Source organism: Dickeya sp. MK7 (assembly GCF_000406305.1).
GTDB classification, from domain to species: Bacteria; Pseudomonadota; Gammaproteobacteria; order Enterobacterales; family Enterobacteriaceae; genus Dickeya; species Dickeya fangzhongdai.
Genome location: NZ_CM001984.1, coordinates 3,615,079 through 3,671,949, shown reverse-complemented (window position 1 = coordinate 3,671,949; position 56,871 = coordinate 3,615,079). Strand labels below are relative to the sequence as shown.

The following is a 56,871-nucleotide window of genomic DNA, read 5'->3' as shown; positions in this document are numbered from 1 at the left end:
GGCTACCGGCATGGTCATCAATGCTTCGGTACTATCAGTTTCAGTACTATCACACGCGATGCTATTTGGCTGCATTCGGCGCGTGTGGTTCAGGCTGAGGCATGGGGGGAATTTCCCGCACGCTGATGCTGACTTCATAGGTTTTGCCATTGCCTTGCGGCACATTGGCGACTAGCTTGTTGACGGCTTGCACCGGGTCGGTCGCCTGCAGCGACGCCTGGTACAGCGCAGGCATCGGCGGCGGGAATCCGGGCGGTGGTGGAAATGCGCCGGGTTTGCTGAATGCCGGCGGCTCGGCGCCTTCCGGATGAGCGGAGGCCACGGATACGGCGGAAATCAGAGAAATACCGGCGATAAGCGCTGCAGTACGGCAAATTTTCGATAGTGATGTCATGTTACACCTCTCCATAGGTTGGTCATGACATATGAAAAACCTTGTACTGATGCAGCGCAACGCGTTTTACCCTCTTTTATCTGCCGATAACGAAATCCTGACTCTCTTGCGAATACGTTGATATTTTCACCACACTCGGCAAACCTCTCGCAGACCTCAACGCTCCAGCGCGAGAAAGTCGCCCGCCAGAATGTGCCAGGCGCTGGGGTGGGCTTCAAAGCCGATTTTGGGGTAATAATCCACGGCCTGAGGCGCGGCAATCAGAATCAGACGACACTGTGGTTTGAGCTGCTGTACGGTATGCGCGATAAGCTGACGACCGATGCCGCCATGCTGACAAGTTTCATCCACCGCCAGGTCGGACAGGTAGCAGCAAAAGTGATAATCCGTCACGCTGCGCGCCACGCCCACCAGTTCATCGCCGCGCCATGCCGTCACCAGCAGGTCCGTTTCGGTTAGCATGCCCGCAAGGGTATCCCGCTGATCCAGCGGTCGTCTCGGGCCCAGCGAGGTTCGGTTTAGCAGATGGATAAACTGATCGACATTGATGGGATCATTCACTTTATAGGTGATGGCGCTGTCAGCCATTGAAGACGATAAGGATGTCATGCTCTCTCCGCTAGTGGGGTGGGTGAACCCAGGCTTTCTGTTATACTGCGCGCCGTGATGAATTGCGGCACAGCCTGGCTGTGTGTCAGCATCGGAGTATGGCCCCAGAGGCCGATACTGGATACCTTTTTTCTGTGAGTTGTCAGTATGATGAAACATACGGTGGACGTCATGATCTCCGAGCGGGAGGTCAAGGCGCGGGTGGCCGAACTCGGACGCCAAATCAGCGAGCATTACCGCAACAGCGGCAGCGACATGGTGCTGGTGGGACTGCTGCGCGGCTCCTTTGTGTTTATGGCCGATCTGTGCCGCGCCATTGACCTTTCCCACGAGGTGGATTTTATGACCGCCTCCAGTTACGGCGGCGGCATGAACTCGTCGCGCGACGTGAAGATTCTGAAGGATCTGGATGAAGATATCCGCGGCAAAGACGTGCTGATTGTCGAAGATATCATTGACTCCGGCAATACCCTGAGCAAGGTGCGGGAAATTCTGCAACTGCGCGAGCCGAAGTCGCTGGCCATTTGTACGTTGCTGGATAAGCCGTCACGCCGTGAAGTTCAGGTACCGGTAGAATGGGTTGGTTTTTCCATCCCTGATGAGTTTGTGGTGGGGTATGGCATCGATTATGCCCAGCGTTATCGCCATCTGCCGTTTATCGGCAAGGTGATTCCGCAGTAAAGCGTGAAATCGCGCCCATGCCGGCATGGGCGCGATAGGAATGATTACAGCAGCGACGAGACCGCCCGGCGGTAACGCTGCTCCAGCGTCTCGCGGCTGGTGGCGGTGACTTCCAGGTCACGCAGACGACCATCCTGAATCCCGTAGACCCAGCCATGAATCGTCACCTTCTGGCCGCGTTTCCAGGCCGACTGCATGATGGTGGAGTGACCCAGGTTGTACACCTGTTCCACTACGTTGATTTCACACAGTTTGTTAATTCGCTGTTCGGGTGGCAATTCTCCCAGTAATGAGCTGTGCTTATACCACAGGTCACGGATGTGGAGCAGCCAGTTGTTGATCAACCCCAGTTCCGGGTTTTCAACCGCGGCCTGCACGCCGCCGCAGCCATAGTGGCCGCAAATGATGATGTGCTCCACTTCCAGAACCTCAACGGCGTACTGCACTACGGACAGGCAGTTAAGATCGGTATGGATCACCAGGTTAGCCACGTTGCGGTGAACGAACAGTTCGCCCGGTTCGAGGCTGGTCAGGCTTTCTGCGGGAACCCTGCTATCAGAACAACCAATCCACAGAAAGCGGGGACGCTGAGCTAATGCCAGTCGTTCAAAATAATCAGGGTCTTCTTTCACTATCGTTTCAGACCATTGCTGGTTATTGGCGATCAGCGTTTCTATCGTTTTCATGAAAGTAAATGACCTGTAACAACAAAAGGGCGGTGAGGGGTAATATAGAGCAATCACAGGGGTTTTGAAATCGAAAACTGGGTCCGACCAGGACTCGCTCAACTGATAATAAGGCACGCTTTCAGCTATGACATATGCACTGGAATTGATGAATGTGACCAAAACGTACCCGGGGGGCGTTCGCGCGCTGCGCGGTATCGACCTGCGCGTTGAAGCCGGGGATTTCTATGCTCTGCTGGGCCCTAATGGCGCAGGCAAGTCCACCACCATCGGCATCATCAGTTCACTGGTCAACAAGACCGACGGCAGGATTCAGGTGTTCGGCCACGATCTGGACCGGGATATTGTGAACGCCAAGCGGCAACTGGGGCTGGTGCCGCAGGAATTCAACTTCAATCCGTTTGAGACCGTGATGCAAATTGTGGTCAATCAGGCCGGTTACTACGGCGTTCCCCGGCAGGAGGCGTTGCGGCGCGCCGAAAAATACCTCAACCAGCTCGACCTGTGGGGCAAGCGCAACGAGCGCGCCCGCATGTTGTCCGGCGGGATGAAGCGCCGGCTGATGATTGCCCGGGCGTTGATGCATGAACCCAAGCTGCTGATTCTTGACGAGCCGACCGCCGGGGTGGACATCGAATTGCGTCGCTCAATGTGGGGGTTCCTCAAAGAACTCAACGGGCAGGGCACCACCATCATCCTGACCACCCATTATCTGGAAGAAGCGGAAATGCTGTGCCGCAATATCGGCATCATCCAGTCCGGGCAACTGGTGGAAAACACCTCGATGAAGGCGCTGCTGGCCAAGCTGCAATCGGAAACCTTCTTTTTCGACTTGGCGGCGAAGAGCGCCCTTCCCAGGCTGGAAGGCTATCAGCACCGGCTGGTGGATACCTCTACGCTGGAAGTGGAAGTGAGACGCGAGCAAGGGCTGAACGGCATTTTCAGCCAGCTCAGCGCGCAAGGCATTCAGGTTCTCAGTATGCGCAACAAGGCCAATCGCCTGGAAGAACTGTTTGTCGCGCTGCTCAATAACAACGGAGATAAAGCATGATGGGGTTATATTGGGTAGCGTTGCAGAGCATCTGGAGCAAGGAAATCAACCGCTTCGCCCGGATCTGGATCCAAACGCTGGTGCCGCCAGTGATTACGATGTCGTTGTACTTCATCATTTTCGGCAATCTGATCGGTACCCGCATCGGCGAGATGAACGGCTTTAGTTACATGCAGTTCATCGTGCCGGGGCTGATCATGATGTCGGTGATTACCAACGCCTATGCCAACGTCGCGTCGTCATTTTTCAGCGCCAAATTTCAGCGCAATATCGAAGAGCTGCTGGTGGCGCCGGTGCCGACCCACATCATCATCGCCGGTTATGTCGGCGGCGGCATGGCGCGCGGCATCTGCGTCGGCGTGCTGGTCACGGCGGTGTCGCTGTTCTTTGTGCCGCTGCACGTCCATGCCTGGTGGATGGTGGTGGTGACACTGTTGCTGACGTCGATGCTGTTTTCGCTGGCGGGGCTGATTAACGCCGTATTCGCCAAAACCTTCGACGACATCAGCCTGATTCCCACCTTCGTGCTGACGCCGCTGACTTATCTGGGCGGCGTGTTCTATTCGCTGTCGTTGCTCTCGCCGTTCTGGCAGGCGGTGTCCAAACTGAACCCGGTCGTTTATATGATCAGCGGTTTCCGCTTCGGATTCCTGGGTATTCATGATGTGCCGCTGCCACTGACGCTGGCGGTGCTGCTGGCGTTTATCGTGGTGTTCTACGGGCTGAGCTGGTGGTTGATTGAGCGTGGGCGCGGCTTGCGCAGTTAATCAGGCGTTTTTGTCGGATGTGAAGCGGGATGGCGTGTGCCGTCCCGCTTTTTTATAGGCGCAATGACTCAGGCGATCTGCACCGGAATGGCTTTGGCGGTGCGCTGCAACGTATTGTTGTCGCCAAAATAGGCGACCTTCGGGCGGTGCTCGCGCGCCTGCTCATCCGGCATCTGCACATAGGAGCAGATAATCAGCTTGTCGCCGACGCAGGCGCAGCGTGCGGCCGCTCCGTTGACGGAAATGATGCGGGAGCCGCGTTCAGCGGCGATCGCGTAGGTGGAAAAACGGTGGCCGTTGTCCACGTTGTAGATGTCGATCGCTTCGTATTCAAGAATACCGGCGGCGTCCATAAAATCCTGATCGATGGCGCAGGACCCTTCATAATGTAAATCTGCCTGGGTTACCTTCACCCGGTGCAGCTTACCTTGCAGCATGGTTCGAATCATCGGTCTGTCACTCTGGTTGGAAAAATCAGGTGGTCAAATCCACCTGCTGGTTGTCAATCAGGCGCGCCTTGCCCAGCCAGGCCGCCATCAGCACCACGGCACAGGTGCTGTCGATGGTCAGCGGCTGCAGCGTTGCGGCGTCGCGGATAAATAGCTCGTCGGGCGTGAATCCGGCCTCGCGCAGCGCCTCTGATGCGTTGGCGAGCATATCATCAATTTGCCGGTCGCCGTTGGATAATTGCTCTACCACCTCGTTCATGATGCGGCGAAGCTGCGGCGCCTGCTGACGCTCTTCGGCAGTGAGATAACCGTTGCGAGAGCTAAGCGCCAGGCCGTCTTTGGCGCGCACGATAGGCACGCCGACGATGCTGATGTCGTAGTCCATGTCGGCCACCATCTGACGGATCAGCGCCAGTTGCTGGTAATCTTTTTCGCCAAAGCAGGCTACATCCGGCTGCACCAGATTGAACAGCTTGCTGACGACGGTGGAGACGCCGCGAAAATGCCCCGGACGGCTGGCACCTTCCAGCATCTGCGACAGCCCCGGGACTTCCACGAACGTCTGCTGTTGCAGGCCGTTAGGGTAGAGGGTGTCGGGTGCGGGCGCGAACACCAGGTCAACGCCGCGCCGCGTCAGCTTCTCGCAGTCTTCCTGCAGGGTGCGCGGGTAGCGGGCCAGATCGTCCGCCCGCTCAAACTGCAATGGGTTGACAAAAATACTGACCACCACGATGTCGGCCCGAGCCCGGGCCTCGTCCACCAGCGTCAGGTGGCCGTCATGCAGGTTGCCCATGGTGGGCACCAATGCGATGCGTTTTCCTTCCTGACGCCAGCGGCGGAGTTCGCGGCGCAGCAGCACCGGCGTTTCAATAATCAACACACGCTTGCTCCTGTGTTAAACAAAACTGTATTGCTCGTCGGGAAAGGTTCCCTGTTCGACTTCCTGCACATACAGGCGAACGGCGGCGCGGATATCCGCTGCTTCCGCCATGAAATTGCGGGCGAACTTCGGCGTATGGCCGCCGGTCACGCCCAGCGCGTCGTGCATCACCAGAATCTGGCCGTCGGTGACATTGCCGGCACCGATGCCGATGACCGGGATACTGAGTGCGTCGGTCACTCGCTGGGCCAGCGATACCGGCACGCATTCCAGCACCAGTAACTGAGCGCCAGCCTGTTCCAGCGCCAGCGCGTCTTCCAGCAGCTGGCTGGCGGCGGCTTCGTCACGCCCCTGGACTTTATAGCCGCCAAAGATATTGACCGACTGCGGGGTCAGCCCCAGATGTCCACACACCGGGACGGCGCGTTCGGTCAGCATGCGCACGGTCGGCACGAGCCAACTACCGCCTTCGATCTTGACCATATTGGCGCCGGCGCGCATCAACGCCGCGGCTTGCTGGCAGGCTTGTTCCGGCGTGGCGGCGCCCATGAAGGGGAGATCGGATAACAGCAGGCAATGAGGTGCGCCGCGCCGTACGCAGCGGGTGTGATAAACCATATCGTCAATGGTAACGGGCAGGGTCGAATCGTGGCCCTGCACGGGCATACCGAGAGAGTCCCCCACCAGCATTACGCGGATACCCTGTTCATAAAACAACTGGGCGAAGCTGGCGTCGTAAGCGGTCAGTGTGGCGAACTTTTTCTGTTCCTGTTTCCACTGGCGCAGATGAGAAATCGTCGTCGCTTTCATGGCAACCTTCCTGAGTCAACTCAAGGGCATTTCAAAGGTGAGTCATTCTAATGGAAGGCAGGCATCAGGAACAGCGATCTATTTCTATTTGTAAAACAAGAGATTGGTACCTATCCGGCGCCAACCGCGCGTCGCGGTCGGCAGGAGAATGGGGGGATGGTTATTGGTCGGCCCACAGGGTCAGGCCGTTGCGGGGCACCTGCTGTAACCGCGTCGCCAGCGCTTCTCCATCGGGAAACACCAGTTCCGGCGCCAGTTCAGCCAGCGGGTAGAGCATGAACTCACGGTTTTTCATGTCATAGTGCGGCACCGTGAGTCGTTCGGTATGCAGCGTCAGGGAGCCAAACAGCAGAATATCAAGGTCGAGAGTACGCGGTCCCCAGCGGTGATCCTTACGTACTCGTCCTTGTTCCTGCTCAATGCGCTGGGTATGGTCCAGCAGCGTTTCCGGCGGCAACGCGGTCTGTAACTCGGCGACCGCATTGAGATAATCAGGCTGATCCTGCGGGCCGAGCGGGCGGCTGCGATAAAATGACGAACAGCGCGCCAGCCGGGTGTGCGGAATGGCGTCCAGCGCGGTTAGCGCCGCGCGCACCTGTTGCAATGGTTCGGACAGGTTGCTGCCCAGCGCCAGATAAACCCGGATCACCGGGCGTTGTCCCGGCGGGCAGGGCGCTTGCGCGGGCGACGTGAGCGGCGATGCGGCGTCGGGCCGTCATCCAGTGTGTTCAGCATCACCTGCTGGCGCGGCGGCGCGGCGACCTGAAACTCGCCCCACCACTGCGCCAGGCGCTGTAGCTCATGATGGTTTTCGATTTCCGCGCGCAGGCAGAGCAGGTCATACGCGGCGCGGAATTTCGGGTGTTCCATCAGCTTGAAGGCGCGTTTGCCCTGACGGCGCGACAGACGCAACTGCAATTGCCAGATATCGCGGACAAGCGAGGTAATACGTTTGGGGATCGCCAGCGAGCGGCACTGTTCGTCCAGTACGTCGTTCATGGCTAAGGCGAACGCCTCGAAGTAGGCCAGCCCGCTCTCCTGCGTCAGTTTCTGGGCGTGCTCCACCAGCGGGTACCACAGCATGGCGGAAAACAGAAACGCCGGGTTGACGCGCATGTCGTTCTGGATGCGTTGATCGGTGTTTTTCAGCACCTGTACGATCATCCGCTCCATCGTACTTTCGCCGTTAGCGGTGAAATAACGGCTGATCAGCGGAAACAGCGGCTGAAACAGCTGGTATTCGCACAGCAACTGATAGGTCGGATAGCCGTAGCCCGCCTGCAACAGTTTCAGGGATTCTTCAAACAGCCGCGCCGGCGGAATATCGTGCAGCAGCGAGGCCAGACGGGGAATCGGCTCGGCGGTTTCCGGGCTGATGCGCATACCGAGTTTGGCGGCGAATCGCACGGCGCGCAGCATGCGCACCGGGTCTTCGCGGTAGCGGGTTTCCGGTTCGCCAATCAGGCGAATCAACCCCTGACGCAGGTCGTTCAGGCCGTTGGTGTAGTCACGAACGGTGAAGTCGGCGATGCTGTAATAGAGGCTGTTGATGGAGAAGTCGCGCCGCTGGGCGTCTTCCTCGATGGTGCCGAAAATGTTGTCGCGCAGCAGCATACCGTTGTGGCCTTGCTGGGCGGCGTTTTTCGTTTCCTGTTCCTGATGCTGTTCGTGGTGGCCGCGGAATGTCGCGACTTCAATGACTTCGGGGCCGAACATCACATGCGCCAGACGGAAACGGCGGCCCACCAGCCGGCAGTTGCGGAACAACTTGCGGACCTGTTCCGGGGTGGCGTTGGTGGTGATATCGAAGTCTTTGGGTTTTTTGCCCAACAGCAGATCGCGGACGCCGCCGCCCACCAGATAAGCCTCATAGCCCGCTTTGCTCAGGCGATACAGTACTTTCAGCGCATTCTCACTAATGTCGCTACGTGAAATGGCGTGCTGGTCACGGGGAACGACCGTCATCGCCTGCGGCGGATTGTCCGCCCTGGCGGGCTCATTCTCACGATTCAGTACCTTGCGGCAAAAATTAGCTACCCGGGTAAAGATAATACACCTCGATAATCATTGGAAAATTAACGGCACAACAAAAAATAGCGGCTAATCATAGCTCACCCTCAGCCCTTTGAGAATGCTGATGTTATTTCCGGCGATGTAAGAGCGGCTTCGACAGGGACCGTAGCCAGCGACCAGTGCGCGACGGCCCACGCGAGCAACGCGTCCCGATCGAGGTCCCGCCAGTGCGCAGGCAATGGCTGGCGCAAAAAAGCCAGCGCCTGTGCCAGCACGGCCCGAGGATCGCCATCCGGTAGCGCCGGAGCATGGTTCTGCTTGGAGAGCTTATTGCCGTCGCAATTGAGCGCCAGCGGCAGATGTACGTAGGCCGGAGCCGGATAATCCAGCTGGTGGTACAGCGATAACTGGCGCACCGTCGGTTCGATCAGGTCCGCGCCGCGTACGATTTCGGTGACGCCCTGATCGTGGTCGTCGACCACGACGGCCAGATTGTAGGCAAACAGGCCATCGCGGCGATGGATAATAAAGTCTTCTCGCGCCAGCATCGGGTCGGCATCAATCTGCCCGCGCAAGCGATCGTGAAAGCTGAGAACCGGCTGGCTTTGGCGCAGGCGCAACGCCGCCTGATTGGACGGCAGGCCGCGATCGCGGCAGTGACCGTCATAGTGGCCGCCAATCTGCTGGATGCGTTGCCGGGTACAGGTACAGTAGTAGCATTTCCCCTGACGCTGCAGGTCGGCCAGCACCGCGCGGTAAAGATCGTGGCGGCGGGACTGGTACACCACGTCGCCGTCCCAGAGCAGGCCATACTGTTCCAGTTGGCGGAGAATGCGTGCGGCGGCGCCGGGCACTTCGCGCGGCGGATCGATATCCTCGATACGCACCAGCCAGCGTCCGCGGCAGGCGCGGGCCTGCAGATAGCTGCCCAGTGCGGCAATCAGGGAACCAAAGTGGAGATCGCCAGACGGAGAAGGCGCAAAACGTCCGACGTAAGGGCGTGATTCAGGCATACGGCGACATCATGCCGGTTGAAGGTGATGCTGACTGGTCATAACAAGCGAAAACCCGGCGGTAGGGCGTTTGCTCTCCCGCCGGGCTGATATCATCCGGCCATCTGCTTTTCGCGGATTTCGGCCAGCGTTTTGCAGTCAATGCACAAATCGGCGGTGGGGCGGGCTTCCAGACGACGGATACCGATTTCCACGCCGCAGGACTCGCAATAGCCAAAGTCCTCGTCTTCGATTTTCTGCAATGTTTTGGCAATCTTCTTGATCAGCTTACGCTCGCGATCGCGGTTGCGCAGTTCAAGGCTGAATTCTTCTTCCTGAGCGGCACGGTCTACCGGGTCCGGGAAGTTAGCGGCTTCATCCTGCATGTGCGATACGGTTCGATCGACTTCGTCCCTGAGTTGATTGCGCCATGCTTCAAGAATTCGCCTGAAATGAGCCAGCTGAGCGTCGTTCATGTATTCTTCGCCCGGCTTCTCCTGGTACGGCTCCACTCCGGCAATCGCGAGAATGCTCAGAGAGGATGTCTTACGGTTTTGCCCTTCTTGCATGTTGCTTCTCCTACATAAACACGACACGCAGTATCGACTCCCCCAGGGGGGAAAAACAGGCCGCTATAAATAACAGATGGAGGTTAGGTTGGCAATGATTCCCGACACCGGCCTGACAAAGTGTGAGAAACGGCATAATCCCATCAGATAATACATAACGTGCGGCAGAATTAGCTCGCTGTCGTCACGTTATTGAAACGGTAACAATTGCCCCAGCGTCATGCCATCAGGGGTGATATGGGCACCGTAACACAGAATTTCAACCCCCTGCTGCCGGGATAGTTGTAATAATTCGGCGTAATGTCGGTCAATGTGTTGCGCCGGCGAAATCCGGTCGATGCCGGAGTGCAGCGCGGCGAAACACAATACGGCACGACGACCCTGCGCCGCCACCTGTTGCAGTTCCCGCAGATGCTTTTGCCCTCTGAGCGTTACCGCATCGGGAAAGTAACCACATCCGTGTTGCAATAATGTGACGGATTTGACTTCAATATAGCAGTCCGCCCGGTCCTCTGCCTGCAATAACACATCTATCCTGCTGTTTTCCGAACCATAGCGCACTTCGGCGCGGATAGTGGTGTAACCTGTGAAATCGGCCAGCCGGCCTGCGTGCAGCGCCTCAAGCACCAACTGATTGGCGCGCAGGGTATTTACGCCGATCCAGTGTCCCTGCGTGGTTTGCGTCAGTTCCCAGGTATGGGGGTACTTGCGTTTCGGGTTATCCGAAGTGGAGTACCAGACGGTATCGCCCGGCGCGCCGCAGCCGGTCATCGCGCCGGTATTGGGGCAGTGCAGCGTCAGGGTTTTCCCGTCAGGAGTCACCACATCCGCCAGAAATCGTTTGTAACGTTTGAGCAGCGTGGCGGGTTGCAGGCGTGGGGAAAATTGCATGAATGATGTCTCTCAGGAAGTCAGCAGCGGCCAGTGGGCGATGGGGTGATAATGGGTTCGCCCCGCGTCGGCGCGCGATTCGTACAGAAAAAAACGCTCGACCGGCACCGTCCAGCCGAACGTGGCGGCCGGCACCGGCACCGGGCGGGTGGCGCCGCGCAGCAGCGTGATATGCGGATGAAACGGCTGAGGGGGTTGATAACAACCGTTACGCGCCGCCTGCGAGCGTAACATATCCGCCAGTTGCAGCAATCCTCGCGGCGCCTGACGACAACCGAGCCACACCACGCCAGGTCGGGGCCAGTGGCCGGCGTCGTTCAGAGTCAGGGTAAACGCCGGCTGGCGGATACGGCCGGCCAGCGTCTGCAAAACCTGCATTTTGGCGTCGCTGACCTCGCCGAGGAATGCCAGCGTCAGGTGCAGGTTGGCTGCCGCCACCGGACGCCCGGCTTCGGGAGCGAATTGCGCGGCGCGCCAGTGTACGATCTGCTGGCCGATCGCGTCCGGCAACGACAAGGCAAAAAACAGGCGGCGGGTCGGGGTCATGGCAATCTCTCCGTTCTGCGGGGTTCCGATGCTACAATGCCCGCCGCATAAAGTTAAGGTTGCGTTCCGCTATTCGCCGTGTTCAGACGCCGGCCGGCGCGCCGCTTTTCTATTTATTGAGATAATGTCTTTAGATAACGTCCGGCTAGTGTTGCAGTTGTTGTGCTGTATTGCTGTGCCGCCGGATTCAGCCATGATTACGGAGAGTTGTGTGAGTCTACCCCCCGTCAGCGCCGTACTGGATGACGTCATCCAGGCGTTGCATACCGCGCCGCAGGTGTTGCTGCATGCCCCGACCGGCGCAGGAAAGTCCACCTGGTTGCCGTTGCAACTGTTACAGCAGGGCGGGCTTCCCGGCCGCATTATTATGCTGGAGCCGCGTCGGCTGGCGGCTAAAAGCGTGGCTTTCCGGCTGGCGGAGTGGCTGGGGGAAACGCCGGGGCAGACCGTCGGTTACCGCATGCGTTCGGAAAGTCGGGTTAGCAGCCAGACCCGGCTGGAAGTGGTGACGGAAGGCATTCTGACCCGGATGCTGCAACATGATCCGGCGCTGGATGGCGTTTCGCTGGTAATGCTGGACGAATTTCACGAGCGCAGTTTGCAGGCCGATCTGGCGCTGGCGCTGCTGCTGGATGTCCAGCAGGGGCTGCGCGATGATCTCAAGCTGCTGATCATGTCCGCCACGCTGGATAATTCCCGGCTCTCTTCTTTATTACCGCAATCGCTCAGCGTGTCGTCGCAAGGGCGCTCCTGGCCAGTGGAACGGCATTACCAGCCGATTGGCTCGCAGGAGCGGCTGGAGGAGGCGACGGCCCGGCTCGTTTACCGTCTGTTGCAGGACGAAACCGGTTCATTGCTGGTATTTTTGCCGGGCGTGGCGGAAATCAAACGGTTGCAGACGCTACTGGAAAACGCGGTGCCGGCGGAGGCGGATATCTGCCCGCTGTACGGCGCGCTGACGCTGGCGGAGCAACAGAAAGCGATTCTGCCGGCCGCCGCCGGGCGGCGCAAAATAGTGCTGGCGACCAACATCGCGGAAACCAGCCTGACCATCGAAGGTATTCGGGTGGTGGTGGATTGTGGTCTGGAGCGGGTGGCGCTGTTTGATGTCAAAACCGGGCTGACTCGCCTGACGACGCAGCGTATCAGCCAGGCATCGATGGTGCAGCGCGCCGGACGCGCCGGGCGACTGGAGCCGGGCGTGTGCTGGCATCTGTTCGCCCGCGAGCAGGCTGAACGCGCTGCGGCGCAAAGCGAGCCGGAAATTCTGCACAGCGATCTGTCCGGGGTGCGGCTGGACCTGCTGCAGTGGGGCTGCAACGACGTCGCGCAGCTCTGTTGGCTGGATACGCCGCCTCAACCCGCATTGCTGGCGGCGGACCGTTTGCTGGCGCAACTGGGCATGTGCGATGCGCAACAACGGCTGACGGCGGACGGGCGTAAGATGGCGGCGCTGGGCAGCGATCCGCGGCTGGCGGCGATGTTGCATGCCGCCGGGCAGGATGCGGATGCGCTGGCGACGGCGGCGTTGCTGGCGGCGATCATCGAAGAGCCGCCGCGCGCCGGGTCGCCGAATCTGTCCGACGCCCTGCATCGTCCCGCCGGCCATTGGCAGCGCCGGGCGCAACAGCTGGCGCGCCGTGCCGGCAAGACGTCAGGCAAAGTGAATGAAAGTCTGGCCGCAGGGTTGTTGTCGGCGGGATTCGCGGATCGCATCGCCCGGCGGCGTGGTCAGGATGGGCGCTATCAACTGGCGAACGGGTCCGGAGCCAGTCTGCCGCCGGAAGAGGCGCTGGCGGCGTCGGAATGGCTGCTGGCCCCGGTTCTCATGCAAAGCCCGCACAGCGCCGACGCCCGTATTTTACTGGCGCTGCCGATTGATATCGACCAACTGGCGCGGCAGCGACCGGAACTGGTGACAGAACAGAATCTGATGCACTGGGACGAAGAAAAAGGTACCCTGCGCGCCAGCCTGCGAACGCAGATCGGTAGCCTGACGCTGTCGTCGCGGCCATTAGCTAAACCGTCGGACGAGGCGTTGCAGCAGGCGATGCTTAACTGGTTGCGTGAGCAAGGGCTGTCGGTGTTGAACTGGGACGAACCGGCGTTGCAGCTGCGCCAGCGGTTGCTGTGCGCCCGGCAGTGGTTGCCGGAGGTGGCGTGGCCGGCGGTGGATGACGCCGCCCTGCTAGGGTCGCTGGAGTTATGGTTGCTGCCGTCGCTCAACGGCGTGCGGGATCGTCGCACGCTTAATCAGATCAACCTGAGCGAAGCGCTGTGGCGTTTGCTCGACTGGTCGCAGCGCCAGCGGCTGGATAGCGCGCTGCCCAGCCATTACACTGTGCCCGGCGGCAGTCGTTTGCCGATCCGTTATGATGCTGATCAGCCGCCGGTGCTGGCGGTGCGGCTGCAGGAGATGTTCGGCGAACAGGCCAGCCCGTTGCTGGCTGAAGGGCGGGTGGCGCTGGTGCTGGAACTGCTGTCTCCGGCGATGCGGCCGTTGCAGATCACCCGCGATCTGGCGGCGTTCTGGAACGGCGCCTACCGGGAAGTGCAGAAAGAAATGAAAGGGCGCTATCCCAAGCATGTCTGGCCGGACGATCCGGCGAATACGGCGCCGACCCGGCGCACCAGAAAATACCAGAATACCTAATTTCAGATGTTTCCCCCTTCCTTGCGCAGCGTGGGAGACACAGAGTAGACGGCCACGGCGGGCAATCCGACGGCCGTCAGTAACCTGATGGAGATGTCACTGTAATGTCTCGGGATGACCGCGAACCTATCGGGCGCAAACGTAGTGCGTCACGACAAACTCCCCCTCGCAGGCAAGCGACTCGCCGTCGCAGGGATGATGACTACGACGACGATTATGAAGAAGAGTACGAAGAAGACTATGACGACGATGAGGATGACGAGGAAGAAGTCATGAGCAAGCGGCCGCGTAAGAAGCGCCGCTGGCTAGGGTTGCTGATCCGGCTATTCCTGATTTTCGTGGTGGTGATGTCGATTTATGGCGTTTACCTCGACGGGGAAATTCGCAGTCGTATCGACGGCAAAGTGTGGCAACTGCCGGCGGCGGTGTATGGCCGCATGGTCAACCTCGAACCGGGTATGGCCTACAGCAAGAAAGAGATGGTCAATTTGCTGGAAGGCATGCAATACCGCGAGGTCAGCCGCATTACCCGGCCGGGCGAATTCACGGTACAGGCCAACAGCATCGAAATCCAGCGGCGTCCTTTCGACTTTCCGGACGGCAAGGAAGGCCAAATCCACGCCAAAATGATCTTCAGCAGCGACCGGTTATCGCAGATCCAGAACATGGATAATCAGCGCAATTTCGGTTTCTTCCGGCTCGATCCGAAACTGATCACCATGTTGCAGTCGCCGAACGGCGAACAGCGACTGTTTGTGCAGCGTTCCGGTTTTCCCGACCTGCTGGTGCAAACGCTGATCGCCACCGAAGACCGCCATTTCTACGAGCATGACGGCATCAGTTTCTACTCCATCGGCCGTGCGCTGATCGCCAACCTGACGGCGGGGCGGGCGGTGCAGGGCGGCAGTACGCTAACCCAGCAGCTGGTGAAAAACCTGTTCCTGACCAACGAACGCTCGTTATGGCGTAAAGCCAACGAAGCCTATATGGCGTTGATCATGGATTACCGCTACAGCAAGGATCGCATTCTGGAGCTGTATCTGAACGAGGTGTACCTCGGTCAGAGCGGCAACGATCAGATCCGCGGTTTTCCGCTGGCCAGCCTTTACTATTTCGGGCGGCCGGTAAACGAGCTGAGCCTTGACCAGCAGGCGATGCTGGTGGGGATGGTGAAAGGGGCGTCGCTCTATAACCCGTGGCGCAACCCGCAGGTGACGCTGGAGCGTCGTAACCTGGTGCTGAAATTGCTGCAGAACCAGCAGGTCATCGACGAAGATCTTTACAACATGCTGAGCGCCCGTCCGCTGGGGGTTCAGCCGAAAGGCGGGGTGATCAGCCCGCAGCCGGCGTTCATGCAGATGGTGCGCCAGGAGCTGCAACAACGCCTGGGCGACAAGGCGAACGATCTGTCCGGGGTGAAAATCTTCACTACGCTGGATCCGGTGTCGCAGGATGCGGCGGAAAAAGCGGTGGAAGACGGCATTCCGGCGCTGCGCGCGGCGCGCGGCGTCAAGGATCTGGAATCGGCGATGGTGATTGTCGATCGCTTTAGCGGCGAGATTCGGGCGATGGTGGGCGGTTCCGACGCGCAGTTCGCCGGTTTCAACCGCGCCATGCAGGCGCGCCGTTCGGTCGGTTCGCTGGCGAAACCGCCGACTTACCTGACGGCGCTCAGCATGCCGGATCGCTATCGCCTCAACACCATTCTGGCGGATGAGCCGATTTCGCTCAAACAGCCGAACGGTACGATTTGGGAACCGAAAAACTACGATCGCGAATTCCGCGGTCGGGTGATGCTGGTGGACGCGCTGGCGAACTCGCTCAACGTGCCGACGGTCAATCTGGGGATGGCGGTCGGTCTGGATCAGGTCAGCGATACATTGCAGAAGCTGGGGATCCCGCAGAACCAGATTCAGGCAGTGCCGGCGATGCTGCTCGGCGCTATCAGCCTGACGCCGATGGAAGTGGCGCAGGAATACCAGACTATCGCCAGCGGCGGTAACCGCGCGTCGCTCTCTGCGCTGCGTTCGGTGATCGCCGAAGACGGCAAAGTGCTGTATCAGAGCTTCCCGCAGGCTGAACGGGCCGTGCCGTCACAGGCCGCCTACCTGACGCTGTACGGTATGCAACAGGTGGTGGAACGCGGCACCTCGCGTTCGCTGACGGTGAAGTTCGGTAATTACCACCTGGCGGGGAAAACCGGTACCACCAACGACCTGCGCGACAGCTGGTTTGCCGGCGTCGACGGCAAGGAAGTGGTGATCACCTGGGTTGGCCGCGACAACAATGGCCCGGCGAAACTGACCGGCGCCAACGGCGCGCTGACTATTTATCGCCGCTATCTGGAAAACCAGACGCCGTTGCCGCTGATGCTGACGCCGCCGGAAGGCATTACCACCATGACGGTGGACGGCAGCGGCAACTTTATCTGTAACGGCAGCGCCGGTCGGGCATTGCCGGTGTGGACGGATAACCCGCAGGCGTTGTGCCAGGCCAGCCAGCAAGCGGTGCAGCAGCCGGCCAATTCGCCGAACGGTCAGCCACAACAAAATCAGCAGGAAGGCGGCAGCGTTCCCGACTGGATTAAGCAGATGTTCGGGCAGTAAACGCCTAACGATATGTCAATACCCACGCCCGGTTCGCCGGGCGTGCTTCCTTCCTTCCTTCCTTCCTTCCTTCCTTCCTTCCTTCCTTCCTTCCTCCGCTATTTTCCCGGCGCCCGTATTTCATGCGCCCGCGTCTAAATCGGTTGCGGATAGCCTCGGCTTACGCCTATCATTCAATCTTTATAAGAATCATTATCGTTTTCATATTCGCCCGCCGTGATAACTGGCGGACGAACCGAATACCTTCAACGCACGAACTTCATGATGCAAAAAGCTATGATGCCGCCGGAGATCACCTTCCGGCTGAACGAGGTCAGCTTTTCCGTGGCTGACCGGGTACTGCTGCATCCGCTGACACTGACTTTTCCCGCGGGAAAAGTCTGCGGCTTGCTCGGTCATAACGGGTCCGGCAAATCCACCCTGTTGAAAATGCTGGGACGCCATCAGGCGCCTTCCGGCGGTTCGGCGTGGCTGGCGGAAAAACCGCTGCTGGAATGGGGCGGTAAGGCGTTCGCCCGCCAGGTTGCCTATCTGCCGCAGCAATTGCCCGCCGCCGACGGCATGACGGTGCGCGAACTGGTGGCGGTTGGTCGCTACCCGTGGCACGGCGCGCTGGGGCGTTTTGCACCGGCCGACCAGCAGAAAGTGGATGACGCCATTGAACTGGTGGGGCTGTCGCCCTTTGCCCACCGACTGGTGGACAGCCTGTCCGGCGGCGAGCGGCAACGCGCCTGGCTGGCGATGACTGTGGCGCAGGACAGCCGCTGTCTGCTGCTGGACGAACCGACGTCGGCGCTGGATATCGCCCATCAGGTGGAGGTACTGTCGCTGATCCGGCGGATGAGCCAGCAACGCGGTCTTACGGTGATTGCCGTGTTGCACGACATCAACATGGCGGCGCGTTACTGCGACGAACTGGTGGCGCTGCGTCAGGGGCGGGTAGTGGCGCAGGGAACGCCGCAGGCGCTGATGCAGGCGGAGGTGCTGCAGGCTATTTACGGCATCCCGATGGGGGTGTTGCCCCATCCGGTCGAAGGGACGCCGGTCAGTTTTGTGTGTTGAATGAGTGTCGTATGCTGAACAAGATGATGGGTAGCCCGAACAAACCGGATGCGCTCCGGCGCCGTCTGCTGGCGGCAATGCTGGTTGCCCCGTGGTTTTCTCCTTTTAGTACCCACGCTGCCGCGGTGGATAGCCAGCGCATCGTGGCGCTGGAATGGTTGCCGGTAGAACTATTGATGGCGCTGGGCGTCATGCCTATGGGCGTGGCGGATATCCACAACTACCGCCTGTGGGTGCAAGCGCCGGCGTTGCCGGCCAGCGTAGTGGATGTCGGCCTGCGCACCGAACCCAATCTCGAACTACTGACGCGGCTCAATCCTTCGCTGCTGCTTTATTCGACGGGGTATGGCCCGGCGGCGGAACAGCTTGAGCGCATTGCGCCGTCACTGGGCTTTGCGTTTAGCGACGGTAACGGTAAGCCGTTGCAGGTCGCAAGACAGTCGCTGACGACGCTGGCGGAACGTCTGGAGATGAACGCCGCCGCTGAACGTCATCTGACGGCGTTCGATCAGTTTATGGCGGAAGCCCGCGTCAGATTGCAGCCCTATACCCGCCGTCCGCTGTTGCTGTTTTCGGTGCTGGATGATCGTCATGTGCTGGTGGTGGGAAAAAACAGCCTGTTTCAGGACGTGCTGGATCAGCTTGGCATTGAAAACGCCTGGCAGGGCAGCACCAATTTCTGGGGCAGTACGGTGATTGGCATGGAACAACTGGCGTCAGTCGGTCATGCCAATGCCATTTGCTTCGAACATGGCAACGATGGGTTGATGTCGCGGGTCAGCGCTAATCCTGTCTGGCAGTCGCTGCCGTTTGTTCGTGACCAGCGCTGGCAGCGTGCCGAGGCTGTCTGGCTGTATGGCGCCACCCTGTCGGCGATGCGTTTCTGCCGTCTGCTGGACGGGGCGATGGAGCGGCTGACATGACCGTGGAGAATGCCGTGAATATGCCAACGCGTGCGTCGAAGTCCGGTTTGCTGGCGGGGGTAGTGGCGGCGCTGTCGCTGCTGGCTATCCTGATGGCGTTCTATAATCTGCGTCAGCAGTTGCCGCTGGCGCTATGGCGGCAGGGCGCGCTGTCGCCCGATGTCGCCGATCTGCGTCAGTTGCTGTTCCATTACAGCCTACTGCCGCGCCTGACGCTGGCGCTGCTGATCGGCGCCGGGCTGGGGCTGGTGGGCGTGTTGTTTCAGCAGGTGTTGCGTAATCCGCTGGCCGAGCCGTCAACGCTCGGGGTGGCGAGCGGCGCGCAGTTGGGGCTGACGGCGGCGACGCTGTGGGCGTTGCCCGGCGGCTGGCTGACGTCGCAACTGGCGGCGATGGCGGGCGCGTTGCTGGTGGGCGCGCTGGTGTTTGGCGTAGCCTGGGGCAAGCGCCTGTCGCCGGTCACGTTGATTCTGGCCGGGCTGGTGCTGAGTTTGTATTGCAGCGCCGTCACGCAACTGCTGGCGCTGTTTCACTACGAGCAATTGACCAACCTGTTTCTGTGGAGCAGCGGTTCGCTCAATCAGCAAGACTGGCAGAGCGTAATGCGGGTGCTGCCGGTGCTGGTCGTCGGTGTCGTGTTGACGCTATTGCTGGCGCGTCCGCTGACGTTGCTGGGGCTGGATGACGGCGTTGCCCGCAATCTGGGGCTGAGCCTGTCAGTAGCCCGCGTCGGCACATTATTGCTGGCGATTTTCCTCAGCGCGCAGTGGGTCAACGCCGCCGGCATCATCGGGTTTATCGGCCTGTTTGCGCCGCTGATGGCGAAAATGCTGGGCGCGCGCCGATTGGGGCAACGTCTGTGGCTGTCGCCGTTATTGGGCGCGTTGCTGCTGACACTGACCGATCAGATCTTACTGTGGCTGGCGGGCGTCTGGCGTGAGGTGCCGACCGGCGCCGCCACTGCGTTGATTGGCGCGCCATTGTTGTTGTGGCTGCTGCCGCGTTTGCGCTCTACCGCGCCGCCGGTGCTGCAGGACGGGCAGAAAGCGCTGACCGAACGCGCCAACTGGGGCGGATGGTGGTTGGCGGGGCTGGTTTTGCTGCTGGCGGTGGTAGCGGTGGCGCTGTCTCTGGGGCGCGAACCCGCCGGTTGGTACTGGGCTAGCGGCCAGGAGTTCTCGGCGCTGTTGCCCTGGCGTTGGCCGCGGGTGACGGCGGCGCTGACCGCGGGTGTGATGCTGGCGATGGCCGGTAGCCTGATTCAGCGTTTAACCGGTAACCCGATGGGCAGTCCGGAAGTGCTGGGGATCAGCGCCGGCGCGGCGTTTAGCGTGGTGGCGTTGCTGTTTCTGGTGACGGGCAACGTCACGGACTGGATGCTGCCGGCCGGTACGTTCGGGGCTGCGGTCACGCTGCTGCTGATCATGATGGTGGCCGGGCGCGGCGGTTTTTCGACGCAACGCATGCTGTTGGTAGGGATTGCGCTGGGCACCGCGTTTACCACGTTGATCAGCCTGCTGCTGGCCAGCGGCGATCCTCGCGGCGGAAGCCTGCTGACCTGGCTGTCCGGCTCGACCTATCAGGTGACCGGCGCGCAGGCGATGACGTCTGCGGCGGTGGCGCTGCTGGCGCTGCTGGTGGTACCGCTGTGTCAGCGTTGGCTGCGCATGCTGCCGTTGGGTGTGACCACGACCCGGTCGTTGGGGGTAGCGGTGACGCCGGTGCGCTTGCTGATTCTGTTGCTGGCCGCGGTATTAACGGCGGTGGCGACCATGACGGTGGGGCCGATGAGTTTTGTCGGGCTGATGGCGCCGCACATGGCGCGCATGCTGGGGTTCAATCGCGTGATCCCGCAGTTGGCCTGCTCGGCGCTGGTCGGCGGTGGTTTAATGGTGCTGGCCGACTGGTGCGGCCGGATGCTGTTGTTCCCAAATCAGATTCCTGCCGGTTTACTGGCGACCTTCATTGGCGCGCCCTATTTTATCTGGCTGCTGCGCCGTCAGGCGCGGTAAAGCGGGAAGGAATAGCCGGTGGGGAAGGTCCCACCGGCACAGGAAGATAGCGTTTACAGGGAGATAGCGCTTACAGTTTGGCGAAGCAGCGACGGGCGGCGTCAACGGTGTGCTCAATATCCTGCTGACTGTGCGCCAGCGACATGAATCCAGCTTCGAACGCCGACGGCGCCAGATAGACGCCTTCTTCCAGCATCAGGTGGAAGAAACGTTTGAACCGTTCCACATCACACTTCACCACATCCTGATAGCAGGTCACCCGATCGGCATCGGTAAAGAAAATCCCGAACATCGCGCCGACATGGTTCACCACCAGCGGGATCCGCTGCGTTTTCGCCGCCGCCAGCAGGCCGTCCGCCAGTTGAGTGGTCAGTTCGGTCAGTTTCTGGTGGACGCCGGGCTTGGCGACTTCGCTCAGGCAGGCGAAACCGGCGGCCATAGCAATCGGGTTGCCGGACAGCGTACCCGCCTGATACACCGGACCGGTCGGCGCCAGCGCTTCCATGACGTCGCGGCGGCCGCCAAACGCGCCCACCGGCATACCGCCGCCGATAATCTTGCCGAGGCAGGTGAGGTCAGGACGCACGCCGTAGTACGCCTGCGCGCCGCCCAGCGCCACGCGAAAGCCGGTCATCACTTCATCGATGATCAGCAGCGCGCCGAATTCATCGCACAGCGCACGCAGCCCCGGCAGGAAATCCGGCAGCGGCGGAATGCAGTTCATGTTGCCGGCCACCGGTTCGACGATAATCGCGGCGATGTCCTGCGGGTATTGTTCGAACGCGGCGCGCACCGAGGCCAGATCGTTGTAGGTGCAGGTCAGGGTATGGCGGGCGAAATCGGCCGGTACGCCGGGAGAATTGGGTTGCCCCAGCGTCAGCGCGCCGGAACCCGCTTTCACCAGCAGGCAGTCGGCGTGGCCGTGATAGCAGCCCTCGAATTTGATGATTTTGTCGCGGCCGGTGAACCCGCGCGCCAGACGGATGGCACTCATGGTGGCTTCGGTGCCGGAGTTAACCATGCGCACCATCTCCATGCCTGGCACCAGCGACGTGACCAGCCGCGCCATATTGACTTCCATTTCGGTGGGCGCGCCAAAACTCAGGCCGCGCTCAGCCGCCTCGATCACCGCCTGACGAATGGCGGGATGGTTGTGGCCCAGAATCATCGGCCCCCAGGAGCCGACATAATCGATATAAGATTTGCCATCCGCGTCGTAGAGTCTGGCGCCTTGCGCACGTTCGATGAACAGCGGCACGCCGCCTACGCCGTTAAATGCGCGCACCGGCGAGTTGACTCCCCCGGGAATCAGTTGACGGGCGGCGGCATACAGACTTTCAGATTTATTCATTGCGGCTTCCTGATTGGATTTGCATAGCGAGTGGCGTCCATTCTAATGTTCTGACCCACGTTATGAAATCGTCAGACACATTTTAGGCCGCAGTGGCCGGGATTCAGGCTGGGCAAGGCGGCGGATACGGGACTAGAATGGTCGCCTTGTCCGTCATGCTAACCCTGATATTGCTGTCATGCCTTCTTCCTTTTCTTTACCGGCTGCGGTACGCAGCGCCGCTATCCGACAACTCGTTTGCCGCGATAAAACACCGGTGTATATCCTGATGATGGCTGCCCTGACCGGCACGCTGGTTGGTTTGGTCGGCGTGGGATTCAATCAGGCGGTCAATGTGGTGCAACATTGGCGGCTGACTTCGCTGTCGGCCTTGTCGGCGAGCGATTGGGTGTGGCCGCTGAGTATCCTGATATCAGCCTTGCTGGCGGCGATCGGCTACTGGTTGGTACGGCGGTTCGCGCCGGAGGCGGGTGGTTCCGGCATTCCGGAAATCGAAGGCGCGCTGGAAGATTTGCGCCCGGTGCGCTGGTGGCGGGTGTTACCGGTGAAATTCTTCGGCGGTATGGGAACGCTGGGCGCAGGCATGGTGCTGGGGCGGGAAGGGCCGACGGTGCAACTGGGCGGCAATATCGGCGGCATGGTGGCCGATCTGTTCCCAGGGCGGAAAACGGAAATGCGCCATTCGCTGCTGGCGACCGGCGCAGCGGCGGGATTATCGGCAGCCTTTAATGCGCCGCTGGCCGGGATTCTGTTCATCATCGAGGAGATGCGCCCGCAGTTTCGTTACAGCCTGATTTCCATCAAGGCGGTGTTTATCGGCGTGATCATGGCCAGTGTGGTTTATCGCTTGCTGGAGGGCGATCAGGCGGTGATCGATGTCGGCCGGCTGCCGTCCGCGCCGGTCGGTACGCTGTGGCTGTATTTGCTGCTGGGTATTTTATTCGGCGCGGTGGGGGTCTTATTCAATGCGCTGGTGCTGGGGGCGCAGGCGCGTTTCCTGCGTTTCCACAGCCATTCAATGCCGCGTTTTCTGCTGGTCGGGCTGGCGGCAGGCGGTGTGTCCGGGCTGATGACGCTGGCGTTCAGCGACGCGACCGGCGGCGGTTTTGCGCTGATCCCGATTGCGGCGGCGGAACACTATGGCGTAGGGATGTTGCTGACGATTTTTCTGGCGCGGGTGGGCATGACGTTGCTCTGCTTCTGCTCAGGCGCGCCGGGCGGCATCTTTGCACCGATGCTGTCGCTGGGCACGTTGCTGGGCGCGGCGTTCGGCATGGTGTGTGCGCATGTGTTTCCGGCCTGGGAGTTGGGGGCAGGTACGTTTGCCGTAGCGGGCATGGGGGCGCTGTTCGCCGCGTCTGTCCGCGCGCCGTTGACCGGCATCGTACTGGTGCTGGAGATGACCGATAACTACCAACTGATTTTGCCCATGATCATCACCTGCCTCGGCGCTACGCTGGTGGCGCAGTTTCTCGGCGGCAAGCCGCTTTATTCCTGTATTCTGGCGCGCACGTTGGCACGTCAGGCGCAGCAGGAAGCCTCCGTCGTCGCGCCGAACGTCGGTATCAAATCTTGAACGTTGCCGGGTGCTGTTGGATAATAAAACGATAACGAGGGCTGTTGAATACCGCCCGGTATTGAATTGGGAGTAAAAAAATGAGCGATGATGTAGCACTGCCCCTGCAGTTTACGGATGCGGCGGCTAACAAGGTGAAACTCCTGATTGCTGATGAAGATAATCCGGAACTGAAACTTCGGGTTTACATCACTGGCGGCGGCTGTAGCGGCTTCCAGTACGGTTTTACCTTTGACGATCAGGTTAACGACGGTGATATGACCATTGAAAAGCAAGGGGTATCCCTGGTGGTCGACCCGATGAGCCTGCAATATCTGATCGGCGGTTCGGTGGATTACACTGAAGGGCTGGAGGGCTCCCGCTTTGTGGTGACCAACCCGAACGCGAAAACCACCTGCGGCTGCGGTTCCTCTTTCAGCATCTGACGGCATTTGGCGTTAAGAAAAACCCGTGGCCTGACCGGCGCACGGGTTTTTTTATGCGTAGCCGACAGCGCGTCAGCGCCGCCATGCGGCGAATTGCCGGCACAGTTGCTCTGCGGCGAGCATCAACCGCGGGCCGGTGCGGCTAAACCAGTCTTCGTTGACTGCGATCACCTCGGGGTTCAGTTGCGGTCGCCAGAATGCCGTAACCTGCTCCGCCGCGCCGGGCGGCCCGCTGATGACGATGACCTGCGGCTGACGCCGGATAACCTGCTCGCGGCTCACCTGCGGCCAGGGCATTGGGCTGTCGGCGAATACGTTGTCGCCGCCGCACAGGCTGACCACCTGGCTTTGCAGCGTCGCGCGCGATGAGGTAAATAGCGGCTGACTGCCGAATTGCAGGAACACCCGCACCGGCGTGCTCTGCCCGTACTGCTGCGCCAGCGTCTGTTGCTGCTGGCGGAATCGCTGCGCCGCTTCCCGCGCCTGTTCCGGATGCGGGCTGTACTGCGCCAGCATCTCCAACTGGCGCGGAATGTCGTCGAGCGTGGCCGGATCGAGGTACAGGATGCGGATGCCGAATGACGCCAGTTGCTCCAGCGGCCGCTGGGCGTTGCCCTCTCGCCAGGCCAGTACCAGATCCGGTTTCAGCGCCAGAATACGTTCCAGATTGATGCCCTGCCAGTTGGCGACCTGCTCGATGCGCCCGGCTTCGGGCGGATAGTTGGACCAGGCGCTGACGCCCACCAGCCGCTCGCCCATCCCGGCGGCAAACGCCATTTCGGTGGCGTGCGGCGCCAAACTGACGACGCGCTGCGCCACCGGCTCCGCCCGACAGGGGACGAGCCACAGCAGCGCCAGACAGCACAGAGCGTGAAAATACCAGGGCTTCAAAAAGCGTCTCCCGTTAAGCTACCGGGGCCGTGACCCCGGTTTGGGATGGATTAGCGCTGTTGCGCCAGTGACTGCAGCATGGTTTCCACCATGCGGGTGGATTGTTTGGCGGCGGTCGCCAGGAATTCGTCAAAGCTGAGGTGTGATTCCTGATCCGCCACGTCGGAAATGGCGCGCACGACCACAAACGGTACGCCAAACTGATGGCAGACATGGCCGATGGCGGTGGCCTCCATTTCCACAGCGATCGCCTGCGGGAAGGTCTGACGGATACGCGCCAGCGGCTCTTTACCGTTGATAAAGGCGTCGCCGCTCACCACCAGCCCGCGAACGGCGTTCAACTGCAACTGGCCGATGGCGCCCTGCGCCAGCGCGATCAGTTTTTCATCGGCGGTAAACGAGGCCGGGCAACCCGCCATCTGGCCGGGTTCGTAGCCAAATGCGGTAACATCGGCGTCGTGGTAGCGCACTTCGTCGGACACCACGATATCGCCCACCTTGAGTGAAGACGCCAGACCGCCGGCGGAACCGGTATTGATCACCACGTCCGGCTGGCAGTGTTCCAGCAGCAGCGTGGTGCCCAGCGCGGCCGATACTTTGCCGATGCCGGATTTCAGCAGCGCGATCTCCACGCCGTGCAACTGGCCGCTGTAGATCTCGCAGCCCGCGCGCTGGAAGGTCTGGCGGTTCTGGATCTGTTCTCTCAACAGCGTCACTTCTTGTTCCATTGCGCCAATAATGCCAACTTTCATAGGGTTCCCCACCGATTTGTCCGAAATAACAAAAATATGCCGTCTGGCAGATTGCTGACAAACACCTTAATTAATGACACCGTTTATCCCGCATGAAATCATTCACTGATTCAGACAGATATCCCCGTCCGCCAAACCACCCGGCTGTTTGTCAACACCCTCTAGTCTATCACGGCTTAGGCCGTGCAGCGATTGTGCCCCCGCCGGGGACGTGCTATGACTGAGTTGGCGCCCCGCCTGTTGGCATCAACGCCCGCGGTACGACGTTCAGGCGCGGGGCACCGCCTAATCAGGGCATTACATGGAGAGCAGTATGTCTGATATCGATTTTTCGAAGAAAATCAGTTTTCAGCGGCCTTTCAGTAAACCGAAAGACAAAAAAGATGCCTACGCCATCGAGAGGGAGTTCGAAAGCGACCGCGGGCGTATCATCAATTCCGCCGCCATCCGTCGGCTACAGCAAAAAACCCAGGTTTTCCCGTTGGAGCGCAACGCCGCCGTACGTTCCCGTCTGACGCACTCGATGGAGGTGCAGCAGGTCGGGCGCTATATCGCCAAGGAAATCCTCGGGCAACTGCGCAAAAACGGGCAATTGGGCGCGCTGGGGCTGGCAACGCTGGAAACGCCGTTTGAAAGTCTGATCGAAATGGCCTGCCTGATGCATGACATCGGCAATCCGCCGTTCGGGCATTTCGGCGAGGCGGCGATCAATAACTGGTTCAGTCAGCGGCTGGAGCCGGAAGGTAAACCGCCGGGCACCAGCGAAGATCCCTGTCAGGTGGCCTGCCTGCGGCTGGATGACGAGGGAGACGCGGAACTGAACGCGCTGCGTAGCCGTATCCGCCATGATCTGAGCAATTTCGAAGGCAATGCCCAGGCGATCCGCTTAGTGCATTCGCTGCTCAAGCTTAATCTGACCTATGCCCAGGTCGGCTGCATTTTGAAATACACCAAACCCGCCTATTGGGCGCAGCCCATCCCGCCCGATTACAGCTACCTGATGAAAAAAGCCGGGTTTTACCTGTCGGAAGAGGCGTTTGTCCGGCAACTGCGCAGCGAGCTGGGGATGGGCGAGTTTCACCGTCATCCGCTGACCTACATTATGGAAGCGGCGGATGATATCTCCTATTGCATCGCCGATCTGGAAGATGCGGTGGAGAAGAAGATCGTGACTTACCAGCAACTGTACGAGCGGCTGGAGGACGCCTGGGGAGCGCGGGCGGAGAAGGACGTGTTCAGCCGTACTATCGAACGGGCGTACACCGAACGGCAGCATATGCAAGGGCGTAGCGAGAGTGACCAGTTTTTCATGAAACTGCGCGTGAACACGGTCAACACGATGGTGGGATACGTGACGCGGCGTTTTATTGAGCACTTGCCGGCGATTTATGACGGTAGCTTTAACCGTTCGTTGCTGGAAGAGGACAAGGACGACTACGGGCGGTTATTAAAGATCTTTAAAGATGTCGCCAGAAAGTTCGTTTTTAATCACCACGAAGTTGAACAACTGGAACTGCAGGGCGATCGCATCATCAGCGGCCTGCTGGAGATCTACAGTCCGTTGCTGAACATGCCGTACCGCGATTTTTGCCAGTTGGTGAATGACGATACCCACAAGCGCTATCCGATCGAAACCCGGTTGTACCACAAGCTTTCCAGTAAGCATTGCCACGCCTACCGCGAGGCGACTTGCGCCTTGTCGGCATTAGCCGACGCCGAACAGGAGGTGTGGGAGTATTACTACCGCGCCCGGCTGATTCTCGATTACATCAGCGGGATGACCGACTTATACGCCTACGATGAATACCGTCGGCTGATGGCGGTGGATTGAGAGCGGTTGACGAGAGGGAATGTTTTGTAAATACGGTCAATATTTCCTTACTCTTCACCATCTTGCACAGAGCGTGCGCTGCTGCGCATAGTGATTTCATTCCACCTGACCGCTGAAGGTAGCCGTCAGAGTTTGCACGTTGACTGAATGTGAGACATATCGCTATGAAAAGAAAATCATTGATGCTGAGCGCGCTGGCATTAAGTCTGGCGATGGCCGTGGGGACGCTGCCGGGTACCGCCGCCGCCGCAGAATCGGTGTCTGCGTCCGGCGCGCAGTTGCCCAGCCTGGCGCCGATGCTGGAAAAGGTGATGCCGTCGGTGGTCAATATTTCTGTTGAAGGACATACCACCGCCAGCCGCGGCGCCAGCGCACCGCCGCAAATGCAGCCTTTCTTCGGCGAAAACTCGCCCTTCTGTCAGGAAGGCTCGCCTTTCCAGTCTTCGCCGATGTGTCAGGGCGAAGGCGACGATGACGAGGGCGATGGGGACGGCGCGCCGCAGCAGGCATTCCAGGCGCTGGGCGCCGGGGTGGTTATCAATGCGGCCAAAGGGTATGTGGTGACCAACAACCACGTAGTAGAAAACGCCGACAAGATTCAGGTTCGCCTCAGTGACGGCCGCAAGTTCGACGCCAAGGTCATCGGTAAGGATCCACGCTCGGATGTGGCGCTGATCCAATTGAAGGATTTCCGTAACCTGACCGAAATTAAGATGGCGGACTCCGATCAACTCCGCGTGGGGGATTACGCGGTGGCGATCGGCAACCCTTATGGGCTGGGGGAAACCGCTACCTCCGGGATTATCTCCGCGCTGGGTCGCAGCGGGTTGAATATTGAAAACTATGAAGACTTTATCCAGACCGACGCCGCCATCAACCGCGGTAACTCCGGCGGCGCGCTGGTCAACCTGAATGGCGAACTGATTGGCCTGAATACCGCGATCCTCGCGCCGGGCGGCGGCAACATCGGCATTGGTTTCGCCATTCCCAGTAATATCGTGAAAAACCTGGTCAGCCAGATTGTCGAATACGGTGAGGTCAAACGCGGCGAACTGGGGATTTTGGGCACTGAGCTGAATTCCGATATCGCTAAAGCCATGAAAGTGGATGCCCAGCGCGGGGCGTTCGTTAGCCAGGTGCAGCCGGATTCCGCCGCCGCCAGAGCCGGTATCAAGGCCGGCGATGTGATTGTGTCGATGAACGGCAAGCCTATCAGTAGCTTCTCTGCCCTGCGTGCCCAGATTGGGTCGCTGCCGGTGGGCAGCAAACTGGCGCTGGGGCTGATTCGTGAAGGGAAACCGGTGACGGTGGAGGTGACCCTGCAACAGAGCACGCAATCGCAGGTGTCGTCCGGCAACCTGAATTCCGCGATCGAAGGGGCTGAGTTGAGCAATACCCAGATCAACGGTCAGAAGGGCATCAAGGTTGATAAGGTGAAACCGGATTCCGCGGCGGCGAAAATCGGCCTGAAGCCTGATGACGTCATCCTCGGCGTGAACCAGCAGCCGGTAGAAAATATTGGCGAGCTGCGCAAAATCATCGACAGTAAACCTCCGGTGCTGGCACTGAGCATTCGACGCGGCAACAGCGATCTCTACCTGTTGATTCAATAACCTGACTATGGGCATGACCGGGCGCTTCGACATCCGGCCATGCCATTTCCCGCCTGTTTTGTGAGTTCTTCCACAGATTCTGTGTGATTCCCCGGTTTTTGTTCATTTGCACAATGTATGACGCGATACCCGGCGTTATGCTGGTGCGGTTGTCTCTATCCCTTGAGGTTGAAATGGCGTCATACCACCTGAATAACAAACTGGCACAGGAGATCGTCGCGCGCACCATGAAAATCATTGATAGTAATATCAATGTGATGGACGCGCGTGGGCGGATTATCGGCAGCGGCGATCGGGAACGTATTGGGGAATTGCATGAAGGCGCGCTGCTGGTGCTGTCGCAGGGACGGGTGGTGGATATTGATGACGCGGTGGCGCGGCATCTGCACGGCGTCCGGCCGGGCATCAACCTGCCGCTGAAAATCGACGGCGAAATCGTCGGCGTGATTGGCCTGACCGGCAACCCTGGTCAGTTGCGCCAGTACGGCGAACTGGTGTGCATGACGGCCGAGATGATGCTGGAGCAGGCGCGATTGCTGCACATGCTGGCGCAGGACAGCCGTTTGCGGGAAGAACTGGTGCTGAACCTGATCCGTACCGATGATCTGTCGCCGGCGCTGATGGAATGGGCGCAGCGCCTCGGCATCGACCTCAATCAGCCGCGTGTGGCGGCGGTAGTGGAGGTCGATAGCGGTCAGCTAGGGGTGGACAGCGCGATGGCCGAATTACAGCAATTGCAGACGTTGCTGACCACGCCGGAGCGCAACAATCTGATTGCGATTGTCTCGCTGACGGAGATGGTGGTGCTGAAACCAGCGCTGAACAACCACGGCCGCTGGGATGCGGAAGAGCATCGTCGCCGCGTCGACACGCTGTTGTCGCGTATGGAAGAGAGCAGCCGGTTACGGGTGCGGGTGGCGCTGGGCAACTATTTCACCGGTCCCGGCAGCATCGCGCGTTCCTATCGTACCGCCCGAACCACCATGAGCGTCGGCAAACAGCGAATGCCGGCGCAGCGCAGTTACTTCTATCAGGATCTGATGCTGCCGGTGCTGCTCGATAGTCTGCGCGGCGGCTGGCAGGCCAACGAACTGGTGCGTCCGCTGGCCAGGCTGAAGGCGATGGACAGCAATGGCCTGTTGCGCCGTACCCTTAACGCCTGGTTTCGCAACAATGTGCAGCCGGGAGCGACCGCCAAGGCGCTGTTTGTACATCGCAATACGCTGGAATACCGGTTAAACCGTATATCCGAACTGACCGGACTGGATCTGGGCAACTTTGACGATCGGCTGTTGCTGTATGTCGCGCTGCAACTGGATGAAGAGCAGTAATGCTCGTGTCGATGACGACGAGAAGCGGCGGGCGGTTGGCCTGCCGCTTACCTTAGATTCAAATGCACTGTTAAGCCGCCAATAATATAACCCGAGAGCATAAATTATCTCGAAACAGTATTTTTTCCCTCCCGCCTTATCCACTATTGTCCCTTCCATAGATAAAACCGGATACAGTTGCGTCGTTTAGCCGCTGTTCCGGTTGCATGATGACAGGCCGCCGGACTCTGGGGCTCTTTTGAACGCTCGCGCAGGCAACGGGCAGACTTTGAGGGGAGTAATAATAATGTCAATGCGTCGTTTGGGATGGTCGCTGGCTACTGCCGCGTTGTTATTTTCGGGTATGGCTTCGGCTGCCACGGAACTGCTGAATGTGTCTTACGATCCAACCCGCGAATTTTACCAGCAATATAACGCGGCGTTTATCAAACACTGGAAAGAAACCACCGGCGAAACGATTTCCGTCAAAAACTCCCACGGCGGTTCAGGCAAGCAGGCTCGCTCCGTGATCGACGGGCTGCAGGCGGATGTTGTGACGCTGGCGCTGGCGGGCGATATCGATGCGCTCAATCTCAATCAGCCGCTGATCGACCCTAAATGGCAGGCGCGTCTGCCGGACAACAGCACGCCTTATACCTCCACCATTGTATTTCTGGTACGCAAAGGCAACCCGAAACATATCAAGGATTGGGACGACCTGATTAAACCTGACGTGCAGGTCATCACGCCGAACCCGAAAACCTCCGGCGGCGCCCGCTGGAACTTCCTGGCGGCCTGGGCTTATGCCAAGCATCTGCCGGGTGGAACCGATGAAAGCGCGCAGAAATTCGTGACCGAACTCTACAAGCATGCGCCAGTGCTGGACACCGGCGCGCGTGGCGCAACCATCAGCTTTGTCCAGCGTCAACTGGGCGATGTGCTGATTGCCTGGGAAAACGAGGCGTATCTGTCGCTGAAAGAGCAGGGCGGCGACCAACTGGAAATCGTCACGCCGTCTCTGTCCATTCTGGCGGAGCCGCCGGTAGCGGTGGTCGACAAAGTGGTGGAGCGCAAGGGGACGCGTAAACAGGCGGAAGCTTATCTGAACTACCTCTACAGCGACGAAGGGCAGCGTATCATCGCACAAAACTTCTATCGCCCGCGCAACGCCAAAATCGCTGAGGAATTTAAGTCTCAGTTTGCGCCGGTGAAACTGGTGACGATCGATGAAGAGTTCGGCGGCTGGAAAAGCGCGCAGCCTAAATTCTTCGATGATGGCGGGGTGTTCGACGCTATCTTCAAACAGATTAATAAATAAGTTGTATTCTGAGCGTTAAAACCGCCCCCATCGGGGCGGTTTTGCCACGTTGGTTGTCTGAGTCGGCAATCCGTGTTTCATCATTGAAAGGCTTGTTATGTCGCGACGTATTTCACCGGTCATTCCCGGTTTTGGTCTGACTCTGGGCTTTAGCCTTAGCTATCTGGGGCTGCTTGTCCTGATCCCGCTGGCGGCCATGTTTCTGTACGCCAGTCAGTTGACGCTGACCCAGTTCTGGGAACTGATCACCAGTCGCCAGGTGCTGTTTTCCCTGCAATTATCCTTTGGTTCCGCGCTGACGGCGGCATTCATCAACGGCGTTCTGGGGACGTTGCTGGCCTGGGTGCTGGTGCGTTATACCTTTCCCGGCAGGAAGATTATCGATGCGATGATCGATATGCCGTTTGCCTTGCCTACCGCCGTGGCGGGGATTGCGCTAACGTCGCTGTATGCGCCGAATGGGCTGATCGGCTCGCTGTTTCCTTTTCGTATCGCCTACACGGGGATTGGCATCACGCTGGCGCTGATTTTCGTCACGCTACCGTTTGTGGTGCGCACGCTGCAGCCGGTGTTGGCCGATATTCCCAAAGAAGTGGAAGAGGCTTCCGCCTGTCTGGGCGCCAACCCGTGGCAGACCTTCCGCCATGTCCTGCTGCCGGCGATTCTGCCCGCCTGGCTTACCGGTTTCGCGCTGGCATTCGCTCGCGGCGTGGGGGAGTATGGCTCGGTGGTGTTTATTGCCGGCAATATTCCGTTCAAGACGGAAATCCTGCCGCTGCTGATTGTTTCCAAACTGGACCAGTACGATTACAAGGGCGCGACCGGTATCGGCGTGTTCATGCTGGTTGTCTCTTTCATCATGCTGTTGCTGATTAACCTGCTGCAACGGCGCATTCAACCGAAATTATAAAGGATGAGCATGGATCACAGTATTTCTACGCCTGTGACGGTGCGTCCGTCCTCCGTCAGGCGCCCTGTTACCTTTTATGTGCTCACCACGCTGGCGTGGGCGGTGTTTTTACTGATTCTGGTATTGCCGCTGATCATGGTGGTAACCCAGGGATTGCATAACGGTATCGGCGCGTTCTGGCATGCGATCACCGAACCGGATGCGGTGTCCGCGTTCAAGCTGACGCTGCTGGCGACGGTCATTTCAGTGCCGCTGAATATGGTATTCGGGTTGGCGATCGCCTGGAGCGTCACCAAGTTCGAATTCCGCGGCAAATCGCTGCTGCTGGCACTGCTGGACCTGCCGTTTTCCGTGTCGCCGGTGGTAAACGGCCTGATGTATGTGCTGCTGTTTGGCGCCCAGAGCAAGCTGTATCCGTTCCTGACCGAACATAATCTGGAAATCGTCTATGCGGTGCCCGGCATCGTGCTGGCGACCATGTTTGTCACCCTGCCGTATGTGGCGCGCGAGCTGATTCCGCTGATGGAGCAACAGGGCAGTCAGGAAGAGGAGGCGGCCAGACTGCTGGGCGCGAACGGCTGGCAGATGTTCTGGCACATCACATTGCCGAATGTGAAATGGGCGCTGATTTACGGCGTAGTGCTGTGTACCGCCCGCGCGATGGGCGAGTTTGGCGCCGTGTCGGTGGTGTCCGGTCATATTCGCGGCCTGACCAATACCTTGCCGCTGCATATCGAGATTCTTTACAACGAATACAACATCGTCGCTGCGTTCAGCGTGGCGATTCTGCTGCTGGTGATGTCGCTGGTGGTGCTGTTGCTGCGCCAGTGGAGCGAAGCGCATTTGTCGAAACAACAAGAGAAACAACAGGAGCTGACCGGTAATGAGCATTGAGGTTCACAACGTTAACAAACAGTTTGGTCAGTTCCGGGCCCTCAATCAGATCAATTTATCGATCCAGAGCGGCGAACTGGTGGCGCTGCTGGGGCCGTCCGGTTGCGGCAAAACCACGCTGTTGCGCATTATCGCCGGCCTGGAAACGCCGGACAGCGGCAGCATTGTGTTCCACGGCGAAGATGTGTCGGGACACGATGTGCGCGATCGTCATGTCGGCTTTGTTTTCCAGCACTATGCGCTGTTCCGGCATATGACTGTGTTCGATAACGTGGCGTTTGGGCTGCGCATGAAACCGAAAGCGATACGGCCGTCAAAGCGGGATATCGAAAGCAAGGTGCGCGAACTGCTGAATATGGTGCAACTGGAATGGCTGGCGGATCGCTACCCGGAGCAGTTATCCGGCGGTCAGCGCCAGCGTATCGCCCTGGCGCGTGCGCTGATTGTGGAGCCGCGTATTTTATTGCTGGACGAGCCGTTCGGCGCGCTGGACGCCAAGGTGCGTAAAGAGCTGCGCCGCTGGCTGTCGCGTCTGCATGAAGAAATTAACCTGACATCGGTGTTTGTCACCCATGATCAGGAAGAAGCGATGGAGGTGGCGGACCGCATCGTGTTGATGAACAAGGGCGTCATCGAGCAGATTGGCACGCCTGATGAGGTGTATAACCGCCCGGCCACCGAGTTTGTCTACAACTTCCTGGGTGACAGCAACCGATTGAAACTGGCTGGTCATGATCAGACGATTCAGTTCCGTCCGCACGAGGTGGCGTTGTCGAAGCAGACGCAGGCTGACTTCCAGCCGGTGGTGGTCAAGGATATCCGTCCGCTGGGCGCGCTGACGCGGCTGGTGCTGAAGGTTGACGGCAACAATGAATTGATTGAAGCGGAAGTGGCGCATGATGACGAGGTGCTGGCCGGGTTGCACCGCGGCGATGTCGTACAGTTCAAGCCAAAACGCTATAACCACGACTGGGAAATCTGACCACAAAAAAACGCCCGCAAGGGCGTTTTTTTCAAGAGCATACAGAGATTAACGGTAGTCTTCGTTAGAAACCACGGAGTAACGGCCGCTGCCCACCAGCATAATCACCAGACTGCACAGGAAGTAGAACGCTTCCCCTTCCAGCCCCCATGCGCCCACATTGGTGATGGTGAATAATTTGCCCATGGTGACCAGCAATGTCGCGACCAGCAGGTTAAACGCCACCACGGCCGCAGAGATACGGGTCAATACGCCCAAAACAATCAGGATGGGGGCGAGTACTTCGCCGATGTAGGCGCCGTAGGCGATAAAGCCGGGCAGACCGTGCTGCGCCAGCATGCCGGCGATCCAACCCACGCCGTTTTCGATTTTGGCGACGCCATGAAACAGCAGCAGAATACCGACGGTCAAACGCAGCAACAGTTTGCCGCCGTTCGGATGGTCGGTTAAACCGGTAAAGAATTTATTGGCTTTGGCTATCATCGTCTTACCCTTATAAGAATGCGTTTTATTACGATGCTAGTGTCGTCTTTTGGCGACGGAATAAAAAACCAATACATTTGACGTTCCTTATCAAAAATTTTGCGTGATGCGTGGTGAGTTTTTGAACATTGCGAGAGCGGATACGGCCTGGCGGGTGTTTGAATGCGGGTGGTGATAAAGTGCGCTATTCGTAGCGAGAGGACAATCTGAAGGTGATCGAAACAGAAATTAAAAGAAAACGGCACGAGAAATAGGAATTACCCTGCGCGGTAGCGCACGCGGTTTTCATGATTCTTGAGGAAAATGACCGGACTGGTCGAGGTAATTGGTGGGTCGTGCAGGATTCGAACCTGCGACCAATTGATTAAAAGTCAACTGCTCTACCGACTGAGCTAACGACCCGCAGAAGTGGTGGGTGATGACGGGATCGAACCGCCGACCCCCTCCTTGTAAGGGAGGTGCTCTCCCAGCTGAGCTAATCACCCACTTCTGTACTTCATTGTCATAAGAAGACCGCTGGTATGAGAATGGTGGGTGATGACGGGATCGAACCGCCGACCCCCTCCTTGTAAGGGAGGTGCTCTCCCAGCTGAGCTAATCACCCAATCTCAATTCTTCTTACTTTACACAGCGCGGCACTCTAAAGAGTGGTGGGTGATGACGGGATCGAACCGCCGACCCCCTCCTTGTAAGGGAGGTGCTCTCCCAGCTGAGCTAATCACCCCCGCTGTGTGGAGTCGCATTATAGGGATACTTGAATATGAGTCAACGCTTTTTAAAACGAAAATAGTCGTTCGTTGTAAAATTAGTCGATATGCCGTATTTATGGGCGTTATCGTTGAATCCCTGCGCATTTTACCGGAGTTAGCCCTGGGACGACGTGGTTATAGCGTTGAGGAATCGGGGTGGAGTGATAGAATATTGCCCACTTTAAGCAGGCTGTGTCGCGCGCTGACAGCGCTCACCCTTGATGGCGGGGCACAGTCCGGAATCCTGGTTGGTGTTGACCGACCGTTGCTGTCTAATGAAGGCCGTAATCCCAATGAAAATCAAAACCCGCTTTGCGCCCAGCCCGACTGGTTATCTTCACGTTGGCGGTGCCCGTACCGCACTGTATTCCTGGTTGTTTGCCCGTCATCACGGCGGCGAGTTTGTTCTGCGTATTGAAGATACCGATCTGGAGCGTTCGACCAAAGAGGCGATTGACGCCATTATGGATGGCATGAACTGGTTGAATCTGGACTGGGATGAAGGCCCGTACTATCAGACCAAACGTTTTGACCGCTATAACGCGGTTATCGACCAGATGCTGGAAAATGGCACGGCGTATAAATGCTATTGTTCCAAAGAACGTCTGGAAGCCCTACGCGAGCAACAGATGGCTGACGGCGATAAGCCGCGTTATGACGGCCGTTGCCGCGACTCCCACGAACATCACGCGGATGATGAACCGCATGTGGTGCGTTTCCGTAACCCGCAAGACGGTTCGGTTGTCTTTGATGATCGCATTCGTGGTCCTATCGAATTCAGCAACCTTGAACTGGATGACCTGATCATCCGTCGTACCGACGGCTCGCCGACCTATAACTTCTGTGTGGTGATCGATGACTGGGATATGGGCATCACCCACGTTATTCGCGGTGAAGACCATATCAACAACACGCCGCGGCAGATCAATATTCTTAAAGCGCTGGGCGCGCCGGTGCCGGAATACGCGCACGTTTCCATGATCCTGGGCGATGACGGCAAGAAACTGTCCAAACGCCACGGCGCGGTGGGGGTGATGCAGTATCGCGATGACGGCTACCTGCCGGAAGCGCTGCTCAACTATCTGGTGCGTCTGGGCTGGGCTCACGGCGATCAGGAAATCTTCTCTATTGATGAGATGAAACAGCTGTTCTCGCTGGATGCCGTCAGCAAATCCGCCAGTGCGTTCAATACTGAGAAGCTGCAGTGGCTGAACCACCACTATATTAATCACCTGCCGCCGGAATATGTGGCGACCCATTTGTCCTGGCATATCGAACAGGCGGGCATCGATACCCGTACCGGCCCGCAACTGAGCGAACTGGTGACGTTGCTGGGTGAACGTTGCAAGACGCTGAAGGAAATCGCCGAGTCCTGCCGTTACTTCTATGAAGAGTTCGCCGAGTTTGACGCCGATGCGGCGAAAAAACACCTACGTCCGGTAGCGCGTCAGCCGCTGGAACTGGTGCGCGACAAGCTGGCGGCCATCACCGACTGGACGCCGGAAAATATCCACCATGCCATTCAGGGCACGGCTGACGAGCTGCAGCAAGGGATGGGGAAAGTCGGGATGCCGTTGCGCGTGGCGGTAACCGGCGCCGGCCAGTCTCCGGGCGTTGATGTGACGGTGCATGCCATTGGTCAGTCGCGTACGCTGACGCGCATCGAGCGGGCGCTGGCGTTTATCAGCGAGCGTGAAGCCCAGCAATAATCGCTTCGAACGATGCTGTTGTTAACGAAAACCCTGGCTTGCCAGGGTTTTTGCTTTTTGTCTTGGATGATTCGGTGGTGTATTGGCATGTCAGGCATTCAGCGCCTGCTCCAGATCGTCCAGCAGGTCCTCAATGGCTTCAATGCCGACCGACAGGCGAATCATTTCCGGTTTGACGCCGGCTTTGGCTTGTTCTTCGGGCGTCATCTGGCGGTGAGTCGTCGAGGCCGGATGGCAGGCCAGCGATTTGGCATCGCCGATATTCACCAGACGCTTGAAGATCCCAAGGGCATCATAAAACCGCACGCCCGCTTCGTAACCGGCTTTCAGGCCGAACGACAGAATGGCGGATGGCGTGCCACCCAGGTATTTCTGCGCCAGCGCGTAGTGCGGATGTTCCGGCAGCCCGGCATAGCTAACCCATGCTACTTTAGGATGGGAACGCAGGTATTCCGCAACCTTACGGGCGTTTTCCACATGGCGCTCCATGCGCAATGGCAGCGTTTCCAACCCCTGTAATAATAAAAAGGCGTTCATCGGCGACAGGGCCGAGCCGGTATTGCGCAGTGGGACGGTTCGGGCTCGGGCTATGAAGGCGGCAGGACCAAATGTCTCGGTATAGACCACGCCGTGATAAGCCGGCTCAGGCCGATTCAGTCCAGGAAATTTTTCCGGATACTGTTGCCAGGGGAATGTACCGGCGTCCACGATCGCGCCGCCCAGCGAGTTGCCGTGGCCGCCAACATACTTGGTGATGGAATGCACCACGATGTCCGCGCCGAACTGGATCGGCTTGCATAGCACCGGCGATGCCACGGTGTTATCCACTACCAACGGTACCCCATGCTGGTGGGCGATATGCGCCAGCGCTTCGATGTCGACGATATTGCCGGCCGGATTGCCGATGCTCTCGCAGTAGACCAACCGGGTTTTGTCATCGATCAGTTGCGCGATAGCTTCGGGCGAGTCATCGCTGGCAAAACGGACTTCTACGCCGAAACTTGGCAGCATATGGGCAAATAGCGTGTAAGTACCGCCATACAGCTGCGGGGTCGACACGATATTATCGCCTTGTCGGGTGAGCGTCTGCACCGCATAGGTAATAGCGGCGCTGCCGGCGGAAACCACCAGTGCTGCGATTCCCCCTTCCAGCGCCGCCAAACGTTGTTCCAGCACATCATTGGTAGGATTCATTATCCGCGTATAGATATTGCCCGGCACATCGAGGTTAAACAGGTCCGCGCCGTGCTGCGCATTGTCGAATTCAAACGCGACGTTTTGATAGATGGGTACGGCTACTGCTTTGGTGACCGGATCGGCGCTAAAACCGTGGTGCAGGGCGATAGTGGCATCTTTCATGTTTGGAAAACTCCAGCAAATAGAAGGGGGTGACGCATTGTTGGGGTTTTCGCGAAAAGTAAGAAAAACTTTTTTGTCATAAGCTAATCTCAAACAGGCTTGATTAGCGGTGGTTTTTACGCCTGAAAGTACGCGGCTTTTTTCCGTACGTTGCCATTCTCACCGCACTTTGACGGCTTTTTCAGCGGTTGATCGGATAAATGGATTTTGGCGTTGACAGGGTTGGGGGCGTTGCATATCATGCGACCCGTTCACACGATACAGTGTCGATACGGGGCTATAGCTCAGCTGGGAGAGCGCTTGCATGGCATGCAAGAGGTCAGCGGTTCGATCCCGCTTAGCTCCACCAAATCTTCATCCCATAGAGATTTGGTTTTTGACGGTATCATCTGGTGTGGGGCTATAGCTCAGCTGGGAGAGCGCTTGCATGGCATGCAAGAGGTCAGCGGTTCGATCCCGCTTAGCTCCACCAAATTCCTTTCGCAGTATCATCCTGTTTATTTCTCTGACGTTTACTCCCGTTTTTTCCGTTTTACACCAAAATTTATGGTCATTGTCTCAGACAAGCCAAAAGCCTCTGGCCAGCAAAGACAATGACGCGGCGTATTACGTATTTTCCGGCAAACGGGGTGTCCAGTCGATAGGCGAATCGCCTTGTTGTTCCAGCAACTGATTGGTTCTGGAGAAATGGCGGCACCCTAAAAAACCGCGGTGGGCAGATAATGGCGAGGGATGCGGCGCCTTCAACACATGATGCCGCTGCGTATCAATAATGCTGCCTTTTCTTTGCGCGTGCGATCCCCACAGCAGGAATACAATCCCTTCCCGGTGTGCGTTCAGCTTTTCGATCACCTTGTCGGTGAAGGTTTCCCAGCCCAGATTGGCGTGCGAATGCGCTTTTCCTGCTTCCACCGTCAGCACGGTATTGAGCAACATCACACCTTGCTGCGCCCAGCTCTGCAAAAAGCCGTGAGACGGAATTTCAAATCCGGGGATATCGTTAGCCAGTTCTTTGTAGATATTGACCAGCGACGGCGGCGCCGGCACGCCTGGGCGAACCGAAAACGACAGCCCATGCGCCTGATTCGGGCCGTGATACGGGTCCTGCCCCAGGATCACCACTTTGACATCGTGGAATTCAGTAAAACGAAAGGCGTTGAAGACGTCTTTCTGCGGCGGGTAGATCACCTTGCCGGCTGTACGTTCCTGATGAACGAACGACAACGTATTGACGAAATAGGGTAGTTCTTTCTCTTGGGCCAGCACGTCGTGCCAGGTCAGGGAAGTGGTCATGGGAGGCTCTTTGTTCAATACGGTAGTGAGTTCAATGCGCTAGTGGGCCGTCGCCTGAATGCCATCTGGCGACAGCGCAGCCTGATTAGTCAGTCCTGATGGGTAAGCTTACCGTCAAAGCTGAACAGGGAAAACCATTAACCGCGTTTGGCAGGCGATGAATCGCCTTTTGCTGATTTTTTTTAAAATTTACAAAAATAATTGCATTCGTGTTTTTGATGTAAATTGATATAAAACAAACGATTATAAATTTCATGCCAAATGATGCCCGGTTAAAATTGACTTATATCAAAGAGTGACCTGGAAAGGACTGGTATACAGGTAACCAGATTCGGTTGGTTTTGCGCTGGCGTTAATGCCGTTGGCGATTTGTTACCAACCGTGGATTTTGTATTCGGTTCAATAAGACGCCGCTTAACGGAGGCAATAATGGTTACAGGTATTCAAATCACCAAAGCAAATAACAATGCCCTGGTTAACTCTTTCTGGCTGCTGGATGAAGAGAAATCTCAGGCGCGTTGCGTGTGCGCTAAATCCGATTTCAACGAAGATCAGATCGTTGCCGTCAGCGATCTGGGTCAGTTCGAATATCGCGAAGTGCCGCTGGAAATCAAACCGGAAGTGCGTGTCGAAGGCGGTCAGCATCTGAACGTGAACGTGCTGCGTCGTGAAACGCTGGAAGATGCGGTTAAACATCCGGAAAAATACCCGCAGCTGACCATCCGTGTGTCCGGCTATGCGGTGCGTTTCAACTCGCTGACGCCGGAACAGCAGCGCGACGTGATCACCCGTACATTTACCGAAAGCCTGTAAGCTCATCGGTAAAAAAGACCACGGTCTGGTTAATGCCGGTCACCTAAGGTGTCCGGCATTGTTTTTTCTGGGGAGTGAGTTCCGGTCGCTGTGGTTGATAGCGTGGAGCGGATTGATTTTGAAGAAGGGAACGTGCTGTGACATTAGGACGCACGTTCTTCTTACCGATAATGAAAAGGGAGCCGGTTGGCTCCCTTTTTTGTATCAACAGATCATCGTATCAACAGGTCATAGTATCAACAGGCCTGATTCAGCTGTTATCCGCCGGTTTTTCTTTCTGCGGCTCCGCCGGCGTTTGGGCGCTGGGCTGGCGGCGTTTACCGATATTTTTACTGTCGCGATGGCGCACTTTGACCTTCGCTTTCTGTTTTTCTTTCTCTTTTTGCTTCAGCTCTTTGCGCTTGGCCAGCACTTTTTTAGACGGCTTGCCGGTGGTTTTGGGGCTCGGCGCCCGGGTAGTTGGACGCAGTTCATCGACCACGCGCGCTTTTAGCGGCTCATTCAGATAACGGCCGATCTTCTCCAGCAGCAGGTAGTCATGCGCCTCCACCAGCGAGATGGCGCAACCTTTACGACCGGCGCGGCCGGTACGTCCGATGCGATGCAGGTAAACGTCTGAAGTGCGCGGCAAATCAAAGTTGAACACGTGGCTGACGTCCTGAATATCCAGCCCGCGGGCGGCGACGTCGGTGGCGACCAACACTTTTACCCGCCCTTCGCTCAACCGTTTGATGGCTTCGTTGCGTTTGGCCTGCACCATTTCCCCTTCCAGATAGCAGGACTCAATGCCCGCCGCCCGCAGCCAGTCCACCAGTTCATGCACTCGCTCGCGCTTACGCACGAACACGATCGAACGGGTTACGTCCGGCTGCTTGAGCAGGTGACTCAGCAGGGCGGTTTTGTGCTGAACATCGTCGGCGCGGTAGTACCACTGCAGGATTTTTTTGCGTTCGCGTCGTGACGGTTCGGCTTCCACTTCGATCGGGTCGTTCAGCAGACGCTCGGCGAAATCCTGAATGGCGTCGCCTTCCAGCGTGGCGGAGAACAGCATGGTCTGCTTGCGCCAGCGGGTTTCTCCGGCGATATGCTCGATATCCTGAGCGAAGCCCATGTCCAGCATGCGGTCGGCTTCATCCAGAATCAGGGTTTCCACCGCGCGGCAGTCAAAATTCTCTTCTTTGATGTATTGCAACAGACGACCAGTGGTGGCGACCACCACATCCTGATTCTCGCTGAACACTTCGGCGTGATTCATGTAGGCCACGCCGCCGGTGATGGTGGCAATGTCCAGATGCGTGTGGGCGGCCAGCGCCCGAGCCTGATCCGCCACCTGCATCGCCAGTTCCCGGGTCGGGGTCAGTATCAGGATACGCGGCGGGCCGGATTTTTTACGCGGAAAATCCAGCAGATGCTGCAATACCGGCAGCAGATACGCCGCGGTTTTACCGGTTCCAGTCGGCGCAGAGCCCAGTACGTCCCGTCCTTCCATCGCCGGGGGAATAGCCTCGGCCTGAATGGCGGTCGGGCGGCTGAAGCCCATGTCGCGCAGGGCGTCAAGCAGGCTATCGTCAAGATCAAACTCGGAAAAATTGGTCGCAGTCATGGTCTACCTCTGTTCGGGGCGCTGATTATAGACGCATTGGCGGGGTTGTTCATCTGTTTAAGCGGCCTCGACCACTTTTCCCGGGCTGGCGTTTCTCCTATGCTAACCCCGGTTCAGCAATAAATGGCACAACAATGACGTCTTTGCAGCATACACCAGCGTTGCGCGCGGGTGGTTTTACCTTCAAACAATTTTTTGTGGCGCACGACCGCTGTGCGATGAAAGTCGGCACTGATGGCGTGCTGCTGGGGGCGTGGGCGCCGTTGCGGGAAGAGTCGCGGATTCTGGATATCGGCTGCGGCTCCGGTCTGATTGCGCTGATGCTGGCGCAACGCAGCGGTGGGCGAGTTCCGGTGGATGGGGTAGAGCTGGACGCCGCCGCCAGCGGGCAGGCGGCAGACAATGCGGCGGCGTCGCCCTGGGCCGAGAGTATACGGATTCATCAGACCGATATTCTTGCGTATGCCCGTACTGCCGCATCGCGCTATTCACTGATTGTCAGTAATCCGCCTTATTTTACCCCCGGCGTCGACTGTGCCTCAGCCCAGCGAGCGCAGGCGCGTTATACCGCCACGCTGACTCATCAGACGTTGCTGGATTGCGCCAGCCGGTTGCTGACGTCAGACGGGCGATTTTGTGTGGTGTTGCCGGTACAGGCGGCGGACAACTTTCTGACGCTGGCGCAACAGCTGGCGTGGCATGTCGATGCCTGGGTTGACGTCGCGGATAATGCGGCCCGGCCGGTGAACCGGGTGCTGCTGTCGTTGGGGCGACAGCACACGACGCTGGACCGGACATCGTTAATCATCCGTGACGACAGCCGTCGGTATTCGGCGTCGTTTCAGGCGTTGGCGCGGGATTTTTATTTATCCATGTGAACTTGCTCATGTGAACGTGTTCATGGAATTTGTAGAAGGCGGCCGGGCGCTGGCCCGGCATTCATCATCAGGGATGCAGGATGGTGGGATGCGCCTTTTCCGCTCGCTGCGGATAATCAAGCGTGTAGTGCAACCCGCGGCTCTCTTTGCGCGCCAGCGCGCAGCGTACAATCAATTCCGCCACCTGAACCAGATTGCGTAACTCCAGCAGATTGTTGGAGAGGCGGAAGTGGGCATAATACTCGCTGATTTCCTGCTGTAGCAGCGTGATACGTCGCTGCGCGCGTTCCAGTCTTTTCGTCGTGCGCACGATGCCGACGTAATCCCACATCAATAACCGCAGTTCGTGCCAGTTGTGCTGAATCACGACTCTTTCGTCCGAGTTTTCCACCTGGCTTTCGTCCCAGTTGGGCAGCGACTCGACCAGCGTTTTCTCCGGCAAATGCTGCAGAATATCCCCGGCGGCGGACCAGCCATATACCAGACACTCCAGCAGCGAGTTGGACGCCATGCGGTTGGCGCCATGCAGGCCGGTATAACTGACTTCGCCAATCGCGTACAGGCCGTCCAGGTCGGTGCGTCCCTGTTGGTCAACCACCACGCCGCCGCAGGTGTAGTGCGCGGCGGGGACGATGGGAATCGGCTCGCGGGTCAGATCAAGGCCCAGCGACAGCAGTTTTTCATGGATAGTAGGGAAATGCTGCGTAATGAAATCCGCCGGTTTGTGGCTGATGTCCAGATACATGCAGTCTGCGCCCAGTCGTTTCATCTCGTGGTCTATCGCCCGGGCGACAATATCCCGCGGCGCCAGCTCCGCCCGTTTATCAAAGGCTGGCATAAAGCGGCTGCCGTCCGGGCGCGTCAGCCAGGCGCCTTCGCCGCGCAGCGCTTCGGTCAGCAAAAAATTGCGGGCCTGCGGATGGTACAGGCAGGTGGGGTGAAACTGGTTGAATTCCATGTTCGCCACCCGGCAACCAGCGCGCCAGGCCATAGCGATGCCGTCGCCGGAAGAAATATCGGGGTTGGTGGTGTACTGGTAGACCTTGGACGCGCCGCCGGTGGCGAGCACGACGGCTTTGGCGCGGCACGATTCGACATGCTCTTTTTCCCTGTTCCACAGGTAAGCACCTACCACCCGTTTGTGGCCGGGCAGGCCGAGCTTGCTGGAGGTGATCAAATCCACTGCATTACAACGTTCCAGCAATACGATATTGGGATGCTGTCTCACCTGGCTGACCAGGGTGGTTTCCACCGCTTTGCCGGTGGCGTCCGCGGCATGCAGGATACGGCGATGGCTGTGACCGCCCTCGCGCGTCAGATGATAGCGCGCTTCGCCGTGCGGTGCGGTTTCGGTATCGAACCGAACGCCCTGATCGATTAGCCATTGCACGCAATGACGGGCGTTACGGGCAATAAACGATACCGCTTCCCGGTCGCACAAGCCGTCGCCGGCAATCAGGGTATCGTCGATGTGGGCGTCGACGCTGTCGGTTTCATCGAACACAGCGGCGATCCCGCCTTGTGCATAAAAGGTGGCGCTTTCGCTTAGCGGCCCTTTGCTGAGCACCATCACGCGGGCATGAGGCGCCAGACGCAGCGCCAGTGATAACCCGGCGGCGCCGCTGCCGATGATCAGCACATCACAATGGTAGTCTTTGGGAGACGACATAATAGTTTTTGTTTAATTTATAAAACCGTATTTTTGAATTTAGCACGGTATTTATCTTAAATGCAGTTTTTTGTTTTATAAATTAAACAATGCTGATGCAAAACAGTAGAACGAGGTGCCAGCAGCAGGCTTTTGACGTATGATTTTCGCGGTTGTACGGGGCAGCAATGAGAATAAAACCCCGGCGGGCGGCACGGCGGTATGCGACGAGTATCCGGCAAGATGCAAAAAATGCTTCACGCAACGGAACTTTATGACGCAAAAAGACTCCAACCCGGTGCTTGCTCGATTGCAGATATATGGCTGGCAGTACGTGGCTTAGGCGTGGCGACACGGTTTTGGGGAGACATGATCTCGGATGAGCGAGCAGTTAGCGGATCAGGTGCTGGTTGAGCGGGTCCAGAAAGGCGACAGAAAGGCGTTTAACTTACTGGTCGTCCGTTATCAGCATAAAGTGGCGAGCCTGGTATCGCGTTACGTTCCCGCCGGGGACGTGCCCGATGTGGTGCAGGAGTCGTTTATCAAAGCCTATCGCGCGCTGGAATCGTTTCGTGGCGAGAGCGCCTTTTATACCTGGCTGTATCGTATTGCCGTCAACACGGCGAAGAATTATCTGGTGGCTCAGGGGCGGCGTCCGCCGTCCAGCGATGTGGACGCCAACGACGCGGAAAATTACGAAAATGCCAGCGCGTTGAAAGAAATATCGAACCCTGAGAACTTAATGTTGTCTGAGGAATTACGACGGATCGTTTTCCATACTATCGAGTCATTGCCTGAGGATTTGCGTCTGGCAATTACGCTGCGTGAACTGGATGGGCTGAGCTATGAGGAAATTGCCGCCATCATGGATTGCCCGGTCGGCACTGTCCGCTCACGTATATTCCGCGCACGGGAAGCGATTGATAATAAAGTGCAACCGCTTATTCAGCGTTAGCTTGTTCTTAACGTTACTCATGACGGGTTTGACAAGGTAAGGTGAAGTTATGCAGAAAGAAAAACTTTCCGCTTTAATGGATGGTGAGGCAGTGGACAATGCACTGCTGGGCGCCTTGTCGAAAGACGACAAGTTGCAGCAAAGCTGGCAGCGCTACCATCTGGTGCGTGACACTCTGCGGGGCGATGTCAGCGAAACGCTGATGAATATTGATATCGCCGCTCGGGTAGCCGCCGCCCTCGAACAGGAACCGGTGCAGTTCAACCCGCAGGCGGTGCCGGAATCCCAGCTTCATCCCCGCACCTGGCAGGCGTTGCCGTTCTGGCACAAGGTTCGTCCTCTGGCCAGCCATCTGACGCAGATTGGTATGGCGGCTTGTGTTTCGCTGGCGGTGATTGTCGGTGTGCAGCATTACCAGCAAAGCAATGTGATGAGCGACAGTGTGGCGGATACGGCGCCGGCGCTCAGCACATTGCCTGTGATGGGCGGTTCAGCTTCTCCGGTCAGCCTGAGCGTGCCGGCTGAGAACAGCGTAGCGCATACCGGGCAGCGTCAGATGCAGGCGCAGCATGAGCGCATCAATGCGCTGTTGCAGGATTATGAACTGCAACGCCGCGTGCATTCCGATCAGCTCCAACTGCAACAGCAGGGGAGCCAACAGCAAGCCGCCGTTCAGGTGCCTGGTACTCAGTCATTAGGAATTCAGCCGCAGTAATGAAGCGTTCCTGGTTTGCCGCATGCATATTGTTAGGCAGCCTGTCTTATTCCTCCCTCGCCCCGGCAAGTGATTCCGGGGCGTTGTTGCAGCAGATGAGCAGCGCCAGCCGATCACTGAACTACGAGATTTACTACATCAGCGTTTCCCGGCAGGGCATTGAGTCATTACGCTACCGTCATTCGGTGCAAAATGGCGAGACGCTGGCCGAGCTGATCCATCTGGACGGGCCGAAGCGTGAAGTGATTCAGCGCGGCAGCGACATCAGCTATTTCGAAGCGGATGCCGAACCGTTTACCCTGTCGGGCGACCATATTGTCGACTCGCTGCCGGCCCTGATTTTTGCCAATGTGGAACGGTTGTCCGCTTATTACGATTTTATTCCTACCGGCCGTATTCGTCTGGCGGACAGCCAGGGCGATGTGGTGAGAATCGTCTCCCGGGACGGCACCCGTTTCAGTTATATCGTCTGCCTTGATGCCGAGTCGCGTTTGCCGTTGCGGGTTGATCTGCTTGATCAGAATGGCGATCTGCTTGAACAGTACCGGGCGATTTCCGTAACGGTGGATAAAAATGTGCGGCTTGCCATGAAGCCGATGGATAAGATCAGTCAGCCGCCGCTGCTCAGCATTCCCACCACTGCGACCGCGAATTTCAACTGGGTGACGGAGTGGCTGCCGGTTGGCGTAGAAGAAGTGTCACGCAGTCAGCGGCCGCTGCCGGGGGTTACCGGTCTGGCGGAATCGCGTCTTTACAGCGATGGATTGTTCAGTTTTTCCGTCAATATAAGCCCGGTTGGGGAGAATCATCCTGACCAGAATGCATCTCTGGGCCGTAAAACTATCCATACCGAAGTGCGGGATAACCGGGAAATCACCGTGATTGGCGAACTGCCGCTGGCGACAGCCAAACGCATCGCGGATAACGTGATCTTCAAGGCGCAGCCATGATCAAAGAGTGGGCCACGGTGGTTTCATGGCAGGCCGGTACCGCTGTGTTGCATTGTGAACAGCGCTCCGGTTGCCAGAGCTGTCAGTCTCGCTCGTCCTGCGGCACCGGCGTGTTGAACCAGATTGGCGCAGCGGCAACGCATCAACTGACCGTCCCGTATTCGCAGCCGTTACTTCCTGGTCAACGGGTGGAAATCGGCCTGGCGGAATCAAGCCTGCTGCGTTCGGCGATGCTGGTTTATCTGTTGCCATTGCTGGGGCTGATGCTGGGCGCCGCCTTGATGCAATACTGGCTGGGCAGCGAACCGGCGACCGTGGCGGGGGCATTTGCCGGCGTGGCGGTGAGTTTCGCTGCTGTAAAGCATTTATCGGCGAAAATCGGCAATAATCAGCGTTATCAGCCGGTGATTCTGCAGGTTTCTTTGCCCGAAAATCTGTTGCGTACCGATATGACGCCGGGGCGTTGAAACGCAGGCGGCTTGCAGGCTGGCTGGCCTGCCCGCCTCCCGATTTTTCGCTTTTAATGACTTTTTACCTCTGCTTTCATCTTCTCATTCGCAACCTTGCCATAATCAAGGAATTGATTCGGTGCGCCATGACTAGGTTTTCCACCGTCTGGCATGTAGAATGCTGCGATTCAGGTATATGACAGTGGCTATGGCTGTCATCACATTGCGCGTGCCGTTCGGCAAGAATTTCAGAAATACCAAGGTAGAAAAACTTTTATAATGAAGCATATACGAAATTTTTCCATTATTGCTCACATCGACCACGGTAAGTCGACGCTCTCTGACCGCATCATTCAAATTTGTGGTGGCTTGTCCGAACGTGAAATGGAGGCGCAAGTGCTGGACTCCATGGATCTGGAGCGCGAGCGCGGTATTACCATCAAGGCTCAGAGCGTGACGCTGGATTACAAAGCCTCTGACGGTGAAACCTATCAACTGAACTTTATCGATACCCCGGGCCACGTTGACTTTTCCTATGAAGTTTCCCGCTCGCTGGCCGCCTGTGAAGGGGCGCTGCTGGTGGTGGACGCCGGTCAAGGGGTTGAGGCGCAGACGCTGGCCAACTGCTATACCGCGCTCGAAATGGATCTGGAAGTGGTGCCGGTGTTGAACAAGATTGACCTGCCGGCCGCGGATCCGGATCGCGTCAGCCAGGAAATCGAAGATATCGTGGGTATCGACGCCACCGACGCGGTGCGCTGTTCCGCCAAGACCGGCGTCGGCGTGCCGGATGTGCTGGAGCGTCTGGTGCGTGAGATTCCGCCGCCGGAAGGCGATCCTGACGCGCCGTTGCAGGCGTTGATCATCGATTCCTGGTTCGACAACTATCTGGGCGTGGTGTCGCTGATCCGTATCAAAAACGGTACGCTGCGCAAAGGCGATAAGGTCAAGGTGATGAGCACCGGCCAGGTGTACAACGCCGAACGTCTCGGGATTTTCACGCCCAAGCAGGTGGACCGCGACGCGCTGCAATGCGGCGAAGTAGGCTGGCTGGTGTGCGCCATCAAAGACATTCTGGGCGCGCCGGTGGGCGATACCCTGACGCTGGCGCGTAAACCGGCTGAAAAGCCGCTGCCGGGCTTTAAAAAGGTTAAACCGCAGGTGTACGCCGGTCTGTTCCCGATCAGTTCCGACGACTATGAAGCCTTCCGTGATGCGCTGGGCAAACTCAGCCTGAACGATGCGTCGCTGTTTTACGAACCGGAAAGCTCCACTGCGCTGGGCTTCGGTTTCCGCTGCGGTTTCCTTGGTCTGCTGCACATGGAGATCATTCAGGAGCGTCTGGAGCGTGAATACGATCTCGACCTGATCACAACCGCGCCGACGGTGGTGTACGAGGTGAAAACCACCGGCAACGAGGTGATCTATGTCGACAGCCCGTCCAAATTGCCGCCGGTCAATAATATCGAAGAACTGCGCGAGCCGATTGCCGAGTGTCACATGCTGCTGCCGCAGGAGTATCTGGGCAACGTGATCACTCTGTGCGTGGAAAAACGCGGCGTGCAGACCAACATGGTCTATCACGGCAATCAGGTGGCGCTGACTTATGAAATTCCGATGGCGGAAGTCGTGCTCGACTTCTTCGATCGCCTCAAGTCCACTTCTCGTGGTTATGCTTCGCTGGATTACGGCTTCAAACGTTTCCAGGCATCGGACATGGTGCGTGTGGACGTGCTGATCAACAGCGAACGCGTGGATGCGCTGGCGCTGATCACCCACCGTGATAATTCGATGTATCGCGGCCGTGAGCTGGTGGAAAAAATGAAAGACCTGATCCCGCGTCAGCAGTTCGACATCGCGATTCAGGCGGCGATCGGCAACCATATTATTGCCCGCTCCACCGTAAAACAGCTGCGCAAGAACGTTCTGGCGAAGTGTTACGGCGGTGACGTCAGCCGTAAGAAAAAACTGTTGCAGAAACAGAAGGAAGGGAAGAAACGCATGAAGCAGGTAGGGAACGTCGAGCTGCCGCAGGAAGCGTTTTTGGCCATTCTGCATGTTGGAAAAGAAAGCAAATAAACCCTGAGGAGTTGGCATGGCCAATATGTTTGCCCTGATTTTGGCATTGGCGACGCTGGTGACCGGCATTGTCTGGTGTCTGGAACGGTTCAAATGGGCGCCGGCGCGTCGCGCCAAGATTTCCGCTCTGAGTCAGCAGGTTAATGGGGCTGTCGACGAGAAAACGCTGGCTAACAGCATCAAACAGCCGGGCTGGATCGAGACGTTTGCCTCGGTTTTCCCGGTGCTGGCGCTGGTGTTTGTGGTGCGTTCATTTATTTTCGAGCCGTTTCAGATCCCTTCCGGTTCGATGATGCCGACGCTGTTGATCGGGGATTTCATTCTGGTCGAAAAATTTGCTTACGGCATCAAGGATCCGATAACCCAGACCACCTTGATTGAAACCGGGCACCCGAAACGCGGTGATATCGCGGTATTCAAATACCCTGAAAATCCGCGTCTGGATTACATCAAGCGTGTCGTAGGCCTGCCGGGAGATCGCGTCAGTTACGACCCGATCGCCAAGCAGGTCACCATTCAGCCGGGGTGCGGCGACAAGCCGAGCTGCGGCAGCGCCTTGCCGGTGACTTACAGTAATGTGGAACCCAGTGATTTCGTGCAGACGTTCAGCGGAACCGGGCGCGAAATGACCAGCGGTTTCTACCAGATTCCGGTTGGTCAGAAGAGTGAAGGCATTCGCATGGCGGTTCGCAAGGAAACGCTGGGCGAGGTCACTCACAATATCCTTACCGTGCCGGGCGCTCAGGATCAGCTTGGGCTTTATTACCAACAGATGCGCCAGCCGCTGGGGTCCTGGGTGGTGCCGGCCGGCCACTACTTCATGATGGGCGATAACCGTGATAACAGCGCGGACAGCCGTTATTGGGGATTTGTGCCGGAGCGGAATCTGGTGGGTAAGGCGACAGCTATCTGGATGAGTTTTGAAAAACAAGAAGGTGAATGGCCTACCGGTGTACGTTTAAGCCGTATCGGTGGAATTCATTAATTGAATGTAAATAAACTCGCAGCATATTTGCGACTTCCGTTGTAGAATATTTCTGAATAATAAATGCTGGCTCCCGGGCGGGAGCCACTGCAAACGAAACAGTTTTGACTTTTTAGTGGCAAGACAGGGCTGTTCCGTATGCTGTTGTTTAAAAAGGCATTATAGATCTATTGGTAACACATGAACCCCATCCTGATAAATCGTTTACAAAAAAAGCTGGGCTATACTTTCCAACAATATGACCTTTTATTGCAGGCGCTGACTCACCGTAGCGCCAGCAGTAAACATAACGAACGGCTGGAGTTCCTGGGGGATTCTATCCTGAGTTTCGTTATCGCCAATGCGCTGTACCACCGGTTTCCGCGTGTTGACGAAGGCGATATGAGCCGAATGCGCGCTACGCTGGTGCGCGGCAATACGCTGGCGGAGATTGCCCGAGAGTTTGAACTGGGCGAATGCCTGCGTCTTGGTCCCGGCGAATTGAAAAGCGGCGGTTTCCGCCGTGAGTCGATTCTGGCGGATACCGTGGAAGCGTTGATTGGCGGGGTGTTTCTGGACAGCAATATCCAGACCGTCGAGCGGCTGATTCTGCAGTGGTACCAGACTCGTCTGGATGAGATTAGCCCAGGCGACAAGCAAAAAGATCCGAAAACCCGCCTGCAGGAATTCCTGCAGGGACGCCACCTGCCGTTGCCTACCTATCTGGTCGTGCAGGTGCGTGGCGAGGCGCACGATCAGGAATTTACCATTCATTGCCAGGTCAGCGGGTTTAGCGAGCCGGTAGTGGGTACCGGGTCAAGTCGTCGTAAAGCTGAACAGGCTGCGGCGGAACAGGCCCTGAAAAAGCTGGAGCTTGAATGAGCGAAGAACAGACCTATTGCGGCTTTGTCGCGATTGTTGGCCGGCCGAACGTCGGTAAATCCACCTTGCTGAACCAGTTGCTGGGGCAGAAGGTGTCCATTACCTCTCGTAAGCCGCAGACGACGCGTCACCGTATTATGGGTATCCATACCGAGGGGCCGTATCAGGCTATCTATGTGGATACGCCCGGGTTGCACATTGAAGAAAAGCGCGCCATCAACCGCCTGATGAACCGTGCGGCCAGCAGTTCGATCGGCGATGTGGAGTTGATCATCTTTGTGGTGGAAGGCACCCACTGGACAGACGATGACGAAATGGTGGTGAACAAGCTGCGCGACCAAAAAACGCCGGTGTTGTTGGCCATCAACAAAGTGGATAACGTGGCGGATAAAACCAAATTGCTGCCGCATATCCAGATGTTGAGCGAAAAGATGAATTTCCTCGATGTGGTGCCGATCTCCGCGGAGAAGGGGACCAATGTCGATACCGTTGCCGCAATTGTGCGCAAACATCTGCCGCAGGCCATTCACCATTTCCCGGAAGACTATATTACCGACCGCTCACAGCGTTTCATGGCGTCGGAAATTATCCGCGAAAAGCTGATGCGCTTTCTGGGCGAAGAGTTGCCGTATTCGGTTACGGTGGAAATCGAGCGTTTCGTTGCCAATGAGCGCGGCGGTTACGACATCAACGGCCTGATTCTGGTGGAGCGTGAAGGCCAGAAGAAGATGGTGATCGGCAACAAAGGCGCCAAGATTAAAACCATCGGCATCGAAGCGCGTCAGGACATGGAACAGATGTTTGAGGCCAAAGTTCATCTGGAACTGTGGGTGAAGGTTAAATCCGGCTGGGCAGACGATGAACGTGCGCTGCGTAGCCTGGGTTATATCGACGATCTGTAAGGTGTGCGCCGATGGAAGGCTGGCAGCGCGCGTTTGTCTTGCATGGGCGACCTTACAGCGAAACCAGCCTGCTGCTGGATCTGTTTTCTGAAAATGAAGGCCGCGTGCGGGTGCTGGCGAAAGGCGCCCGGGCGCGGCGTTCCAGTCTCAAGGGCGCTCTCCAGCCTTTTACGCCGCTGCTGGTGCGGTGGGGCGGGCGCGGCGAAGTCAAAACCCTGCGCAATGCCGAACCGGTTTCTCTGGCGTTACCGCTGAGCGGCCCGTTGTTATACAGCGGCTTGTACGTGAACGAGTTGCTGACCCGGGTGCTGGAACTGGAAACCGATTATTCCGCTCTGTTTTTCGATTATCTTCATTGCTTGCAACAGTTGGCTGCCGCCAGCGGCTCGCCTGAGCCAGCCTTGCGCCGCTTCGAACTGGCGTTGCTGGAGCACCTCGGTTACGGCGTGGATTTCCTGCATTGTGCCGGCAGCGGCGAACCGGTTGCCGATACCATGACCTACCGTTACCGGGCGGAAAAAGGCTTCATTGCCAGTCTGGTGGTGGATAACGTCAGTTTCACCGGGCGCGAGCTGCAGGCGTTGGCGTCAAGAGAGTTTCCCGATATCGACACCCTGCGCGCCGCCAAACGTTTTACCCGCATGGCGCTGAAACCCTATCTTGGCGGCAAGCCACTGAAAAGCCGTGAGTTATTTCGGCAATTTATGCCAAAACCCTATAAGGCGGCGCCGGGCGGCAAGATCTAGTACCGTCAGGGTATCGTCATGCGCAGCCGGGGTGTACACTGCGGCGGTCATTTATTGTTGAAGGATGGATCATGGCTGAGTTGTTGTTGGGCGTAAATATTGACCATATCGCCACCCTGCGTAATGCTCGTGGCACGGCGTATCCCGATCCGGTACAGGCGGCATTTGTGGCGGAACAGGCGGGAGCGGACGGTATCACCGTACACTTGCGTGAAGATCGACGCCATATTACCGATCGCGATGTGCGCCTGCTGCGCCAGACCATCCAGACCCGCATGAATCTGGAGATGGCGGTAACGGATGAAATGCTGGCGATAGCCTGCGAACTGAAACCGCACTTTTGTTGCCTGGTGCCGGAAAAACGGCAGGAAGTGACGACGGAAGGCGGACTCGACGTGGCCGGTCAGCTCGACCGTATTACCGCGGCGGTGACGCAATTGCGCCAGGCCGGTATTCAGGTGTCGCTGTTTATCGACGCCGACCACGCCCAGATCGACGCGGCGGTAGCCAGCGGCGCTCCTTATATTGAAATCCATACCGGCGCCTATGCCGACGCGGAAAACGATGCGGCCCGGCAGCAGGAATTTGAGCGTATCCGTGAAGCGGCAGCCTATGCTGCGGGCCGGGGCATTAAGGTTAACGCCGGTCATGGTCTGACCTATCATAACGTCCAGCCGATTGCGGCGCTGCCGGAAATGCACGAACTGAACATTGGTCACGCCATTATCGGACGTGCGGTGATGAGCGGTCTGTCGTCGGCGGTGGCGGAAATGAAAACCCTGATGCGGGAAGCCCGTCGCTGATGGCGATTCTGGGTCTCGGCACAGATATCGTCGAAATCGCCCGTATTGAAGCGATCACCGGTCGTTCCGGTGATCGTCTCGCCCGCCGCGTGCTCAGTGAACAGGAGTGGTTGCAGTATCAGGCTCACTCGCAGCCGGTTCGGTTTCTGGCCAAGCGTTTTGCGGTCAAAGAGGCCGCCGCCAAGGCATTTGGCACCGGCATTCGAGATGGTCTGGCGTTTGCGCAGTTCGAAGTCGCGAATGATCCGCTGGGTAAACCGTGCCTACGGTTTCTGGCGCGTGCCGCCGAACTGGCCGAGGAAATGGGTGTTCGGCATGTGCATGTTTCGCTGGCGGATGAGCGCCACTACGCCTGCGCTACCGTGATTATTGAAAATTAAAATTGGGCGGCATCGGCCTGGTCGGTATTACAATGATCGGCAATTACAACCGATCGGCATGGTGCAGCAGGACAAATTTTTCCCACAGTTGATCGTGGTTTTCCAGGTGGTTAGCGTCTTTGAGAATGGTGTTGTCTATCGGGCAGACCTTCTGACAGGTTGGCGTATCGTAGTGCCCGACGCACTCGGTACAACGTAACGGGTCAATTTCATAGATCTCATCCCCCATCGATATCGCCTGATTGGGGCATTCCGGCTCACACATATCGCAGTTAATGCATTTCGCGGTAATCAGCAGCGCCATGTTTTCTTTCCTTTCATAAATCAGCCGCCGATTATACTCTTCTGCGAGCCGGTTACACAGCCTGGTTACGGCATAAACGGTGCAGGCGGAGAAGGGCTAAAAAAAACAGCCTATTCGTTTGATTGAGAGACTATACGACGAAGACATTAATCACTATTATGCGATTGTAATGCATAATTTCTCATAGCTTTTTGATATAAAAAAACAAATATTCCCATGCAATGTGTCCGTCATATTCGCTTTGTACTGTAGCTCGCATTACAGTTGGCCCGGATAAAGATTGTCGGGGCAAGGTCGATAAACTCATGTATGCATGTGGTATACTTTTATTCGTAAGCATATCCTTCAATGGCGGAACATATAGTGCAGCAAAATAGTCACTTTAATCAGCCCGGCTCTGAAGCCTCCATCACCGGGGAGGCACAGTTTGCAGACGCTGATTACTGGCACAGCTGCCACAGGCGGTACAGATTCCAGCCCATTTACCGTACTTCCGGTCGTCTAATGGGAATTGAATTGCTGACAGCCGTTTTTCACCCGTCCATGCCGCAAAAACTTTTATCTCCTGAACACTACTTTGCCCGCCTCAATGTCGAAGAACGCTTAAATATCGTTATTGAACAACTACAACTGCTGAGCCAATGGCATGAACGCTTTGTTCGGGACGCGCTGCGCGCATCCGTCAATATTGATGGGCTGACGCTGCTGGCGTTGCAGGGAAACCGCAAAGCCAAGAAACTGCTGACGACCATGCCCTGGTTGCGTTTTGAACTGGTTGAAAGCCTGGCGGTTCTACCTCACGACACACTGGCGACACTGCCCGAAGCGGGGCGGCTCTGGCTGGATGATTTTGGCTGCGGCGTGGCGAATTTCTCCTCGCTGTCGCCGGCAAGGTACGACTGTATCAAGATCGCCCGCGAGCTTTTCATTATGCTGCTTAAGAGCAAAGAGGGGCGGCAGCTGTTTCCGTCACTGGTCACTCTGATTGCCACTTACTGTAATGATGTCGTCATTGAAGGGGTTGAAACTGAAGAAGAGTGGGAAATCGTCAGACAATCTAATGCCTCGGCAGCCCAGGGGTATTTCTTGTCCCGACCTCAACCGTTTGAAAATTTGGAAGATCTTCGGTCAGAGTTGTAATCATCCCTTCGCTTATGCCCGCTTTGTTGCCTTTACCCGGGTATGTCATGTATTCAGACTCCCTGGAAACCTGCCGACGTTCTCATCAGCTCGTTGAGGGTAAAAGAAAAATTCATACTCCATCGATATACAGTATAAAATAAATGATTAGATTGCTAGTCATGGACTTTTCATTTTTTATGCCTTGTTTTTTATATAAATATAGTGTTTTATGTGGCCGAGGTTCTGTTTGCTGAACAAGTAAACTGTGACGGCAGTCGAAAAAAACAGCAATCATAAGAGAAAGAACTGATTGATTTTATTGTTGCAATTATTTGATTTATAAAGACAAAAAAATAAATGTTTGCTACCAACGATCAAAAAACGGCTGGTGATAGTTATTTTTGATTAAAATGGTGGGACTTATCGGTATAATTGATTTGCTTACGAAAAATTGATAGTCAAAATACTGCGCTACGAAATCTGTAAAGAGCTGTATCAAAATATTAGCCAGGCTTATGTCTATAACTATCATTAATATAACTGATTAAGCTAATTCTCTTGATTCTATTATTTAGGTCTGCACACGGCGATATAATGGAGGCTTTATGCTGTCGTTTTTATGGCTATGAACCTGTCCT

General features: G+C 57.5%; 52 protein-coding genes, 6 tRNA genes and 1 pseudogene. 34 read left to right on the top strand and 25 right to left on the bottom strand.

Annotation, left to right across the window (positions count from 1 at the left end):
• Window positions 1-61: 61 nt before the first annotated feature.
• Window positions 62-394: a hypothetical protein gene (locus DXXMK7_RS15855; RefSeq protein WP_038919925.1), complete on the bottom strand. Its 333-nt coding sequence runs from the start codon at window positions 392-394 to the stop codon at window positions 62-64.
• 156 nt (window positions 395-550) lie between these two features.
• Complete coding sequence (locus DXXMK7_RS15850) at window positions 551-1,003, bottom strand: GNAT family N-acetyltransferase (protein ID WP_038919923.1); 453 nt, start codon at window positions 1,001-1,003, stop codon at window positions 551-553.
• Window positions 1,004-1,153: 150 nt separating this feature from the next.
• On the opposite strand from DXXMK7_RS15850, the gene hpt reads away from it, so the two are divergent.
• Entirely contained in the window at window positions 1,154-1,684 is a 531-nt protein-coding gene (gene hpt, locus DXXMK7_RS15845) for a hypoxanthine phosphoribosyltransferase (RefSeq protein ID WP_038669363.1), read from the top strand.
• A 44-nt stretch (window positions 1,685-1,728) separates the two neighbouring features.
• Here hpt and can read toward each other — a convergent pair whose 3' ends face one another.
• Window positions 1,729-2,370, bottom strand: coding sequence for a carbonate dehydratase (gene can / locus DXXMK7_RS15840; RefSeq protein ID WP_038919922.1), 642 nt, complete (start codon window positions 2,368-2,370; stop codon window positions 1,729-1,731).
• Window positions 2,371-2,497: 127 nt separating this feature from the next.
• Between can and DXXMK7_RS15835 the strand changes: the two genes are divergently transcribed.
• Both DXXMK7_RS15835 and DXXMK7_RS15830 read left to right on the top strand, forming a co-directional pair.
• Window positions 2,498-3,421 carry an ABC transporter ATP-binding protein gene (locus DXXMK7_RS15835; protein WP_038919921.1) on the top strand — a complete coding sequence of 308 codons (924 nt, stop codon included), beginning with the start codon at window positions 2,498-2,500 and terminating at the stop codon, window positions 3,419-3,421.
• Window positions 3,418-4,188, top strand: coding sequence for an ABC transporter permease (locus DXXMK7_RS15830; RefSeq protein WP_038919919.1), 771 nt, complete (start codon window positions 3,418-3,420; stop codon window positions 4,186-4,188). The genes DXXMK7_RS15835 and DXXMK7_RS15830 overlap by 4 nt, the downstream gene beginning before the upstream one ends.
• 68 nt (window positions 4,189-4,256) lie before the next feature.
• On the opposite strand, the gene panD is transcribed toward DXXMK7_RS15830, so the two are convergent.
• From panD to thpR, 9 genes are all read right to left on the bottom strand, one after another.
• The gene (gene panD, locus DXXMK7_RS15825) at window positions 4,257-4,637 is read right to left on the bottom strand and encodes an aspartate 1-decarboxylase (RefSeq protein WP_033569519.1); all 381 of its coding nucleotides are present in this window, start codon (window positions 4,635-4,637) and stop codon (window positions 4,257-4,259) included.
• A 25-nt stretch (window positions 4,638-4,662) separates the two neighbouring features.
• Window positions 4,663-5,517 (bottom strand): pantoate--beta-alanine ligase, encoded by an 855-nt coding sequence (gene panC / locus DXXMK7_RS15820; RefSeq protein ID WP_038919918.1) that lies wholly within the window; start codon window positions 5,515-5,517, stop codon window positions 4,663-4,665.
• Window positions 5,518-5,532: 15 nt separating this feature from the next.
• Window positions 5,533-6,327, bottom strand: coding sequence for a 3-methyl-2-oxobutanoate hydroxymethyltransferase (panB, locus tag DXXMK7_RS15815; RefSeq protein WP_038919917.1), 795 nt, complete (start codon window positions 6,325-6,327; stop codon window positions 5,533-5,535).
• Window positions 6,328-6,487: 160 nt separating this feature from the next.
• Window positions 6,488-6,976 carry a 2-amino-4-hydroxy-6-hydroxymethyldihydropteridine diphosphokinase gene (gene folK, locus DXXMK7_RS15810; RefSeq protein WP_038666614.1) on the bottom strand — a complete coding sequence of 163 codons (489 nt, stop codon included), beginning with the start codon at window positions 6,974-6,976 and terminating at the stop codon, window positions 6,488-6,490.
• Entirely contained in the window at window positions 6,973-8,376 is a 1,404-nt protein-coding gene (gene pcnB / locus DXXMK7_RS15805; RefSeq protein ID WP_071605223.1) for a polynucleotide adenylyltransferase PcnB, read from the bottom strand. Before pcnB ends, folK begins: the two co-directional genes overlap by 4 nt.
• A gap of 68 nt (window positions 8,377-8,444) precedes the next feature.
• Window positions 8,445-9,353, bottom strand: coding sequence for a tRNA glutamyl-Q(34) synthetase GluQRS (gluQRS, locus tag DXXMK7_RS15800; RefSeq protein WP_038919915.1), 909 nt, complete (start codon window positions 9,351-9,353; stop codon window positions 8,445-8,447).
• 92 nt (window positions 9,354-9,445) lie between these two features.
• Window positions 9,446-9,901: an RNA polymerase-binding protein DksA gene (dksA, locus tag DXXMK7_RS15795; RefSeq protein ID WP_012768782.1), complete on the bottom strand. Its 456-nt coding sequence runs from the start codon at window positions 9,899-9,901 to the stop codon at window positions 9,446-9,448.
• A gap of 189 nt (window positions 9,902-10,090) precedes the next feature.
• Window positions 10,091-10,792 (bottom strand): DNA/RNA nuclease SfsA, encoded by a 702-nt coding sequence (sfsA, locus tag DXXMK7_RS15790; RefSeq protein WP_038919914.1) that lies wholly within the window; start codon window positions 10,790-10,792, stop codon window positions 10,091-10,093.
• A gap of 12 nt (window positions 10,793-10,804) precedes the next feature.
• The gene (gene thpR / locus DXXMK7_RS15785) at window positions 10,805-11,338 is read right to left on the bottom strand and encodes an RNA 2',3'-cyclic phosphodiesterase (protein ID WP_038666628.1); all 534 of its coding nucleotides are present in this window, start codon (window positions 11,336-11,338) and stop codon (window positions 10,805-10,807) included.
• A gap of 211 nt (window positions 11,339-11,549) precedes the next feature.
• Between thpR and hrpB the strand changes: the two genes are divergently transcribed.
• From hrpB to fhuB, 5 genes are all read left to right on the top strand, one after another.
• The gene (gene hrpB / locus DXXMK7_RS15780) at window positions 11,550-13,991 is read left to right on the top strand and encodes an ATP-dependent helicase HrpB (RefSeq protein ID WP_038919913.1); all 2,442 of its coding nucleotides are present in this window, start codon (window positions 11,550-11,552) and stop codon (window positions 13,989-13,991) included.
• Between the two features lie 104 nt (window positions 13,992-14,095).
• A complete protein-coding gene (mrcB, locus tag DXXMK7_RS15775) occupies window positions 14,096-16,597 on the top strand; it encodes a bifunctional glycosyl transferase/transpeptidase (RefSeq protein ID WP_038919912.1) in 2,502 nt (833 codons plus the stop codon).
• 264 nt (window positions 16,598-16,861) lie between these two features.
• Entirely contained in the window at window positions 16,862-17,659 is a 798-nt protein-coding gene (fhuC, locus tag DXXMK7_RS15770; RefSeq protein WP_038669366.1) for a Fe3+-hydroxamate ABC transporter ATP-binding protein FhuC, read from the top strand.
• 11 nt (window positions 17,660-17,670) lie between these two features.
• Window positions 17,671-18,582, top strand: coding sequence for a Fe(3+)-hydroxamate ABC transporter substrate-binding protein FhuD (gene fhuD / locus DXXMK7_RS15765; RefSeq protein ID WP_038919911.1), 912 nt, complete (start codon window positions 17,671-17,673; stop codon window positions 18,580-18,582).
• A complete protein-coding gene (gene fhuB, locus DXXMK7_RS15760; RefSeq protein ID WP_123130511.1) occupies window positions 18,579-20,594 on the top strand; it encodes a Fe(3+)-hydroxamate ABC transporter permease FhuB in 2,016 nt (671 codons plus the stop codon). The genes fhuD and fhuB overlap by 4 nt, the downstream gene beginning before the upstream one ends.
• A gap of 70 nt (window positions 20,595-20,664) precedes the next feature.
• On the opposite strand, the gene hemL is transcribed toward fhuB, so the two are convergent.
• On the bottom strand, window positions 20,665-21,945 hold the full coding sequence (gene hemL, locus DXXMK7_RS15755) for a glutamate-1-semialdehyde 2,1-aminomutase (RefSeq protein WP_038919910.1): 1,281 nt from the start codon (window positions 21,943-21,945) through the stop codon (window positions 20,665-20,667).
• 178 nt (window positions 21,946-22,123) lie between these two features.
• Here hemL and clcA point away from each other — a divergent pair, with 178 nt between their 5' ends.
• Window positions 22,124-23,521 (top strand): H(+)/Cl(-) exchange transporter ClcA, encoded by a 1,398-nt coding sequence (gene clcA, locus DXXMK7_RS15750; protein WP_038919909.1) that lies wholly within the window; start codon window positions 22,124-22,126, stop codon window positions 23,519-23,521.
• A gap of 80 nt (window positions 23,522-23,601) precedes the next feature.
• Window positions 23,602-23,946 (top strand): iron-sulfur cluster insertion protein ErpA, encoded by a 345-nt coding sequence (gene erpA / locus DXXMK7_RS15745; RefSeq protein ID WP_038666648.1) that lies wholly within the window; start codon window positions 23,602-23,604, stop codon window positions 23,944-23,946.
• A gap of 72 nt (window positions 23,947-24,018) precedes the next feature.
• Here the strand turns inward: erpA and btuF are convergent, their stop codons facing one another.
• Window positions 24,019-24,837 (bottom strand): vitamin B12 ABC transporter substrate-binding protein BtuF, encoded by an 819-nt coding sequence (gene btuF, locus DXXMK7_RS15740; protein WP_038919908.1) that lies wholly within the window; start codon window positions 24,835-24,837, stop codon window positions 24,019-24,021.
• A gap of 50 nt (window positions 24,838-24,887) precedes the next feature.
• Window positions 24,888-25,589 (bottom strand): 5'-methylthioadenosine/S-adenosylhomocysteine nucleosidase, encoded by a 702-nt coding sequence (gene mtnN, locus DXXMK7_RS15735; RefSeq protein WP_038919907.1) that lies wholly within the window; start codon window positions 25,587-25,589, stop codon window positions 24,888-24,890.
• A 313-nt stretch (window positions 25,590-25,902) separates the two neighbouring features.
• Between mtnN and dgt the strand changes: the two genes are divergently transcribed.
• The 7 genes and pseudogenes from dgt to DXXMK7_RS15700 all read left to right on the top strand — a co-directional run.
• Window positions 25,903-27,420, top strand: a complete 1,518-nt coding sequence (gene dgt / locus DXXMK7_RS15730) for a dGTPase (RefSeq protein ID WP_038919906.1) — start codon at window positions 25,903-25,905, stop codon at window positions 27,418-27,420.
• Between the two features lie 164 nt (window positions 27,421-27,584).
• Complete coding sequence (gene degP, locus DXXMK7_RS15725; RefSeq protein WP_038919905.1) at window positions 27,585-29,033, top strand: serine endoprotease DegP; 1,449 nt, start codon at window positions 27,585-27,587, stop codon at window positions 29,031-29,033.
• Between the two features lie 173 nt (window positions 29,034-29,206).
• Window positions 29,207-30,364, top strand: a complete 1,158-nt coding sequence (locus tag DXXMK7_RS15720; RefSeq protein ID WP_038666661.1) for a CdaR family transcriptional regulator — start codon at window positions 29,207-29,209, stop codon at window positions 30,362-30,364.
• Window positions 30,365-30,650: 286 nt separating this feature from the next.
• Window positions 30,651-31,661 carry a sulfate ABC transporter substrate-binding protein gene (locus DXXMK7_RS15715; protein WP_038919904.1) on the top strand — a complete coding sequence of 337 codons (1,011 nt, stop codon included), beginning with the start codon at window positions 30,651-30,653 and terminating at the stop codon, window positions 31,659-31,661.
• 97 nt (window positions 31,662-31,758) lie between these two features.
• Entirely contained in the window at window positions 31,759-32,571 is an 813-nt protein-coding gene (cysT, locus tag DXXMK7_RS15710; RefSeq protein WP_038919903.1) for a sulfate ABC transporter permease subunit CysT, read from the top strand.
• Between the two features lie 9 nt (window positions 32,572-32,580).
• Window positions 32,581-33,465, top strand: coding sequence for a sulfate ABC transporter permease subunit CysW (gene cysW, locus DXXMK7_RS15705; RefSeq protein WP_038919902.1), 885 nt, complete (start codon window positions 32,581-32,583; stop codon window positions 33,463-33,465).
• A pseudogene (locus DXXMK7_RS15700) lies at window positions 33,455-34,408 on the top strand (sulfate/molybdate ABC transporter ATP-binding protein); the annotation flags it as partial. The gene cysW and the pseudogene DXXMK7_RS15700, both read left to right, overlap by 11 nt.
• 87 nt (window positions 34,409-34,495) lie before the next feature.
• On the opposite strand, the gene DXXMK7_RS15695 reads toward DXXMK7_RS15700, so the two are convergent.
• The 5 genes from DXXMK7_RS15695 to DXXMK7_RS15675 form a co-directional block, all read right to left on the bottom strand.
• Window positions 34,496-34,930 carry a DoxX family protein gene (locus DXXMK7_RS15695; protein WP_038919900.1) on the bottom strand — a complete coding sequence of 145 codons (435 nt, stop codon included), beginning with the start codon at window positions 34,928-34,930 and terminating at the stop codon, window positions 34,496-34,498.
• A gap of 326 nt (window positions 34,931-35,256) precedes the next feature.
• A tRNA-Lys gene (locus DXXMK7_RS15690) sits at window positions 35,257-35,332 on the bottom strand.
• A 7-nt stretch (window positions 35,333-35,339) separates the two neighbouring features.
• Window positions 35,340-35,415, bottom strand: a tRNA-Val gene (locus DXXMK7_RS15685).
• Window positions 35,416-35,458: 43 nt separating this feature from the next.
• Window positions 35,459-35,534, bottom strand: a tRNA-Val gene (locus tag DXXMK7_RS15680).
• 44 nt (window positions 35,535-35,578) lie between these two features.
• Window positions 35,579-35,654 (bottom strand) — tRNA-Val (locus DXXMK7_RS15675).
• Window positions 35,655-35,972: 318 nt separating this feature from the next.
• Here DXXMK7_RS15675 and gltX point away from each other — a divergent pair.
• Window positions 35,973-37,388, top strand: a complete 1,416-nt coding sequence (gltX, locus tag DXXMK7_RS15670) for a glutamate--tRNA ligase (protein WP_038919899.1) — start codon at window positions 35,973-35,975, stop codon at window positions 37,386-37,388.
• A 90-nt stretch (window positions 37,389-37,478) separates the two neighbouring features.
• On the opposite strand, the gene DXXMK7_RS15665 is transcribed toward gltX, so the two are convergent.
• Window positions 37,479-38,747, bottom strand: a complete 1,269-nt coding sequence (locus DXXMK7_RS15665) for an O-acetylhomoserine aminocarboxypropyltransferase/cysteine synthase family protein (RefSeq protein ID WP_038919898.1) — start codon at window positions 38,745-38,747, stop codon at window positions 37,479-37,481.
• Window positions 38,748-39,020: 273 nt separating this feature from the next.
• Here DXXMK7_RS15665 and DXXMK7_RS15660 point away from each other — a divergent pair.
• Both DXXMK7_RS15660 and DXXMK7_RS15655 read left to right on the top strand, forming a co-directional pair.
• Window positions 39,021-39,096, top strand: a tRNA-Ala gene (locus DXXMK7_RS15660).
• Window positions 39,097-39,143: 47 nt separating this feature from the next.
• A tRNA-Ala gene (locus DXXMK7_RS15655) sits at window positions 39,144-39,219 on the top strand.
• A gap of 134 nt (window positions 39,220-39,353) precedes the next feature.
• Here the strand turns inward: DXXMK7_RS15655 and ung are convergent.
• Window positions 39,354-40,040 carry a uracil-DNA glycosylase gene (gene ung / locus DXXMK7_RS15650; protein WP_038919897.1) on the bottom strand — a complete coding sequence of 229 codons (687 nt, stop codon included), beginning with the start codon at window positions 40,038-40,040 and terminating at the stop codon, window positions 39,354-39,356.
• A gap of 429 nt (window positions 40,041-40,469) precedes the next feature.
• Between ung and grcA the strand changes: the two genes are divergently transcribed.
• The gene (gene grcA, locus DXXMK7_RS15645) at window positions 40,470-40,853 is read left to right on the top strand and encodes an autonomous glycyl radical cofactor GrcA (protein WP_033569543.1); all 384 of its coding nucleotides are present in this window, start codon (window positions 40,470-40,472) and stop codon (window positions 40,851-40,853) included.
• 250 nt (window positions 40,854-41,103) lie between these two features.
• On the opposite strand, the gene srmB is transcribed toward grcA, so the two are convergent.
• The gene (srmB, locus tag DXXMK7_RS15640) at window positions 41,104-42,456 is read right to left on the bottom strand and encodes an ATP-dependent RNA helicase SrmB (RefSeq protein WP_038666687.1); all 1,353 of its coding nucleotides are present in this window, start codon (window positions 42,454-42,456) and stop codon (window positions 41,104-41,106) included.
• Between the two features lie 134 nt (window positions 42,457-42,590).
• Between srmB and DXXMK7_RS15635 the strand changes: the two genes are divergently transcribed.
• Window positions 42,591-43,334 (top strand): tRNA1(Val) (adenine(37)-N6)-methyltransferase, encoded by a 744-nt coding sequence (locus DXXMK7_RS15635; RefSeq protein WP_038919896.1) that lies wholly within the window; start codon window positions 42,591-42,593, stop codon window positions 43,332-43,334.
• 67 nt (window positions 43,335-43,401) lie between these two features.
• Here DXXMK7_RS15635 and nadB read toward each other — a convergent pair whose 3' ends face one another.
• Window positions 43,402-45,003, bottom strand: a complete 1,602-nt coding sequence (gene nadB / locus DXXMK7_RS15630; RefSeq protein ID WP_038919894.1) for an L-aspartate oxidase — start codon at window positions 45,001-45,003, stop codon at window positions 43,402-43,404.
• 358 nt (window positions 45,004-45,361) lie between these two features.
• Here nadB and rpoE point away from each other — a divergent pair, with 358 nt between their 5' ends.
• The 11 genes from rpoE to acpS all read left to right on the top strand — a co-directional run bounded on the left by rpoE (window position 45,362) and on the right by acpS (window position 54,807).
• Complete coding sequence (rpoE, locus tag DXXMK7_RS15620; RefSeq protein WP_022634480.1) at window positions 45,362-45,937, top strand: RNA polymerase sigma factor RpoE; 576 nt, start codon at window positions 45,362-45,364, stop codon at window positions 45,935-45,937.
• 49 nt (window positions 45,938-45,986) lie between these two features.
• On the top strand, window positions 45,987-46,652 hold the full coding sequence (rseA, locus tag DXXMK7_RS15615; protein WP_038919892.1) for an anti-sigma-E factor RseA: 666 nt from the start codon (window positions 45,987-45,989) through the stop codon (window positions 46,650-46,652).
• Window positions 46,652-47,602, top strand: coding sequence for a sigma-E factor regulatory protein RseB (gene rseB, locus DXXMK7_RS15610; RefSeq protein ID WP_038919891.1), 951 nt, complete (start codon window positions 46,652-46,654; stop codon window positions 47,600-47,602). Before rseA ends, rseB begins: the two co-directional genes overlap by 1 nt.
• Window positions 47,599-48,069: a SoxR-reducing system protein RseC gene (gene rseC / locus DXXMK7_RS15605; RefSeq protein ID WP_038919890.1), complete on the top strand. Its 471-nt coding sequence runs from the start codon at window positions 47,599-47,601 to the stop codon at window positions 48,067-48,069. Before rseB ends, rseC begins: the two co-directional genes overlap by 4 nt.
• A 261-nt stretch (window positions 48,070-48,330) precedes the next feature.
• Window positions 48,331-50,130, top strand: a complete 1,800-nt coding sequence (gene lepA, locus DXXMK7_RS15600; RefSeq protein ID WP_038919889.1) for a translation elongation factor 4 — start codon at window positions 48,331-48,333, stop codon at window positions 50,128-50,130.
• Window positions 50,131-50,146: 16 nt separating this feature from the next.
• Window positions 50,147-51,115 carry a signal peptidase I gene (gene lepB, locus DXXMK7_RS15595; RefSeq protein ID WP_038919888.1) on the top strand — a complete coding sequence of 323 codons (969 nt, stop codon included), beginning with the start codon at window positions 50,147-50,149 and terminating at the stop codon, window positions 51,113-51,115.
• 180 nt (window positions 51,116-51,295) lie between these two features.
• Entirely contained in the window at window positions 51,296-51,976 is a 681-nt protein-coding gene (gene rnc, locus DXXMK7_RS15590) for a ribonuclease III (protein ID WP_013319008.1), read from the top strand.
• On the top strand, window positions 51,973-52,878 hold the full coding sequence (era, locus tag DXXMK7_RS15585) for a GTPase Era (protein ID WP_038666713.1): 906 nt from the start codon (window positions 51,973-51,975) through the stop codon (window positions 52,876-52,878). The genes rnc and era overlap by 4 nt, the downstream gene beginning before the upstream one ends.
• A gap of 11 nt (window positions 52,879-52,889) precedes the next feature.
• The gene (gene recO / locus DXXMK7_RS15580; RefSeq protein WP_038919887.1) at window positions 52,890-53,624 is read left to right on the top strand and encodes a DNA repair protein RecO; all 735 of its coding nucleotides are present in this window, start codon (window positions 52,890-52,892) and stop codon (window positions 53,622-53,624) included.
• A 71-nt stretch (window positions 53,625-53,695) separates the two neighbouring features.
• Window positions 53,696-54,427 carry a pyridoxine 5'-phosphate synthase gene (pdxJ, locus tag DXXMK7_RS15575; protein WP_038919886.1) on the top strand — a complete coding sequence of 244 codons (732 nt, stop codon included), beginning with the start codon at window positions 53,696-53,698 and terminating at the stop codon, window positions 54,425-54,427.
• On the top strand, window positions 54,427-54,807 hold the full coding sequence (gene acpS, locus DXXMK7_RS15570; RefSeq protein WP_038919885.1) for a holo-ACP synthase: 381 nt from the start codon (window positions 54,427-54,429) through the stop codon (window positions 54,805-54,807). Before pdxJ ends, acpS begins: the two co-directional genes overlap by 1 nt.
• A 43-nt stretch (window positions 54,808-54,850) precedes the next feature.
• On the opposite strand, the gene DXXMK7_RS15565 is transcribed toward acpS, so the two are convergent.
• Entirely contained in the window at window positions 54,851-55,111 is a 261-nt protein-coding gene (locus DXXMK7_RS15565) for a YfhL family 4Fe-4S dicluster ferredoxin (protein WP_038919884.1), read from the bottom strand.
• A 348-nt stretch (window positions 55,112-55,459) separates the two neighbouring features.
• Here DXXMK7_RS15565 and pdeH point away from each other — a divergent pair, with 348 nt between their 5' ends.
• A complete protein-coding gene (gene pdeH / locus DXXMK7_RS15560) occupies window positions 55,460-56,251 on the top strand; it encodes a cyclic-guanylate-specific phosphodiesterase (protein ID WP_071605222.1) in 792 nt (263 codons plus the stop codon).
• Window positions 56,252-56,871: the final 620 nt, after the last annotated feature.

Coding starts and splice junctions, on each gene's coding strand:
- DXXMK7_RS15855 (WP_038919925.1), bottom strand. CDS start 394: ATGACATCACTATCGAAAATTTGCCGTACTGCAGCGCTTATCGCCGGT.
- DXXMK7_RS15850 (WP_038919923.1), bottom strand. CDS start 1,003: ATGACATCCTTATCGTCTTCAATGGCTGACAGCGCCATCACCTATAAA.
- hpt (WP_038669363.1), top strand. CDS start 1,154: ATGAAACATACGGTGGACGTCATGATCTCCGAGCGGGAGGTCAAGGCG.
- can (WP_038919922.1), bottom strand. CDS start 2,370: ATGAAAACGATAGAAACGCTGATCGCCAATAACCAGCAATGGTCTGAA.
- DXXMK7_RS15835 (WP_038919921.1), top strand. CDS start 2,498: ATGACATATGCACTGGAATTGATGAATGTGACCAAAACGTACCCGGGG.
- DXXMK7_RS15830 (WP_038919919.1), top strand. CDS start 3,418: ATGATGGGGTTATATTGGGTAGCGTTGCAGAGCATCTGGAGCAAGGAA.
- panD (WP_033569519.1), bottom strand. CDS start 4,637: ATGATTCGAACCATGCTGCAAGGTAAGCTGCACCGGGTGAAGGTAACC.
- panB (WP_038919917.1), bottom strand. CDS start 6,327: ATGAAAGCGACGACGATTTCTCATCTGCGCCAGTGGAAACAGGAACAG.
- gluQRS (WP_038919915.1), bottom strand. CDS start 9,353: ATGCCTGAATCACGCCCTTACGTCGGACGTTTTGCGCCTTCTCCGTCT.
- dksA (WP_012768782.1), bottom strand. CDS start 9,901: ATGCAAGAAGGGCAAAACCGTAAGACATCCTCTCTGAGCATTCTCGCG.
- sfsA (WP_038919914.1), bottom strand. CDS start 10,792: ATGCAATTTTCCCCACGCCTGCAACCCGCCACGCTGCTCAAACGTTAC.
- thpR (WP_038666628.1), bottom strand. CDS start 11,338: ATGACCCCGACCCGCCGCCTGTTTTTTGCCTTGTCGTTGCCGGACGCG.
- mrcB (WP_038919912.1), top strand. CDS start 14,096: ATGTCTCGGGATGACCGCGAACCTATCGGGCGCAAACGTAGTGCGTCA.
- fhuC (WP_038669366.1), top strand. CDS start 16,862: ATGCAAAAAGCTATGATGCCGCCGGAGATCACCTTCCGGCTGAACGAG.
- fhuD (WP_038919911.1), top strand. CDS start 17,671: ATGCTGAACAAGATGATGGGTAGCCCGAACAAACCGGATGCGCTCCGG.
- fhuB (WP_123130511.1), top strand. CDS start 18,579: ATGACCGTGGAGAATGCCGTGAATATGCCAACGCGTGCGTCGAAGTCC.
- hemL (WP_038919910.1), bottom strand. CDS start 21,945: ATGAATAAATCTGAAAGTCTGTATGCCGCCGCCCGTCAACTGATTCCC.
- clcA (WP_038919909.1), top strand. CDS start 22,124: ATGCCTTCTTCCTTTTCTTTACCGGCTGCGGTACGCAGCGCCGCTATC.
- erpA (WP_038666648.1), top strand. CDS start 23,602: ATGAGCGATGATGTAGCACTGCCCCTGCAGTTTACGGATGCGGCGGCT.
- mtnN (WP_038919907.1), bottom strand. CDS start 25,589: ATGAAAGTTGGCATTATTGGCGCAATGGAACAAGAAGTGACGCTGTTG.
- dgt (WP_038919906.1), top strand. CDS start 25,903: ATGTCTGATATCGATTTTTCGAAGAAAATCAGTTTTCAGCGGCCTTTC.
- degP (WP_038919905.1), top strand. CDS start 27,585: ATGAAAAGAAAATCATTGATGCTGAGCGCGCTGGCATTAAGTCTGGCG.
- DXXMK7_RS15720 (WP_038666661.1), top strand. CDS start 29,207: ATGGCGTCATACCACCTGAATAACAAACTGGCACAGGAGATCGTCGCG.
- DXXMK7_RS15715 (WP_038919904.1), top strand. CDS start 30,651: ATGTCAATGCGTCGTTTGGGATGGTCGCTGGCTACTGCCGCGTTGTTA.
- cysT (WP_038919903.1), top strand. CDS start 31,759: ATGTCGCGACGTATTTCACCGGTCATTCCCGGTTTTGGTCTGACTCTG.
- cysW (WP_038919902.1), top strand. CDS start 32,581: ATGGATCACAGTATTTCTACGCCTGTGACGGTGCGTCCGTCCTCCGTC.
- DXXMK7_RS15695 (WP_038919900.1), bottom strand. CDS start 34,930: ATGATAGCCAAAGCCAATAAATTCTTTACCGGTTTAACCGACCATCCG.
- gltX (WP_038919899.1), top strand. CDS start 35,973: ATGAAAATCAAAACCCGCTTTGCGCCCAGCCCGACTGGTTATCTTCAC.
- DXXMK7_RS15665 (WP_038919898.1), bottom strand. CDS start 38,747: ATGAAAGATGCCACTATCGCCCTGCACCACGGTTTTAGCGCCGATCCG.
- ung (WP_038919897.1), bottom strand. CDS start 40,040: ATGACCACTTCCCTGACCTGGCACGACGTGCTGGCCCAAGAGAAAGAA.
- grcA (WP_033569543.1), top strand. CDS start 40,470: ATGGTTACAGGTATTCAAATCACCAAAGCAAATAACAATGCCCTGGTT.
- srmB (WP_038666687.1), bottom strand. CDS start 42,456: ATGACTGCGACCAATTTTTCCGAGTTTGATCTTGACGATAGCCTGCTT.
- DXXMK7_RS15635 (WP_038919896.1), top strand. CDS start 42,591: ATGACGTCTTTGCAGCATACACCAGCGTTGCGCGCGGGTGGTTTTACC.
- nadB (WP_038919894.1), bottom strand. CDS start 45,003: ATGTCGTCTCCCAAAGACTACCATTGTGATGTGCTGATCATCGGCAGC.
- rpoE (WP_022634480.1), top strand. CDS start 45,362: ATGAGCGAGCAGTTAGCGGATCAGGTGCTGGTTGAGCGGGTCCAGAAA.
- rseA (WP_038919892.1), top strand. CDS start 45,987: ATGCAGAAAGAAAAACTTTCCGCTTTAATGGATGGTGAGGCAGTGGAC.
- rseB (WP_038919891.1), top strand. CDS start 46,652: ATGAAGCGTTCCTGGTTTGCCGCATGCATATTGTTAGGCAGCCTGTCT.
- rseC (WP_038919890.1), top strand. CDS start 47,599: ATGATCAAAGAGTGGGCCACGGTGGTTTCATGGCAGGCCGGTACCGCT.
- lepA (WP_038919889.1), top strand. CDS start 48,331: ATGAAGCATATACGAAATTTTTCCATTATTGCTCACATCGACCACGGT.
- lepB (WP_038919888.1), top strand. CDS start 50,147: ATGGCCAATATGTTTGCCCTGATTTTGGCATTGGCGACGCTGGTGACC.
- rnc (WP_013319008.1), top strand. CDS start 51,296: ATGAACCCCATCCTGATAAATCGTTTACAAAAAAAGCTGGGCTATACT.
- era (WP_038666713.1), top strand. CDS start 51,973: ATGAGCGAAGAACAGACCTATTGCGGCTTTGTCGCGATTGTTGGCCGG.
- recO (WP_038919887.1), top strand. CDS start 52,890: ATGGAAGGCTGGCAGCGCGCGTTTGTCTTGCATGGGCGACCTTACAGC.
- pdxJ (WP_038919886.1), top strand. CDS start 53,696: ATGGCTGAGTTGTTGTTGGGCGTAAATATTGACCATATCGCCACCCTG.
- acpS (WP_038919885.1), top strand. CDS start 54,427: ATGGCGATTCTGGGTCTCGGCACAGATATCGTCGAAATCGCCCGTATT.
- DXXMK7_RS15565 (WP_038919884.1), bottom strand. CDS start 55,111: ATGGCGCTGCTGATTACCGCGAAATGCATTAACTGCGATATGTGTGAG.
- pdeH (WP_071605222.1), top strand. CDS start 55,460: ATGGCGGAACATATAGTGCAGCAAAATAGTCACTTTAATCAGCCCGGC.